Origin of the sequence: Actinomadura sediminis (assembly GCF_042675525.1) — a bacterium.
Taxonomy (GTDB): domain Bacteria; phylum Actinomycetota; class Actinomycetes; order Streptosporangiales; family Streptosporangiaceae; genus Spirillospora; species Spirillospora sediminis.
Map to the genome: position 1 here is coordinate 1 of NZ_JBHTJA010000030.1, position 57,671 is coordinate 57,671.

General features: G+C 70.7%; 43 protein-coding genes (1 of these 43 running past the window's edge). 21 read left to right on the forward strand and 22 right to left on the reverse strand.

Annotated elements, in window-relative coordinates:
* Together ACFQ11_RS16755 and selD are read left to right on the forward strand one after the other, a co-directional pair.
* Positions 1–391, forward strand: a 391-nt coding sequence (locus ACFQ11_RS16755; protein WP_378299464.1) for a SelB domain-containing protein, incomplete at its 5' end; no start/stop codon positions are given.
* Complete coding sequence (gene selD, locus ACFQ11_RS16760) at positions 388–1,389, forward strand: selenide, water dikinase SelD (RefSeq protein WP_378299466.1); 1,002 nt, start codon at positions 388–390, stop codon at positions 1,387–1,389. The genes ACFQ11_RS16755 and selD, both read left to right, overlap by 4 nt.
* Before the next feature lie 29 nt (positions 1,390–1,418).
* Here the strand turns inward: selD and fdh are convergent, their stop codons facing one another.
* The 4 genes from fdh to ACFQ11_RS16780 form a co-directional block, all read right to left on the reverse strand.
* Positions 1,419–4,670 carry a formate dehydrogenase gene (fdh, locus tag ACFQ11_RS16765; RefSeq protein ID WP_378299468.1) on the reverse strand — a complete coding sequence of 1,084 codons (3,252 nt, stop codon included), beginning with the start codon at positions 4,668–4,670 and terminating at the stop codon, positions 1,419–1,421.
* A gap of 93 nt (positions 4,671–4,763) precedes the next feature.
* A complete protein-coding gene (locus tag ACFQ11_RS16770) occupies positions 4,764–6,524 on the reverse strand; it encodes a hypothetical protein (protein WP_378299470.1) in 1,761 nt (586 codons plus the stop codon).
* A gap of 151 nt (positions 6,525–6,675) precedes the next feature.
* A complete protein-coding gene (locus ACFQ11_RS16775) occupies positions 6,676–7,446 on the reverse strand; it encodes an SCO6745 family protein (RefSeq protein ID WP_378299472.1) in 771 nt (256 codons plus the stop codon).
* A gap of 89 nt (positions 7,447–7,535) precedes the next feature.
* The gene (locus tag ACFQ11_RS16780; protein WP_378299474.1) at positions 7,536–8,732 is read right to left on the reverse strand and encodes a hypothetical protein; all 1,197 of its coding nucleotides are present in this window, start codon (positions 8,730–8,732) and stop codon (positions 7,536–7,538) included.
* Between the two features lie 241 nt (positions 8,733–8,973).
* Here ACFQ11_RS16780 and ACFQ11_RS16785 point away from each other — a divergent pair, with 241 nt between their 5' ends.
* Positions 8,974–9,543 (forward strand): hemerythrin domain-containing protein, encoded by a 570-nt coding sequence (locus ACFQ11_RS16785; protein ID WP_378299476.1) that lies wholly within the window; start codon positions 8,974–8,976, stop codon positions 9,541–9,543.
* Between the two features lie 55 nt (positions 9,544–9,598).
* On the opposite strand, the gene ACFQ11_RS16790 is transcribed toward ACFQ11_RS16785, so the two are convergent.
* The 3 genes from ACFQ11_RS16790 to ACFQ11_RS16800 form a co-directional block, all read right to left on the reverse strand.
* Positions 9,599–10,759 carry a PP2C family protein-serine/threonine phosphatase gene (locus ACFQ11_RS16790; protein WP_378299478.1) on the reverse strand — a complete coding sequence of 387 codons (1,161 nt, stop codon included), beginning with the start codon at positions 10,757–10,759 and terminating at the stop codon, positions 9,599–9,601.
* A 294-nt stretch (positions 10,760–11,053) separates the two neighbouring features.
* Positions 11,054–11,617 carry a MarR family winged helix-turn-helix transcriptional regulator gene (locus ACFQ11_RS16795; protein ID WP_378299480.1) on the reverse strand — a complete coding sequence of 188 codons (564 nt, stop codon included), beginning with the start codon at positions 11,615–11,617 and terminating at the stop codon, positions 11,054–11,056.
* Between the two features lie 101 nt (positions 11,618–11,718).
* Positions 11,719–12,810 carry an Lrp/AsnC family transcriptional regulator gene (locus ACFQ11_RS16800; RefSeq protein ID WP_378299483.1) on the reverse strand — a complete coding sequence of 364 codons (1,092 nt, stop codon included), beginning with the start codon at positions 12,808–12,810 and terminating at the stop codon, positions 11,719–11,721.
* A 71-nt stretch (positions 12,811–12,881) separates the two neighbouring features.
* Between ACFQ11_RS16800 and ACFQ11_RS16805 the strand changes: the two genes are divergently transcribed.
* Both ACFQ11_RS16805 and ACFQ11_RS16810 read left to right on the forward strand, forming a co-directional pair.
* Positions 12,882–14,105 carry a M20 metallopeptidase family protein gene (locus ACFQ11_RS16805; RefSeq protein WP_378299485.1) on the forward strand — a complete coding sequence of 408 codons (1,224 nt, stop codon included), beginning with the start codon at positions 12,882–12,884 and terminating at the stop codon, positions 14,103–14,105.
* Complete coding sequence (locus tag ACFQ11_RS16810; protein WP_378299487.1) at positions 14,102–15,529, forward strand: MFS transporter; 1,428 nt, start codon at positions 14,102–14,104, stop codon at positions 15,527–15,529. The genes ACFQ11_RS16805 and ACFQ11_RS16810 overlap by 4 nt, the downstream gene beginning before the upstream one ends.
* A 36-nt stretch (positions 15,530–15,565) precedes the next feature.
* On the opposite strand, the gene ACFQ11_RS16815 is transcribed toward ACFQ11_RS16810, so the two are convergent.
* From ACFQ11_RS16815 to ACFQ11_RS16825, 3 genes are all read right to left on the reverse strand, one after another.
* Positions 15,566–16,306: a DUF4184 family protein gene (locus ACFQ11_RS16815; RefSeq protein WP_378299489.1), complete on the reverse strand. Its 741-nt coding sequence runs from the start codon at positions 16,304–16,306 to the stop codon at positions 15,566–15,568.
* Positions 16,307–16,402: 96 nt separating this feature from the next.
* Positions 16,403–17,908 carry an FAD-dependent oxidoreductase gene (locus ACFQ11_RS16820; RefSeq protein ID WP_378299491.1) on the reverse strand — a complete coding sequence of 502 codons (1,506 nt, stop codon included), beginning with the start codon at positions 17,906–17,908 and terminating at the stop codon, positions 16,403–16,405.
* Positions 17,909–17,912: 4 nt separating this feature from the next.
* Positions 17,913–18,878 (reverse strand): AurF N-oxygenase family protein, encoded by a 966-nt coding sequence (locus ACFQ11_RS16825; RefSeq protein WP_378299493.1) that lies wholly within the window; start codon positions 18,876–18,878, stop codon positions 17,913–17,915.
* Between the two features lie 130 nt (positions 18,879–19,008).
* On the opposite strand from ACFQ11_RS16825, the gene ACFQ11_RS16830 reads away from it, so the two are divergent.
* On the forward strand, positions 19,009–19,632 hold the full coding sequence (locus ACFQ11_RS16830) for a TetR/AcrR family transcriptional regulator (protein ID WP_378299495.1): 624 nt from the start codon (positions 19,009–19,011) through the stop codon (positions 19,630–19,632).
* On the opposite strand, the gene ACFQ11_RS16835 is transcribed toward ACFQ11_RS16830, so the two are convergent.
* The 10 genes from ACFQ11_RS16835 to ACFQ11_RS16880 all read right to left on the reverse strand — a co-directional run bounded on the left by ACFQ11_RS16835 (position 19,601) and on the right by ACFQ11_RS16880 (position 26,582).
* Positions 19,601–20,608: a TRM11 family SAM-dependent methyltransferase gene (locus ACFQ11_RS16835; RefSeq protein WP_378299497.1), complete on the reverse strand. Its 1,008-nt coding sequence runs from the start codon at positions 20,606–20,608 to the stop codon at positions 19,601–19,603. The genes ACFQ11_RS16830 and ACFQ11_RS16835 overlap by 32 nt on opposite strands.
* Positions 20,609–20,865: 257 nt before the next feature.
* Positions 20,866–21,507, reverse strand: coding sequence for a response regulator (locus tag ACFQ11_RS16840; RefSeq protein WP_378299499.1), 642 nt, complete (start codon positions 21,505–21,507; stop codon positions 20,866–20,868).
* Positions 21,504–22,475, reverse strand: coding sequence for a HAMP domain-containing sensor histidine kinase (locus ACFQ11_RS16845; protein ID WP_378299502.1), 972 nt, complete (start codon positions 22,473–22,475; stop codon positions 21,504–21,506). Before ACFQ11_RS16845 ends, ACFQ11_RS16840 begins: the two co-directional genes overlap by 4 nt.
* A gap of 98 nt (positions 22,476–22,573) precedes the next feature.
* Positions 22,574–22,900 (reverse strand): TraR/DksA family transcriptional regulator, encoded by a 327-nt coding sequence (locus ACFQ11_RS16850; RefSeq protein WP_378299504.1) that lies wholly within the window; start codon positions 22,898–22,900, stop codon positions 22,574–22,576.
* A gap of 101 nt (positions 22,901–23,001) precedes the next feature.
* Positions 23,002–23,769, reverse strand: a complete 768-nt coding sequence (locus tag ACFQ11_RS16855; RefSeq protein ID WP_378299506.1) for a PaaI family thioesterase — start codon at positions 23,767–23,769, stop codon at positions 23,002–23,004.
* Positions 23,770–23,968: 199 nt separating this feature from the next.
* Positions 23,969–24,460 (reverse strand): hypothetical protein, encoded by a 492-nt coding sequence (locus ACFQ11_RS16860; RefSeq protein ID WP_378299508.1) that lies wholly within the window; start codon positions 24,458–24,460, stop codon positions 23,969–23,971.
* Between the two features lie 127 nt (positions 24,461–24,587).
* Positions 24,588–25,178 (reverse strand): DinB family protein, encoded by a 591-nt coding sequence (locus ACFQ11_RS16865; RefSeq protein ID WP_378299510.1) that lies wholly within the window; start codon positions 25,176–25,178, stop codon positions 24,588–24,590.
* A gap of 50 nt (positions 25,179–25,228) precedes the next feature.
* Positions 25,229–25,780 (reverse strand): hypothetical protein, encoded by a 552-nt coding sequence (locus ACFQ11_RS16870; RefSeq protein WP_378299512.1) that lies wholly within the window; start codon positions 25,778–25,780, stop codon positions 25,229–25,231.
* 4 nt (positions 25,781–25,784) lie between these two features.
* Positions 25,785–25,970 carry a hypothetical protein gene (locus ACFQ11_RS16875; protein WP_378299514.1) on the reverse strand — a complete coding sequence of 62 codons (186 nt, stop codon included), beginning with the start codon at positions 25,968–25,970 and terminating at the stop codon, positions 25,785–25,787.
* 180 nt (positions 25,971–26,150) lie between these two features.
* Positions 26,151–26,582 carry a hypothetical protein gene (locus ACFQ11_RS16880; RefSeq protein WP_378299516.1) on the reverse strand — a complete coding sequence of 144 codons (432 nt, stop codon included), beginning with the start codon at positions 26,580–26,582 and terminating at the stop codon, positions 26,151–26,153.
* A gap of 837 nt (positions 26,583–27,419) precedes the next feature.
* Here ACFQ11_RS16880 and ACFQ11_RS16885 point away from each other — a divergent pair.
* The 8 genes from ACFQ11_RS16885 (at position 27,420) to ACFQ11_RS16920 (ending at position 40,775) form a co-directional block, all read left to right on the forward strand.
* On the forward strand, positions 27,420–28,865 hold the full coding sequence (locus tag ACFQ11_RS16885) for a tyrosine-type recombinase/integrase (protein WP_378299518.1): 1,446 nt from the start codon (positions 27,420–27,422) through the stop codon (positions 28,863–28,865).
* 45 nt (positions 28,866–28,910) lie between these two features.
* Positions 28,911–29,117, forward strand: a complete 207-nt coding sequence (locus ACFQ11_RS16890) for a hypothetical protein (protein WP_378299520.1) — start codon at positions 28,911–28,913, stop codon at positions 29,115–29,117.
* 218 nt (positions 29,118–29,335) lie between these two features.
* Positions 29,336–29,662, forward strand: a complete 327-nt coding sequence (locus ACFQ11_RS16895) for a hypothetical protein (RefSeq protein ID WP_378299522.1) — start codon at positions 29,336–29,338, stop codon at positions 29,660–29,662.
* Between the two features lie 44 nt (positions 29,663–29,706).
* Positions 29,707–30,135: a PIN domain-containing protein gene (locus tag ACFQ11_RS16900; protein ID WP_378299524.1), complete on the forward strand. Its 429-nt coding sequence runs from the start codon at positions 29,707–29,709 to the stop codon at positions 30,133–30,135.
* A 598-nt stretch (positions 30,136–30,733) separates the two neighbouring features.
* Positions 30,734–31,309, forward strand: coding sequence for a Uma2 family endonuclease (locus tag ACFQ11_RS16905; protein ID WP_378299563.1), 576 nt, complete (start codon positions 30,734–30,736; stop codon positions 31,307–31,309).
* A gap of 680 nt (positions 31,310–31,989) precedes the next feature.
* Complete coding sequence (locus tag ACFQ11_RS16910; protein WP_378299526.1) at positions 31,990–32,988, forward strand: serine/threonine-protein kinase; 999 nt, start codon at positions 31,990–31,992, stop codon at positions 32,986–32,988.
* A gap of 12 nt (positions 32,989–33,000) precedes the next feature.
* Positions 33,001–35,757, forward strand: a complete 2,757-nt coding sequence (locus ACFQ11_RS16915; protein ID WP_378299528.1) for a DEAD/DEAH box helicase — start codon at positions 33,001–33,003, stop codon at positions 35,755–35,757.
* Positions 35,754–40,775 carry a class I SAM-dependent DNA methyltransferase gene (locus ACFQ11_RS16920; protein ID WP_378299530.1) on the forward strand — a complete coding sequence of 1,674 codons (5,022 nt, stop codon included), beginning with the start codon at positions 35,754–35,756 and terminating at the stop codon, positions 40,773–40,775. The genes ACFQ11_RS16915 and ACFQ11_RS16920 overlap by 4 nt, the downstream gene beginning before the upstream one ends.
* Before the next feature lie 419 nt (positions 40,776–41,194).
* Here ACFQ11_RS16920 and ACFQ11_RS16925 read toward each other — a convergent pair whose 3' ends face one another.
* Positions 41,195–41,590, reverse strand: coding sequence for an ATP-binding protein (locus ACFQ11_RS16925; protein ID WP_378299532.1), 396 nt, complete (start codon positions 41,588–41,590; stop codon positions 41,195–41,197).
* 146 nt (positions 41,591–41,736) lie between these two features.
* Here ACFQ11_RS16925 and ACFQ11_RS16930 point away from each other — a divergent pair, with 146 nt between their 5' ends.
* The 3 genes from ACFQ11_RS16930 (at position 41,737) to ACFQ11_RS16940 (ending at position 43,718) form a co-directional block, all read left to right on the forward strand.
* The gene (locus ACFQ11_RS16930) at positions 41,737–42,537 is read left to right on the forward strand and encodes a helix-turn-helix domain-containing protein (protein ID WP_378299534.1); all 801 of its coding nucleotides are present in this window, start codon (positions 41,737–41,739) and stop codon (positions 42,535–42,537) included.
* The gene (locus ACFQ11_RS16935; protein ID WP_378299536.1) at positions 42,528–42,722 is read left to right on the forward strand and encodes a DUF397 domain-containing protein; all 195 of its coding nucleotides are present in this window, start codon (positions 42,528–42,530) and stop codon (positions 42,720–42,722) included. Before ACFQ11_RS16930 ends, ACFQ11_RS16935 begins: the two co-directional genes overlap by 10 nt.
* A 246-nt stretch (positions 42,723–42,968) precedes the next feature.
* Positions 42,969–43,718 carry an FkbM family methyltransferase gene (locus ACFQ11_RS16940; RefSeq protein WP_378299538.1) on the forward strand — a complete coding sequence of 250 codons (750 nt, stop codon included), beginning with the start codon at positions 42,969–42,971 and terminating at the stop codon, positions 43,716–43,718.
* Here ACFQ11_RS16940 and ACFQ11_RS16945 read toward each other — a convergent pair.
* Positions 43,702–47,151: a hypothetical protein gene (locus tag ACFQ11_RS16945; RefSeq protein ID WP_378299540.1), complete on the reverse strand. Its 3,450-nt coding sequence runs from the start codon at positions 47,149–47,151 to the stop codon at positions 43,702–43,704. The genes ACFQ11_RS16940 and ACFQ11_RS16945 overlap by 17 nt on opposite strands.
* Positions 47,152–47,412: 261 nt before the next feature.
* Here ACFQ11_RS16945 and ACFQ11_RS16950 point away from each other — a divergent pair, with 261 nt between their 5' ends.
* The 4 genes from ACFQ11_RS16950 to ACFQ11_RS16965 all read left to right on the forward strand — a co-directional run.
* Positions 47,413–53,925, forward strand: coding sequence for a DEAD/DEAH box helicase (locus ACFQ11_RS16950; protein ID WP_378299542.1), 6,513 nt, complete (start codon positions 47,413–47,415; stop codon positions 53,923–53,925).
* Entirely contained in the window at positions 53,922–56,105 is a 2,184-nt protein-coding gene (locus ACFQ11_RS16955) for a UvrD-helicase domain-containing protein (protein WP_378299544.1), read from the forward strand. The genes ACFQ11_RS16950 and ACFQ11_RS16955 overlap by 4 nt, the downstream gene beginning before the upstream one ends.
* On the forward strand, positions 56,102–56,995 hold the full coding sequence (locus ACFQ11_RS16960) for a serine/threonine-protein kinase (protein ID WP_378299546.1): 894 nt from the start codon (positions 56,102–56,104) through the stop codon (positions 56,993–56,995). The genes ACFQ11_RS16955 and ACFQ11_RS16960 overlap by 4 nt, the downstream gene beginning before the upstream one ends.
* Positions 56,996–57,061: 66 nt before the next feature.
* Positions 57,062–57,671 carry the 5' portion of a competence protein CoiA family protein gene (locus ACFQ11_RS16965; RefSeq protein ID WP_378299548.1) on the forward strand. 1,400 nt of this gene lie beyond the right edge of the window, so the window shows 610 of its 2,010 coding nt (coding positions 1–610); the start codon lies at positions 57,062–57,064; the stop codon falls past the right edge of the window.

Genomic DNA, 57,671 nt, shown 5'->3' on the forward strand with positions numbered 1-57,671 from the left:
CCTCTACGCGAAGCCCCCCGAGCTGCCGCCGCGCGTCCGCGCGGCCGTGGACGCGCGCCGCCGCGACCTCGCCGCGGCCCCGTTCCGCGCGCCCGACGCGAACCGGCTCGCCGAACTCGGCCTCACCCCGCGGCTGCTCGCCGCGGCCGCCGCCGCGGGCGCCCTCCTCAAGATCGGCGACGGGCTGGTCCTGCTGCCCGGCGACGACGCCCGCGCCGCCGCCCGGCTCGCCGAACTCGACCCGCCGTTCACGCTCAGCGAGGCCCGCCGCGCGCTCGGCACCACCCGCCGCACGGCCGTCCCGCTGCTGGAGCACCTGGACGCCCGCGGATACACGATCCGCGTGGACGACCGGCACCGACGCTGCCGCGACCCCGAAGGGACCTCATGACCGTCACCGTCGAACGCCTCACGCAGTACGCGCACGGCGGCGGCTGCGCCTGCAAGATCCCGCCCGGCGAGCTCGAGGACGTCGTCGCCGGGCTGACCGCCGCGCCCCGGGACCCGAACGGGGAACTGCTCGTCGGGCTCGACACCGGCGACGACGCCGCCGTCGTCCGGATGCCGGGCTCCCCGGACGCGGTCGTCGCCACCGCCGACTTCTTCACCCCCGTCGTGGACGACCCGTACGACTGGGGACGCATCGCCGCCGCGAACGCGCTGTCGGACGTGTACGCCGTCGGCGGCCGCCCGCTCGTCGCCGTCAACCTGCTGGCCTGGCCCCGGGACGTCCTGCCGTTCGACCTCGCGCGGGAGGCGCTGCGCGGCGGCCTCGACGTCGCCGCGCTCGCGGGCTGCCACGTCGGCGGCGGGCACAGCGTCGACGACCCCGAACCCAAGTACGGGATGGCCGTGACGGGCGTCGCCGACCCGGACCGGCTGCTGCGCAACGACACCGGCGCCCCCGGCCTCCCGCTGACCCTCACCAAGCCGCTCGGCGTCGGCGTCCTCAACAACCGGCACAAGTCGACCGGGGAGGTGTTCCCGCAGGCCGTCGCGGCGATGACGGCGCTGAACCGGGACGCGTCCGCCGCCGCGCTCGCCGCCGGGGCCCGCTGCGCGACGGACGTCACCGGCTTCGGCCTGCTCGGCCACCTCTACAAGCTCGCCCGCGCGTCCGGCGTCACCGCCGTCGTCGACGCGGCGGCCGTCCCGTACCTGGACGGCGCGCGCGAGGCCGTCCGGGACGGGTTCGTCAGCGGCGGCACCCGCCGCAATCTCGGCTGGGTCGCCCCGCACACCGACTTCGGCGCCGCCGACGAGGAGACCCGCCTGCTGCTGGCCGACGCCCAGACCTCCGGCGGCCTCCTCGTCGCCGGCGAGGTCCCCGGGCACCCGGTCGTCGGCGAACTCCGCCCCGCCGCCGAGTCCGCGATCGTCGTCCGCTAGACCCGCCGGCCGGTTCTCGGCCGCCGTCCCTAGACCTCGGTTCCCGTCTCGTCTGTGATGCCCGCGCGGCGCTGGTAGTCGCGGACGAGGTCGAGGCGGGCGGCGCCGCGGGGGCGGCGGCCGGGGCGGATGTCGCAGGCGAGGGCCTTCGTCTCCTGGATGTGCGTGTTCGGGTCCAGGGACAGGTGCACGAGCTCGTTCGCGGCGTCGCCGGTGCTGTAGCCGTTCGGGCCCCAGTGGTAGGGGAGGCCGATCTGGTGCAGGGGCCGGCCGTCCACGACGAGGGGCTTCATCCGGTCGGTGACGAGGACGCGCGCCTCGACGGCGTTGCGGCCGTTCACGATCGTCGCCCAGCCGCCGTGCCGCAGGTTCCGCTCGGCGGCCAGTTCCGGCGAGACCTCGCAGAAGAACTCCGGCTGGAGCTCGGCGAGGTAGGGCTGCCACCGGGACATGCCGCCCGCCGTGTGGTGCTCGGTGAGCCGGTACGTCGTCACGACGTACGGGAACACGTCCGCGCCCGGTGCGCCGCCGCTCGGCTGGTACCGGTTCGCCGGGTACGTCCGCAGCACGTGCCGGACGGGGTTGTGCTGCTGGGCGTACAGGGGGTTCGCGAACGGCGACTCCTGCGGCTCGTAGTGCGTCGGCAGGGGCCCGTCGGTGAGCCCCGCCGGGGCGTACAGCCACGCCTTGCCGTCGGCCTGCATGATGAACGGGTCGTTGCCCGCGAGGGCGGCGGGGCCCGTGGCGCCGTGCTCCGGCCGGAAGTCCGGTGCCTTGTCGGCGGCGAAGTCCGGCACGTCGTGGCCCGTCCACTTGCCCTCGTCCGGGTCCCACCAGACGAGCGCCTTGCGTTCGCTCCACGGGTTGCCGTCCGGGTCCGCGGACGCCCGGTTGTACAGAATCCGGCGGTTCATCGGCCACGCCCAGCCCCATTCGGGCGCGACCCAGTTCTGGTCGCGGCCGGGCTTGCGGCGGGCCGTCTGGTTGACGCCGTCCGCGTAGCAGCCCGCGTAGATCCAGCAGCCGCACGAGGTGGACCCGTCGTCCTTGAGCTGCGTGTACGACGAGAGCGGGTTCCCATCGCCGTCGTATCCGTTGATCTCGGCGAGGACGGCCGCGGCGTCGGGCTCGTCCAGGTCGCCGTGCGTCGGGTAGTCCCAGGTGAGGTCGAGGACGGGCCGGTCCATCTCGTCGGTGGAGCCGGCGAGCTTCTCCCGGACGATGCGGCCCAGGTGGTACATGAACCACAGGTCGCTGCGGGCGTCCCCGGCGGGATCGACGGCCTTGTGGTGCCACTGGAGCATGCGCTGGGTGTTGGTGAAGCTGCCCTCCTTCTCGGTGTGCGCGGCGGCGGGAAGGAAGAACACCTCGGTGCCGATGTCCTCGGTGCGCATCTCCCCCGACTCGATCTCCGGGCCGTCCTTCCACCACGTCGCCGACTCGATCAGCGAGAAGTCGCGGACGACGAGCCAGTCGAGGTTCGCCATCCCGAGGCGCTGCACCTTCGCGTTGGCGGACCCGACCGCGGGGTTCTCGCCCATCAGGAAGTAGCCCTTGCAGACGCCGTCGATCTGCGCCATCGCCGTCTCGTACGTGCTGTGCGAGCCGGTCAGCCGCGGCAGGTAGTCGAAGCGGTAGTCGTTCTCCTCGGTGGCCGCGTCGCCCCAGTAGGCCTTCAGCAGGCTCACGAAGTACGACCGCATCTCGCCCCAGAAGCCCTTCTTCGCCGACTCGCCCTCGACGAACCGGGCCAGGTCCAGGTCGGGGTGCGCGTGCGGCATCGGGATGTACCCGGGCAGCAGGTTGAACAGGGTCGGGATGTCGGTGGAGCCCTGGATCGAGGCGTGCCCCCGCAACGCCAGGATCCCGCCGCCGGGGCGGCCGATGTTGCCGAGCAGCGTCTGCAGGATCGCCGCCGTACGGATGTACTGGACGCCCACCGTGTGCTGCGTCCAGCCGACGGCGTAGGCGAACGCGGTCGTCCGGTCCCGGCCCGAGTTGTCGGCGACGAGCCGGCACACCTCCAGGAACCGGTCGGCGGGGACGCCGGTGATGCGCTCCACGATCTCCGGCGTGTACCGGGAGAAGTGCCGCTTGAGCACCTGGAACACGCACCGGGGGTGCCGGAGCGTCGGATCCCGGACGGGGTCGCCCTCGCCGAGCCCGGGACCGCCCGAACCGGACGCCTCGCCGTGCCCGGACATCGCCACCGCCTGCCGGTGCGCCTCGTAGGCCTGGTCCCGCTGCCCGGACGCCGCCTGCACCTGCATGCCCTCGTACTGCCAGCTCGACAGGTCGTAGGTGCGGTGCTCCGCGTCGAGGCCGGAGAACACGCCGTCGAGGTCCTCGGTGTCGCGGAAGTCCTCGTGGAGGATCACCGACGCGTTGGTGTAGTCCAGCACGTACTCGTGGAAGTACGCGTCGTTCTGCAGGACGTAGTTGACGATGCCGCCGAGGAACGCGATGTCGCTCCCGGCGCGCAGCGGGACGTGGACGTCGGCGAGCGCGCTCGTCCGCGTGAAGCGCGGGTCGACGTGGACGACCTTCGCGCCGCGCGCCTTCGCCTCCATCACCCACTGGAACCCGACGGGATGGCACTCGGCCATGTTCGAGCCCTGGATGACGATGCAGTCGGCGTTCTGCAGATCCTGCTGGAAGGTGGTCGCGCCGCCGCGTCCGAACGAGGTTCCCAGACTGGGAACCGTGGAGGAGTGTCAAACGCGCGCCTGATTCTCGATCTGCACCGCGCCGAGCGCGGTGAACAGCTTCTTGATCAGGTAGTTCTCCTCGTTGTCGAGCGTGGCGCCGCCGAGGCTGGCGATGCCCAGCGTGCGCCGCACCCGCAGGTCGTCCTGCTCCCACTGCCAGCCGTGCCGCCGCGCCTCGATCACTCGGTCGGCGATCATGTCCATCGCGACGTCGAGTTCGAGCTCCTCCCACTCGGTGCCGTGCGGGCGCCGGTACAGGACGCGGTGCTCGCGCGCCGACCCGGTGGTGAGCTGCAGGCTGGCCGAGCCCTTCGGGCAGAGCCGCCCCCGGCTGACGGGCGAGTCGGGGTCGCCCTCGATCTGCGTGACCTTCCCGCCCTGGACGTACACGTCCTGGCCGCAGCCGACCGCGCAGTACGGGCACACGGATTTCACGACCTTCTCGGCCGTGCCGACCCGGGGCTTCAGGTTCGCGGTCGTCGCGCTCTTGACGGCCGCGCCGCGTCCGAGCGGGTCGCCGTCGGAGAACTGGCGGTAGACGGGCCACGAATCGATCCACTGCCGGACGCCCATGCCGCACACCGCCTCTCGTCCTGTCGGAGTCACCCGGACGCAGCGTCACCTACCCCGCTGCGGCCCGCTAAACACCGCGGCCGCGATCTCTGGTCATTTCCCCGCGAACACGGCGAGGTTCTGCGAGATGGGCTCCGGCCGGCCGCCGTTCTGCACGGCGGCGGCGGTGAGGACGTCCAGGTGCTGGTACCCCGGCGCGACGACGTCGCCCGGCCGCGGGTCGCGGGCGGCCAGACCGTCCCCGGCCTGCAGGTTCAGCGTCGGGTTCGCGTCGATACCGCCGGTGTGGACGGCGTCGTCGGCGATCCCCGGGGCGTCCGCGAGCGCGATGTCGGTGATCAGCTTCGTGGGGAAGTAGTGCTCGGTGAAGTCGAGGGGGTGCTCCGACAGGCTCCGCGCGAGCTGCCCGATGTCGGTGACCTCCTTGGCGGCCGTCGTGAACGGCCCGCCGTGCCTCGACTCGTACCCGGGGTCGTCCGGCACGCCGACGAGGTCGAAGTTCCGCCACGTGTACAGCGGCCCGTGCGGGGAGTCGGGGATCGCCTTCTTCTCGGTGCCGACCAGCGCCGCGAGCCCGCCGAGGCCCAGCCCGTCCAGGTCGTTGGGCGCCGGGAACTCCTTGTCCACGATCTTCCCGCCGTCCCAGAACCCGACGCTGGCCTGCATGAACGCGAGCGGCTGCGAGTTGTCGTCCAGCAGCCCGCCCAGCGCGGCCGCGTTGGTGAACCGGAAGTCGCGGACGGACGGGGAGCCCGCGGCGAACGTCGGGTAGTCCTTGGAGAACAGCAGCCGGAACGTGGTGTCGGTGTTGAAGGAGGACGGGACGCGGGTCGCGAGGTCCGAGACGCCCTCGGGGTCGAGCCGCGCGGCCAGGCCCGCGATCGCGAGGAGGTTCATCGTCTCGGTGTTGACGACGGCGGGCGCCGACAGCGCCCGCGGGATCACTCCCGCCGCCAGGCCCAGCCGGACGACCCCGGCGCCGAACTCGACGAGCGGCACCATGTCCGCGGGGAACCCCTCCATCCCGAGGACGCCGGTGTCGATGCGGGTGTCGAGCGCGAAGTACCCGCCGCACTGCCCGTGTCCCGCGTCGGCGGTGGTGGCGGGGTCGCCGTCGAAGTCCCACATCGCGAAGTAGGCGGTGAGGACGCCGCCGAGCGAATGCCCGCCGCACATCACCTTCCGCTTGCGGAGCCCCCGGTCCGGCAACTCCCGGACCAGCAGGTCGTACTGGTCGCGGACGGTCTGCTCCAGCCCCACGTGCTGGAGCCACTCCACCTGCTCGTTCGTCCGGTACCCGGCGAACGTCCGGCCGTCGATCTCCTTCTGCCGGTAGTAGTAGTCGACGGCGAGGCGGACGTCGCCGGCCGCGAGGCCCGCCCGGACGCCGGTGCGGTCCTCCAGGCAGTTGGACCGCCGGTCGAGCGCCCAGAACTCGATGTGGTCGCCGTTCTCCGCGGCCCGGTGGACGGTGTTGCGGGCGAGCCCGTCGAAGGACCCGGCGCCCGCGAAGATCCCCGGTTGCGCGACGAGGATCCGGTCCGCGTCCGCCGGCGCCGCGGGCCCGTCCGCGTGCCGGTACCGCAGGTACGACAGCCAGTCGCACCGCTCGGGGCGCGGCCCGGCCGACTCGGGCAGCGGGACCCGGACCCGCACCACCGACTCCTCGACGTCGGTGACGGGCGAGCTCGACGGGACGGGCGTCTCGGTCCGGCCGGGGGCGCGGGCGGCGGCGGGCGGCGGCGCGGCCAGGGCGCCGGCGGCGAGCGCCGAGGCCGTGAGCAGGGCCGCCGCGCGGCGCCGGGACAACGGGGAACGGGCGGCTCGGCGTCCTGTGCCGGGGCTCGGCCTCATCACGCTCTCCTCGGGGGAGGACCGGTCGATGAGTCGACAATGGACGCCGCCGCCCGCCGGGGATAGTCCCCGGCCGATGATTCGCCGCCCGCCCGTTGTCCTGGACCGCCAAATTCCGGGACCGCCGAACGGGGACGGCCCGGGGCCGGGCTCAGCCCAGCGCGGCGCCCCTCGCCTTCTCGACGAGCGCGGCGTACTCGGCGAACTCGGACGGCGTCAGAGCGCGCCCGTACACGGCCGCGGTGACCCGGTTCGTCGCCGCCTCGGCCTCGTCGCGGCGGGCGATCGCGGACGCGTCGGCGGCCGCGTCGTCGGCGACCTTGCGCCACCCGACGAACCGCGCCCGGGCGGGGCCGCCCTGCGCGAGGACGGCGTCCAGCGGGGCGAGCCCGGCGGCGGTCGTCGCGCACAGGTGCACGGCGCCGCGCCACTCGCGCAGGACGTTGATCAGCTGCATCAGCCGGGCGGGGCCGCCGGGGGCGGTCTCCTCGGCGCGCCAGCCGGCGAACAGCGGCAGGCCGGAGCAGTCCGCGGCGGCGATGACCCGGCCCGCCAGCTCGGTGAGCCGGTCCACCGCCGCGCCGTCGAGCCCGGCCAGGTGCTCCTCGCCCCACTGGGCGCAGGCGCGGCCGTACCGGCGGGCGGCCTCGCGGGCGCCCGCGACGGCGACGCCCTCTTCCCAGCAGATCCGGACGGCGCGGGGCTCGAACCAGCCGAACGCCGCGTTCACCACGCTCGCGTCGACGTCGCCCAGCACGCCGCCGCGCCCGGCGAAGTACCACGCGAACGGATTGTCGTATCCGGCGTCCTTGCCGCGCGCGGCGGTGACCGGGTCCAGCATCCACGCGGCCCCGACATCATGAATGATCTTGTCTACGGACGGTACGGCCTGCTCGAGGTCGGTTACGGTCGGCTCGCCCACTCGCGGCATCCTTCCCACGTGATACCGAATGGTCTTCGGTATGGGGAGGGTACCCGCCGGGGCGTGCTCCGGTCACGCCGCTCGCGCGGTCATCCGAGCCGCAGCCGCTCGACCGGGTGCGGGCCCTCGGTCTCCAGGCGGTACTCCTCGCCGTACTTGTCGATGTGCTCGCCGATGACCCGCGCCTGGGGCACCCCGCCGGCGTTGATCTTGTTCTGCCACTCCTCGAACCGGCGGTGCGCCTCCTGGACGTAGCCGGTGCCCAGCGTCGTCCAGTCGATCTGCGTGGCCAGCACCTCCCGGACGTACTCCTTGTTCGGCTCGAACCTGACCGGTTCGGGCAGCGCGGGCGCGAGGATGCTCTCGGGGTCGCGGCCGTCGTGCCGCCGCATCAGGTCGCACGCGATGTGCAGGTGCTCCAGCTCCATGTTCAGGTGGAGCTCCCAGATGTTCTTGATCCGCGGGTCGGTCTCGGTCTGCATGAAGGAGTAGTAGAGGTAGCACTCGTTGTACTCGTGGTTGACGAGTCGCTCCCACCACGTCTCGCCCGGGTCGACCAGCGACTCGTAGTGCGTGACGTGCTCCTCCTCCACCAGCCCGATCTCCTGGTAGAGCTGGCGGGCGATCGGCTCCATGTACATCGGGCCGACGTTCATGTAGAAGTTCATCGTCTGCTGCTCGGCCGACATGATGGTCAGCGCGTGCAGCTTCGACAGCGGCGCGGCCGTCTGCTTGTCGTAGGGCTCGCGGACGTTGTCCATCGGATGCCGGTGCTGCTGCGGGCCGGGCCGGCCCGGCATCACCTCGGTGAGCTGGTCGACGATCTTCTCCGCCTTGCGGTGCTCGATCATCTCGTACAGGTTCGCGTACCGGTAGAGGTGGTCGAAGTCCTCCAGCAGCCCGAACTCGTACGCCTGCTTGAGGTAGGGGTCGGGCTCCATCCGCGCGACCCAGCCGGTGAGGTCGACCGCGACCTGCTCGTAGGACAGGGTCGTCTCCAGGACCGACGCCTGGCCGGGCAGCAGCCAGTTCACCACCTTCTGCTGCTGCTGCTCCATGTACCGGACGTGCGCGAGCTTCTGCTTGACCTCCGGGTCGGTGCACACGCGGTTGAAGTGGTGGCTGAACATGATCGCCTCCACCTCGATGCCGTTCATCGTGATGATGCGGCACTTGGTGTAGGGATCGGCGTGGTCGGGGTCGACGGGCGCGACGTCGAGCTGCCCCCAGTCGCGAAGCTGCTCGTCGAGCGGGATACCGCGGTGTTCGAGCGGGTTGAAGGCCACCTGGTCCACCTTTCCTGTGGGACGTTCGCCGGTTCGGCCGCCGCTTCTCGCCGGCCGCGTCTCGTGGGCACAGCCGCACCTACCCGCTCGGTCCCGTTCACACATCGGCCGTGTCACCGCGTACGGGTTCTTTGCCCGCGCATCGCCCGGACCTCGCTTACCCGCCCGGGTCCCGGGTACTGCACCGGCGCCCGCGCCGGTGAGGCCGGGCGGACCGTTCGCCGAGACACCGGAGGCCCGCATGAGCACCGCACCCACCGCGGTCGAGAACGACATCGTCGACCTGCTGCGCGCGCAGCACGGCCAGATCCGCGACCTGTTCGACAAGGTCGAGCACACCACGGGCAAGGAGCGCACCGAGGCCTTCCAGGCGCTCGTCCGGCTGCTCGCCGTGCACGAGACGGCCGAGGAGGAGATCGTCCACCCGGCGGCCCGCAAGGCGCTGCCCGGCGGCGACGGGATCGTCGAGGACCGGCTCCGCGAGGAGCGCGAGGCCAAGGAGGTGCTCGCCGAACTGGACGGCATGGACACCTCGGCGCCCGACTTCCTGGAGAAGCTCGACAGGCTCCGCGTCGAGGTGCTGACGCACGCGCGCGCCGAGGAGCGCTACGAGTTCGAGCGGCTCGGCGACGCGTTCACCGACGCGCAGCGCAAGGGGTTCGCCGCCGCGGTCAAGGCCGCCGAGGCCGCCGCGCCCACGCACCCGCACCCGGGCACCGAGAGCGCCACGAAGAACATGCTCGCCGGACCGGTGGCGGCCATCGGCGACCGCGTCCGCGACATGATCCGCGACGCCCGCGGCAAGGGCTGAGCGGGCTCCGGCCGGACGTCCGTCCGGTCACGTCCGTCCGGTCACGTCCGTCGGGTCACTTCCAGTCGAGGCAGACCACGACGGCGTCGTCGTCGAGGTCGGCGCCCTCGTGGTACTCGATCAGCTCGTCGATGACGGTCAGCGGAACCTCCGCGGCGTCCTGCAGCCGGGTGCGGCGGGTGGCCTGCTCCAGCGCCTGCGCGCCGAACTCGCCGCGCGGCGTCCGGGCGGAGAACACGCCGTCGCTGACGACGACGAGCCGGTCGCCCGGCTCCAGCCGGAACCGCTGCGGGCGGTACTCGGTGTCGGGGAACATGCCGAGCGGGAGCTGCTGCTCCAGGTCGACGCTGCCGACGTCGGTGCCCCGCATCCGCAGGATGCGGGGCGAGCCGGCGTCGATGACGTGCACGACCCCGTCCGCGAGGTCGATGCGCATCACGAGCGTCTCGGTGAACTCGCGCCCGCCGTAGCGGACGTGCACCATGTCGTTGGCGAGGCTGGCCTGCTCGGCGATGTCGGCGCCGGACCGGCGGGCGTTGCGCATCGCGCCGACGGTCAGCGACGTCAGCAGCGCCGCCTGGATGCCGGTGCCGGAGCCGTTGGTGACGGTGAGCGCGAGATGGTCGTGCTCGGCGGACCAGTCGAAGTTGTCGCCGCCGATCGAATAGGCGGGCTCCAGGTGCCCGGCGAGGCTGAACCGGTCGCCGGTGCAGGCGTGCCCGGGGAGGAGCTGCCACTGCAGTTCGGCGGCGAGCGTGAGGCGCTTGCGGCGCCGGGCCCGCTCGTAGCGGTCGGTGTGGTGCCACGCGACCTTCAGCGCCGCGCCGAGCACCTCGCCGACCTCCTCGAGGCGGGCGAGCTCGTCGTCGGTCCACGGGTCCGCGCCGGCCAGCTCCAGGACGCCCATCCGCTCGCCGCGGCTGACCACGGGCACGAACAGCACCTCGGGGGCCGCACCGCCGCCGTCCCGGCGCGGGGAGTGCCGGACGGGACGCCGCGACACGAACGCCCGGCCCGCGTCCGTCCCCCGGACGCGGAGCACTCCGGTGCCGTCCCCCGGCCCGGCGCCGAGCGGCGGGACCGGCAGCAGGACCCGCGAGTGGTAGTCGTTCACCAGCAGGCGCACCCCGGCGAGCCCGGGGCGGGCCCCCTCAAGGGCGGCGGCCAGCGCCTCGGGGAGCGCGTGGGCGGGCGCGGACCGCAGCGCCCGCTCCACCGCGCTCCAGGGACTCGCAGACCCGCATCCCACTTCGCACCCCGTCCTGCCCCAAAACCAACGATCATGACGAACGGCGACCGTCTGCCCCCGGGCCTGACGCGTCCGGCAGGTCCCAACCGCTCGGGACGGAGAACCGCAGGGGAAGACTGCCAGAGAAGTTTGCCATAGGGCAAATACTTGACGGCGTGCGGGGTGGGGCGGCGGCGTCCCGCCGTGCTCCGCGTCATGGGACGCGCCCCGGCGGCGCCCGCCCGTGCCCGTCCGGTCAGGCCGTCCGGTCAGGCCGTCCGGTCAGGCCGTCCGGGAGCCGGGCGCGCGCACCGCCCCGGGCCCCGCCGCCTCCAGCCGGTCGCAGGCCATCCCGAACTCGGTCAGCGCGTCGATGAGCCGCCCCCGGGACGGGGGCGACATCTGTTCCAGCACCTCGCGCACCGCCTCGCGGCGCCGCCGCGTCAGCTCGCCGTGCAGCCGCTCGCCCTGGTCGGTGAGCCGCACGATGATCTCCCGCCGGTCGGTCGGGGCCGCCTCGCGCACCACCAGCCCGGCCGCCTCCAGCCGGTCGCACAACCGGCTCGTCGACGACGGGATCGCGCCGAGCTCCTCCGCGAGCCCGCCGAGGTTCAGCCGCCCGAACCGCGCGATCGCCTCCACCGCGCGCAGCTGGATCGGCGACACCGCCGGCTCCAGCCCCTGGTCGGCGCGGCTCCACAGCAGCGCCGCCGTGCTCAGCACCCGTTCCACGGCGGCCGTGACGTCACCCGGCACGGCGCCCTTCCCGTGGGCGCCCTTCCCCTGGGCGCCCGTCCCGTCCGCCGCGTGCTCGCCGGCCGGCGGCTCCGGTCGTCGCTGAGTCACACCCCCGCCTTTCTGGAGCTCCTGTACCGCGCCCCCGGCGCGCCGCCGTGCCCGCGCCGCCGCGTTCCGGACCCGGTGCGGGCGGTATCCCACGATACGCCTCAGCCGGGTTCCCGCCGGGACGGGCCGGGACCGGCGCGCAGCCGGTCGACCAGGTCGCCGAGCGCGCTCTCCGACAGCGGATCGTCCCAGGTCCAGAACGGGACGGCGCGCAGGTGCCGGCCCTGCGGGTCGAGGATCTGCCCCGCCAGCTTCATCTGCCACAGCCCCACCGCGCGGTCGGTGACCGTCAGTTGCGGGTAGCTGCGGCGCAAGGCCGTCTCGAACGACTGGACCCGGTCGATCGACCGCAGCCACACCGCGAACAGCATGTTGTCGGCGCCGGACAGGGACGCGCACATCCGCGTCTCCCGCAGCCCCGCGAGCCGTCCGGCCAGCCGCCCCACCTCGTCCGGCGGCGCGCTCGCCCACAGGTACACCGTCACCGGCCAGCCCGACAGCGACCGCGCGACCTCGCACCGGTACATCAGCGCGCCGCCCCCCTCCATCCGGGCGAGGCGGCGGCGGACGGTCGTGGGGCTGAGGCCCGTCCGGTCCGCGAGCCGCGCGACCGGCTGCCGGCAGTCCTCCACCAGCAGCCGCGCGAGGTCGCGGTCCTCCTGCCGCACCGTCCGGCCGCCCGCGCCGCCCCGGCGGTCGCCCAGCAGCAGGTCCCGCTGCCGCTCGTCGAGCCGGTCGAGGCGCCACCGGCTGCCCTCCGAGTGCAGCGTCGTCGCGATCTGGGTGCGGGTCGCGATCACGCCCGCCAGCCGCCCCAGCCGGAACCCCACGTACCGCGCCAGCTCGGCGTTGTCCTGCAGGACGACCGTCGCGAGCAGGTCCCGGCCGCCGGTGACGTGCTCGAGGTTGAACACGTGCGGGTCCTCGGCGATCTCGGCGGCGACCGCGTGCAGCCGTCCCGGCGCGCAGTCGATCTCGATGAACGCCACCACCGGCGTCATCCACTCCACCGCCACCGGGAAGCACGCCAGCCACGCCAGCCCGGCGTCGGTCAGCCGCGCCCAGCGGCGGGCCGCCGTGGAGCCGTCCACGCCGAGGGCCGCGCCGATCCGGCGCCAGTCGGCGCGGGGCGCGGTCTGCAGCGCGGTGACGAGCAGATGGTCCAGCTCGTCGAGGGTGCCCGATGTGTGCATTGGTTCCCGGTTTCGTGGCGGATACCGGCAGGTGACCGCCGGGGAAACGGCGTGGACCGCACCATACCCGCATGTCGATCCGTGAAGACGCCGCCGACCTGCGGGAAGAGCTGACCCTCCTGCGCCGCGGCCTGCATCGCGAGCCGGAGCTCGGCCTCGACCTGCCCCGCACCCAGGAGAAGGTGCTCGCCGCCCTGGACGGCCTGCCGCTGGAGATCTCCACCGGCACGGCCCTGACCTCCGTCACCGCCGTGCTGCGCGGCGGCCGCGCCGGGCGCCCGGACGGGACGCGCGCGCCCGCCGTGCTGCTGCGCGGCGACATGGACGCGCTGCCCGTCCAGGAGGACACCGGCCTCGACTACGCCTCGGCGATCCCCGGCCTGATGCACGCCTGCGGCCACGACCTGCACGTCGCGGGACTCGTCGGCGCCGCGAAGCTGCTCGCCGCCCGCCGCGCCGAGCTCCCCGGCGACGTCGTGTTCATGTTCCAGCCGGGGGAGGAGGGCATGGGCGGCGCCAAGATCATGATCGATGAGGGGGTGCTGGACGCGGCCGGGGAGCGCGTCGCCGCCGCCTACACCCTGCACGTCTTCTCCACCGCCCTCCCGCAGGGCATGGCGGTGACCCGGCCGGGGACGGCGCTCGCCGCGTCCGACGCCGTGCACGTCACCGTCCGGGGGAAGGGCGGGCACGGCTCGTCCCCGCACGCCGCCGAGGACCCCGTCCCGGCGCTCGCCGCCATGGTCACGGCCCTGCAGACGATGGTGACCCGCGACCTCGACGTCTTCGACCCCGCGGTGGTCACCGTCGGGTCCGTGCACGCCGGCACCGCGGGTAACGTCATTCCCGAGACGGCGACGCTGGAGGCCACCGTCCGGTCCTTCTCCGAGGACGCGCACCGCAAGGTGCGCGCGGGGATCGAGCGGGTGGTCCGCGGCATCGCCGAGGCGCACGGCGTCACCGCCGACCTCGACTACGTCGAGCAGTACCCGGTCACCGTCAACGACGGCGCGGAAGCCGCGTTCGCGCTCGACACCGCCCGCGACCTGCTGGGCGGCGAGCGCGCCCTCGAAGCGCCCCGCCCGATGGCCGGCTCCGAGGACTTCTCGTTCGTCCTGAACGAGGTGCCCGGCGCCTTCCTCGGCCTGGGCGCCTGCCCCGCCGACCGCGACCCCGCCACCGCACCCATGAACCACTCCCCGCAGGCCGCCTACGACGACGCCGTCCTGCCCGACGCCGCCGCGCTGCTCGCCGAACTGGCCGTCCGCCGGCTGGCCCGTGAGGAGGCGCCGTGACGGCCACCGCCGGCGCCAAGGCGCCCGACCCCCGCGGCGCGGACGGCGCGCCGCCCGTCCAGTCGGTGACCGCCGTGGTCGGCGTGCTCGTCATGTTCGAGGTGGTCAGCGGCTTCCTGCAGGCCGGTATCGCGCCGATGCTGCCCGGCATCGCCGACCACCTCGGCATCTCCGACTCCGCCGTGACGTGGGTCGTCGCGGTGCAGCTCCTCGCCGCCGCCGTCTGCGTCCCCGCGTTCGGGCGGCTCGGCGACCTGTACGGGCACCGCCGGATGCTGCGCATCGCGATCGTCTCCACCGCGATCGGGTCGGTGCTCGTCGCGCTCGCGCCCAACTTCGGGATCCTGCTCCTCGGCCGCTTCCTGCAGGGGCCGCTCGCCGCGCTGCTCCCGCTGGAGATCTCGCTCGTCCGCGACCGGCTGCCCGTCGACCTCGCCCGCCGCGCGATCGCCCGGCTCGTCGGCGCCCTCACCCTCGGCGGGCTGCTCGGCGGCGTCGGGATGGGGGTGGCGGACGCCGCGTTCGGCGACGTCCGGCTCGCCCTCGCCGTCCCCGCCGTGCTCGCGGTGCTGTGCGTGCCCGTCGCGTGGACGTTCGTCCCCGAGTCGGTCACCCGCGCCGCCGGACGCGTCGACTGGCCCGGCATCACGATGCTCGGCCTCGCCGTCGTCGGCGTCCTCGCGGGCGTCTCGCTCGGCGGCGAGCAGGGCTGGCTGACCGGCCCCGCCCTCGGCTGCCTCGCGGCCGGCCTCGTCCTGCTCGCGGCCTGGGCCGTCATGGAGCTGCGGGTCGCCCAGCCCCTCGTCGACCTGCGCGCCATGGCCGGACGGCACGTCGCGCCGTACTACTTCGCCTCGTTCGCGTTCGGCGTGGTGTACTTCGGCGTCCAGTCCCCGAACTCGACGTTCATGGCCACCGACCCGGACGAGGCCGGCTACGGGTTCGGCATGTCGGCGCTGGCGATCTCGATGGTCATGCTGCCCGCGATGATCTGCAGCATCGTCGCGTCCACGCAGACCGCCCGGCTCGCCGCCAAGGTCGGCTACCGTAACGCGCTGATCGGCGCCTACGGCCTCGTCGCGGCCGGATTCGCCGGGATGGCCGTCGCGCACGGCGCCGTCTGGCAGTTCGTCATCGAGCTGATGTTCATGGGCCTCGGGCTCGGCGTCGCGCTCAGCGCCATGCCGACCGTGATCGCCGAGGCCAGCGACCCGTCCCGCACCGGCGTCTCGACGGCGCTGTACAACAACGTCAAGACGGTCGGCGGCGCCGTCGCGGGCGGCGTGTTCGGCACCGTGCTCGCCGCCGCCGCGGGCTCCGACCACCCGAGCGAGGGCGGCTACATGACCGTCTGGCTCGTCAGCGGCCTGTTCGCCCTCGTCGCCGCGTCGCTCGCCCTCGTCGCGGGCAGGCACCGGACGTGATCGCGGCCCCCGGGCCCGGCGGCGGGCCCGGGGGAGTCAGGCTCGCAGTGCGGCCGGGCGGGCGGCGTGCCACCAGACGGCGTAGCCGGTGAGCGCGGCGCCCGCCGTGGCGATCGTCCCGACGGCCGCGTAGTACAGGACCGTGTGGACGTCCGGCTCGTCCGGGAAGAGCAGTGCGCTCAGCAGGCCGCCCGCCGCCGTCGCCAGCCCGAGTCCCGCGCACACCGGCACGCGCGGGCCCGCCGCGTCCGCGGCCTCCTCCGGCGCGGGCGGCGTCACGGGGGCCGTGCGAAGCCGGCGGACCAGCCACAGCAGAATGATCGCCAGTCCCGCGACCCCGCTGACGTGCTGGAGCCAGCGGTACACCTCCAGGCCGCCCAGCGAATGGGTGAGCCCCGGCAGCTCACCGGCGAAACTCCAGTTCAGGTGGGTGAAGGCGTCCCAGAACACGTGGGTTGCCGCGCCGATCGCGACCGACGGCACCGCCCACCCCCACCGGACGGGCGCGTCCACCGGCAGCCGCCGCCGCAGCCGCCCCGGCGCCAGCGCCGCCAGCGGCCGCTTCCACAGCAGGTGCCACACCGCGAACACCGCCAGGCCGATGAGGACGTCCACGGTCACGACGCCGTGCGCCCGATGCGTCGCCCCGCGCAGCTCCATCAGGAAGAAGAAGTACGGGACGTCCGGCGCCATCGACCCGATGACCAGCGCGGACGGCACCAGCGGCCCCCGCATCAGCGGGAGCACGGCGGCGGGATGGCTCAGCGTGAACGGCACGCGTCCCCCTTCGCTCGACGAGATCGTCCGTCCCGTACGACGGGCGGCGGCGGCGCCGAGTTGTGGAGGGGTTGTGGAGGGATCGTGAAGACCGCGTCAGGCGGGCTGCGGGATGTGCCGGCGGGACGCCAGCAGCCGCTCGAGGCCGCCGGGGGACGCCGCGGGAGCGGGCAGCCGGTGGGCGTTGAAGTCGTCGACGAGGGTCCGCACGGTCTCGCGGGCGCACGACTTGTTCGTCCCGATGAAGCCGGTCGGGCCGCGCTTGATCCACCCGGCGACGTACGCGCCGGTCACCGGCTCGCTCGCGCCCACCCGGCCCGCCGTGTTCGGGACCGTCCCGGTGGCCGCGTCGAACGGCAGGCCGGGGACGGGACGCCCGTGGTACCCGATCGACGACAGCACCAGGCCCGCCTCGACGAACTCGGTCTCCCCGGTCGGCACCGCCCGCCCGTCCACCAGCTCGTTGCGGACGAACCCGACGCCGTCCTCCGTGATCCGCTCGGGCGACAGCAGGTACCGCAACGTGATCCGCCGGTTCGTCCCGGACGGCTCGCGGGCCCCGGCCTCGCGGAGCATGCGCAGCTTGTGGACGGTCGAGTGAAGTGCGTCGTCGCCGGGCTCACCGTCGAGCGCGGCTCCCTCGACGGTGACGTCGATGCCCGGGGTGTCGAGCAGGCCGCGCAGCTCGGCGACCGTGAACGCCGACTGGGCGGGGCCGCGCCGCCCCGCGACCACGATCTCCTCGACGCGGCTCTCGCGGAGGGCGTCGAGCGCGGCGGGGGAGATGTCGGTGCCCGCGAGCCGCTCGGGGTCGCTCGCCAGGATGCGCGCCACGTCCAGCGCCACGTTGCCGTTTCCGACGATCACCGCGCGCCGGTGCGACAGGTCGAACGTCCGGTCCGCGTGGTCGGGATGGCCGTTGTACCAGGCGACGAACTCGGTCGCCGTCCCGGCGAGCTCGGCGCCGGGGACGTCCAGCCGCCGGTCCGACGACGCGCCCACCGCGTAGATCACCGCGTGGTGGTGGTCGAGCAGTTCCTCGTGCGTCACGTCGCGGCCCGCCTCGACGCCGCGGAACAGCCGGAAGCCGTCCTGCGCCGAGATCCGGTCGAACAGGTCGGTGACCTGGCGGGTCTTCGGGTGGTCGGGCGCGACGCCCGTCCGGGCCAGCCCGTAGGGGACGGTCAGCCGCTCGAACACGTTCACCCGGGCGCCGGGGACGGTCAGCAGCTCGTCCGCGGCGAACATCGCGGCCGGGCCCGACCCGACGATCGCGACCCGGAGCGGCTCGCCGCCGCGCACCCGCAGCGGCGGCGGCTGCGGCGCGAGCAGCGGCGCCGGCGGGCGCGGCGCCCGGTAGAAGTCGGCGTTCAGCGGGAGGAACGGGAGCTGCTCGTCCGTCAGCTTCGTGTGCGGGACGATCGCGCCCACCGGGCACGCCGACACGCACGCGCCGCAGTCCACGCAGGCCGCGGGGTCGATGTAGAGCATCTCCGCGGTGGCGAAGTCGGGCTCGTCCGGTGTCGGATGGATGCAGTTGACCGGGCACGCGTGGACGCACGAGGCGTCGTTGCAGCACGACTGCGTGACGACGTGGGGCATCGTGCTACGCCGCCTGCTGCGCCGGGCGGTGCGGCTCGCCGCGGTACCGCGAGGCCGGGCCGTCGATGTGGCACATCCGCCACACCCGCTTCGCGACCGGGTTCATCAGGCCGAGCTGCTCGGCCAGCATCCGGACGTCGCCGAAGTAGTCGCGCAGGATCCGCTGCGAGTGCGGGCGGCTCCAGAACGCCTCCCGGATCACCTTGCGCGGGATGCCGAACTCCTTCGCCATCTCGCGGGGCGGCGCCATGATCGCGCCGGCCAGCCAGCGCATGATGAGCGGGTAGGCGATGGACGTGACCGCGCGTCCCGCCTTCGTCTGCCGGGACACGTGCTCGTGCAGGAACCGGTGCGCGAACGAGATGTGCCGCGCCTCCTCGGCGATGTGGATCTCCATCGTGCGCAGCAGCGCCGGCGGCCGGGCCGCGCCGTCGTGGATCACGCTCTTCTGGAAGTGGTCGATGGGCTCCTCGCCGGCGAGGATGCCGATGAAGAAGATGATCGGCAGGTGCGCGCCCAGGTGCCAGTACTGCGACGTGAACCGGTAGTGCCGCCGCATGCCGGGCACGTCCGCGCCCGTCCGGTTCACCATCTCCTGGAACATCTGGATGTGGTTGCACTCCTCCGTCATCTCGTGGAGGCAGTACCGGAACTCGGGCGACCCGTTCGGCAGCCGCATCGCGTACTGCATCATGCCGCGGATCAGCACGCTCTCGAACTGGAGCCCGACCTTGGTGATGTTGGCCGTCCGCCACCGCCCGATGGCGATCTTCTTCTCCTCGGGCAGCGCCTTGTACCAGGGGTGCGCGCCGAGCGGGTCGCAGTCCGGGAGGATCCAGCGCGGGTCCTCGGGGTCGACGGCGAACTCGGGGGAGTCCCAGTCGATGTCCAGGTACGGGTCGAAGCGCCGGTGGACCGATCCCTCGGACAGGGTCTGCAGCACGTCCCGGTAGTCCTGATCGATCTGCACGATCGCCTCCAGCCGAGCAACGTTTACACTTACAGGGCCGACTGTAAGCAGCGGATGACCAAGGGGTCAATACCCCGGGGCGCCTCGGGCAGAGTGATATGGGATACTTTCGCGACCCGGAAGGAAGGCCATGGTGACCCAGACGAAGAGCGCGACCAGGCGCCCGTCCCTGTCACCCGAGCAGATCCGGGCCAAGATCCTCGACGCCGCCGCCGACTGCCTCGTCGACGGCGGCTTCGCCTCCGGACGCCTCCTGTCCGCGATCGCCCGCAAGGCCGGGCTGTCCCGGCCGACCCTCTACAAGTACGGCGGCACGATCGACGACATCAAGCAGGCCCTCCTCGAACGCGAACTCGCCGCGTTCCTCGACGCGCTCGCCCCCCGCCTGCGCACCCTCACCTGGACGGTCGACAGCATCGCCGACCTGCTGATCTTCATCGTCGGCTACGCCCGCGGCCACACCCTCCTCAACGCCGCACTCCGCGACGTCCCCGAACTCGTCCTGCCCGTCTTCACCCTGCAGGCCGCGGGCCCGATCCGGCTCATCACGGAGATGGCGGAGCCGATCGTCCAGGAGCAGATCGACAACGGGAGCCTCCCGCCGGTGGACGTCCCCGTCCTCACCGACGTCCTGTTCCGCGTCACGCTGTCCACCGTCCTCATCCGCAGCGACCTGGACTTCGACGACCCCGCCACCCTCCGCAGCTACCTGCACACCGCGATCAACTTCGCCGCCGAGCTCCCGGCGTCCTGAGCTCCAGCACCGCCACGGTGACCCGGCTGCCGAACAGGCTCAGCCGCTGCGCGAACACCGGGACCAGGCCGCTCTCGACGGCCCGCACCAGCCCGTCGTCCGGAACGAGCACCACCGCGCGCCCGTCCTCGGCCAGCACCCGCGCGATCTCCCGCCACAGCCGCGCGGGCCGCTCCGCGAGCCGTCCCCGCGCCCCCACCTGCACGCCCCACGGCGGATTGCACAGCACGCGGTCGACACTGCGGTCGTCCACGGGCAGCGCCCCGGCGTCGCCCCGCCGCACCCGGACGGGCGCCCCGCCCGCGTTCCGCGCGGCGGCCCGCAGCGCCCCCGTGTCGAGGTCGAACCCCTCCAGGGACACCCCCGGCCCGGCCGCCTCGATCAGCAGCGTGCCCGCACCGCAGCACGGATCCACCACCCGATGCCCCGGCCGCACCTCCGCGAGCTGCGCCATCGCCGCCGCCACCGGCGGATGCAGCGTCCCGGGCACGCTCTCGACCTTGTACGCCCGCCGGTGCGCGGGCCGTTCGCCCACCCGGAGCAGCACCGACGCGCGCGTCCCGTCCAGCGTGACCCGCCACCCCGCGTACCCGTCCGGCGGCGCCGTCCCGTCCCGCCGCGAGTGGTACGGGACCCCGGCGCGCTCCGCGAGCACCCGCCCGACCGCGTCCTCGACGTCGAACCGGTTGAAGTTCCGGCGCCCCAGGAAGGACGCCGACACCTCGACGCCCGCGAACCCGCCGGGCCCGCCGAGCGCCGCCCGCGCCCGCGCCGCCGAGCCGAGGTCGACGTCCCGCGCCAGCCGGGCGAGCGCCCGCAGCCCGTCCCTGCGCCTGCCGACGTCCGCGCCCCGCGCGGCCACCAGGAACACGTCGTCGGCCGTGCGCAGCCGCCCCACCGTCCCCCGGAAGCCGACCTCGCGGTGACCGACCGACTCGACGCACGCGGACCCCGTCCGCAGAATCTCCGTGCTCACCACGGGCTCCAGCCCGCGAACGCACCGCGCCACCAGGCGCTCCGCCGTCACGAGACGGCGGACGCACCGGGACGCGGGCCGAATCCGAACGCACGCATGACAGCGTTCTCTCCCACGTCGCGACCCGGGACGGCGCACACCGCCGCCCCGCATCGCCGGCGCCGGGCTCACGCCGCGCCGCGCCGACGGATCGCTAACGCAGGTGGAAGAACGTCATGATCGCCACTTTACCGCCCGATCGGCCCCGCTCCCACTCGTCAGGGCTCGATGAGCCCCACGCGGATGGCGTAGCGCAGCAGCTCCAGCCGGTCCTTCATCCCGAGCTTCGCCAGGATGTTGGCGCGATGCCGCTCCACCGTCTTCACGCTGATCACGAGAATGCCCGCGATCTCCTTGGAGGAGTGCCCCTCGGCGACGAGCTTCAGCACCTCCTCCTCCCGCGGCGTCAGCACGTCGTCGGACCGTCCGTCCCGGGCCCGGTCGAGGTACGCGCGGATCAGCGTGCCGGCCGCGCCCGGATACAGGAACGGCTCGCCGCGCATCGCCGCCCGGCACGCCGCAATCAGATCCCGGTCCGCCAGCGTCTTCGGCACGTACCCGGCCGCGCCCGCCTTCAGCGCCTCGAACAGGTACTGCTCGTTGTCGTGCATGGTCAGCATGAGCACCCGCAGTTCCGGGAACGCGCGGGTCAGCTCGCGGGCCGCCTGCAGACCCGTCATCCGCGGCATCGCCACGTCCAGGACGGCCAGGTCCGCCTCGACCCCGCCGCGCAGCAGGGCGATCGCGCCCGCGCCGTCCCCGGCCTCGGCGACCACCCGCAGGTCGGGCTCGCCGTCCAGGATGAGCCGGACCCCGCGGCGCACCAAGGCGTGATCGTCCGCGAGCAGGATGCGGATCACGCCGGCCCCTCCGGAACAGGCCGGCGCGCCGGCACGAACAGCGTCACCCGGGTCCCGCCCTCCGGCCCCCCGTCCACCGTCAGGGTGCCGCCGACCAGCAGCGCCCGCTCCCGCATCCCGCGGATCCCCGCCCCCTCGGGGGCGTGGCCGATCCCCTTGCCGTCGTCCTCCACCCGCAGCAGCACCCCGCCCGGCTCGCCCGCCGGGGCCAGGCTCAGCTCGACCGACGCCGCACCCGAATGCCGCGCGACGTTCGTCAGCGACTCCTGCGCGATCCGGTACAGCACCAGCTCCACGTCGGCGCCCAGCGCGGGCAGGTCCGGATGCAGGTCCCGCTCCACGCGCAGGACGGTGTGGGCCTCGAACTGCGACACCAGTGCGGCGAGCGCGCTCGCCAGCCCCAGGTCCTCCAGCACGTCCGGACGCAGCCGGCGCGCGATCCGCCGCACCTCCTCCAGGCTGCCCCGCGTCGTCTCCTGCGCCACCCGGAGCTCCTCCCGCAGCTCCTCCGGCGCCTGACCCGTCAGCCGCTTCAGGTCCAGCAGCAACGCCGTCAGGCTCTGCCCGATCTCGTCGTGCAGCTCCCGCGCGATGCGGCGGCGCTCGTCCTCCTGCGCCAGCAGCACCCGCGCCGTGCTCGTGCCCCGCTCGTCCTCCAGCCGTCCCAGCATCCGGTTGAACGCGTCGATCAGCGTCGCCACCTCGCCGCTCCCGGTGACCGCCAGCCGCTGCCCCGGACGCAGCAGGTCCACGGTCTCCATCAACCGGATCAGCTGCTGCAGCGGGGCGAGCCCCCAGCGCAGCAGCGCCGCGTTCGCGACCAGCATCGACGTCAGCCCCGCCGTCAGCACCAGCGCCTCCGTCAGCCGGATCGGCACCGACACCGTCCACGGCCCGATCATCAGCAGCACGGTCGCCAGCGTCCCGACCAGCGTGTTCAACCAGAAGACGCGCCAAAACAGCCGCACCCGCACCCCCTCCGCTCCCATTGTCCCGCCGCGCGACCGGACGGGTGCCGTCCCCGACCCTGCGGAGGCCGAGGCGTCGGAGGGCGGCGCCGCCCGGGTCAGCGGGAGGCCCGCCCCTGGCACCGCACGCAGAACCGCGCGTACGGCAGGATCTCCAGCCGCCCCGCGGGGATCGGCTGCCCGCACCCCTCGCACCCGCCGTACGTCCCGTCGTCCACACGGCGCAGCGCCCCGTCGATCTCCGCGAGGCTCTGCCGCAGGTTCTCCAGCCGCGCGTAGTCCGCCGCCTCGACCTCCTCCAGCGGCGCCCGCTCGATCTCCTCCTCCAGCGCCACGAGCTGCGCCGCGCGCTTGCGCCGCTCGTCCTCCAGCCGCCGCCGGACCTCGCGCGTCGCCGAGCCGTCCGACACCTCGTTCGCGGTCATGAGCCGCCTCCTTCCGATGGTGAACCGAGCATGTCCATTCACCATCGGCGATCCGAACGCCCCGCGATATCGGTGCTGACACCCATTTCCGCGACGGACGGTCAGGGCCCGAACGTCCTGGCGGCGGCCATGACCGCCGCCCGGTCGCCGTTGCCCGAGTCGCGCAGGACGGCCCGGGCCGCGCCGCGCCGCAGGCTCGCCGTGGCGACGATGGGCCCGACGCGCGCCGCCTGCAGGTAGCGCAGCGCGAGCGACCCCACGATGCCGCCGGGGGCCAGCGAGAGCACCGACTCCTCCGCCGCCAGGGCCAGCAGCCCCCCGTGGACGGTGTCCGAGGAGTTGAGCCCCTCCTCGGACCGCGGCAGGCTCGCCTTCCCGGGCTCCAGCCGTGCGCAACGGGCCCGCTCGGCCAGGGGCACCGACAGCCGTCCCGCCGGTGCGGGCGCGTCGACGCTCAGCGGCTCCGGGAGCCGGACCGCCGGATCGGGCGCGACCATGAACGACGCGGCACCGAAGGCGAGGGGCTCGCCGCCGGCGGCGAACTCGACCTCGGCGACGAAGATCGACCGTCCGGCCTTGACGGTCCGGGCGATGCCGCGCACGTCCCCGGATGCGGGCGGCGGACCGTACAGGTGGACGTCGAGCTCGATGGTGACCGGCACCCGCGGCGCCATGGTGCGCGCGGCGAGCAGCCCGGTGAGGTGGTCCGTCCACGCCGCGAGGACGGACGTCCGCAGGTGCGCGGTCCCGGGCACGTGCAGGTGCGGCGTGACGGCCCCGGCGCCGTGCAGCTCCTCGCCGTGCGACCGCACCGCGAGGCCGAACTCGGCGAGGATCCGGCTCCGCCCGTCCCAGGCTGCACGCCCCATGCGCCCCTCCGCGAAATCGATGTTCTCCCTAGAGAGAATAACCTTCTCACGAGTGGGCGCTCAGCGGACGTCCGGTTCGCTCACACGCACGGCGTCCTCGGGAACATGGCCGTCAAGCACGCCCACGCCATGGGGGCCTCGGACGCCTCGTCATCGACGCCGCACTCGGCCGTCCCGACAGGCGAAACCGCGACCGCCGTCAGGTGCGGACCGCGGAAGGCGGCGGGGGCGAGACCCGGCGGGCCAGGCAGCACACGCCGAGCGCCGCCCCCAGCCCCGCGAACGCAGCGCCCCCGACGACGCCCACCCACGGAGACCAACCCTCCGTGTCGCCGACGGTGAACCCCGACACCGCCGCCACCATCGTCGCGAGCCCGTACGGCGTGAGGAGGACGGCGCCCGTCCAGCCGGGCACCAGCAGCCATCCCCGCGGCACGCGCCGCCCCCACGGCAGGACCAGCGCCGCGAGCAACGCCATCGCCGCCACCGCGCCCACCACGGTGAAGTCGAGCCCGTGCCGCTCCATCCACACGAGCGCCCCGGGAGCGCCGTTCGCCTCCATCTCGGCCGCCAGGTCGCCCGCCGGACGACCCGCCGCGCCGCCCAGCGCCCAGTACGTCTTCATCGCCGCATACGGCACCAGCGAGACGACTCCGACCAGCCCGGCCGCAGCCGATGTCCTCGTGTTCATGCCTGGAAGTCTGCCGGTGCCGGAGCCGCCGTCCTTCCCTCCGCAGACCCGGTTCCGTCCCCCGAACGGGGGAGATGGCCCAACCGGGCGCACCGACGACGTCGCCGAGCCGACACCTCGCGCGAGCTCAGTCCCGACCGGCCTCCCGCGCGACCCGCTCGAGCCGATCCCGGTAGTCCTCCCACCAGGCCTCGTCACCGGACGCCATGTTGCCGTTGTCGGCCCGCAACCCGACGGCTCCGTCGATCAGCTCACGGACGATGTCGGCGTGACCGGCGTGCCGGTCCGTCTCGGCGATCATGTGCACCAGGATCCGGTGCAGCGTCACCCCGCTCCGCTCGGCCGGCCAGTGCGGCACCCGGCCGGTCGCGTCCAGCGCCAGCGCGCCGATCGTCGCGTCGGAGTGCGCCCACGCCCGGCGGTACAACCCGACGATCTGGTCGCGGGACTCATCGGCCGCCGCCCACATGTCCGCGTTGGCCTCGGCGCCCTCGGCGAGCCACGGCAACGGCTGCCCGGACGGCCGGCCGAACGTGTCGCCGAAGTAGATCAATTCCATGCTGGCCACATGCTTGACCAGCCCCAACAGGTTGGTGCCGGTCGGCGTCACCGGGCGGCGGACGTCGTACTCCGAGAGCCCGTCCAGTTTCCACACCAGAGCGTCACGCCCGACCTGCAGATAGCGCTGAAGGTCCGCCTTGGGAACCGATTCGATCATGCGACCAGCCTCCCACCCGTCCGTTCCAGGAAGCGGAACAGCACGAGCACCTAGCGGTCGCTCTGCTGACCCCCGGGCTCGGCGGGCCACAGGGTGTGGCTGACGGGCCAGATCGCCCAGATCGCCAGGACGAGCCCGAGGCGGGCCGTCCACCCCCAGAGGGCCTCGGTGCGCCCGGCGTCGCCGACCATCGCGATCATGCCGACGAGAAGACCGCAGGCGATCGCCGTGGCGACGGCGGCCTTGCCGAACTCGCGCCACTCGTACCGGGTGCGGGCCCGGCCGCCCCGCGGCTTCCCGCGCGGCGGCGGACCGTCCGCGAACCGGTGCGCGAAGCGCTCGTCGGCCCACCGGACCATGCTGTGCCCGAACGCGATCGAGTAGCCGAGGTACGCGGCCGACAGCCCGTGGGCGAAGCCCGCCTCGGCGCCCCGGCGCAGGTCCAGGACGGTCGCGACGAGCAGCACCACGTCGATCAGCGGCACGCACAGCAGGAGCAGGCCGCCGAGGCGCCGCATGCGCAGCGGGTACCGGGCGAGCAGCCCGGCGCCGAGGACGACCCAGAAGCCGATCTCGCACGCGGCGATGATCGCGATGAGCATCGCGTCACCGGTCCCGGGACAGGACGGCGCCCGCGGCGTACACGGCCAGGCCGAGGACGCCGAGCCCGATCCCGGCGAGCGGCTGGCGGGAGTCCGTCCACTCCAGAACGTCCATCTGGTCGCCGCCGAAGAAGTGGTTGACGATCGAGAGCAGGCCCGCGATCGCGACGATGGTTCCGATGGTGCGCACTGCACGTCCCTTCCGACCGGCGCTACCCTCCGATCGTCGAACACGCGGAGGGCCGGACGCGTCGTCTGGAGTGACGTTTCGCGGGTCGTCCGAAGGATGTACGCGCCACCCTCACCAGGGTGGAAAACGGCCGTCGCGTTCAGGCACCGCGGCGGCATACCGGCTTCCGGCGCCCGGGCCTCATTCGTCCTCGTCGTCCGCCTCTGGGTCGCCGCGCAGCCGCTCGAGTTGGACCGCGAGCATGAGCAGCAGGGCCTGACCGAGCGTGAAGGCCATGGCGGCGACGAACGCCCCCACCGGCCAGGCCGCACCGGCGGGAAGGGCCAGGCCGGCCGCGACGGCCGCGCCCAACCCGAGGGCCACGGACACGATGCCGAGCGCCGTGCCGAGCAAGTCGACCTCCCGGGGCCCCGTCCCCGGGCGGCGGCGGAACCCTTCGGTGGTCACGGCCTGGAGCAGGGTGAACGCCGCGGCGGCACCCATCGCGAAGCCGAAGATGTCGACGAGCGACGGGGACCCCGCGAGCTTGTTGAGCGCCCCGAACGAGGACGTGATCATGATCGAGAACCCGAACGCCGCGCTGTTGTCGATGACAGCGGTCTTGAGACCCACGCGAGCGCTGCGCCTGGCGTCTGATCCGCCGGCGTCCTCAGATGACCTCATGACCGTCAACAGTAGTAACCTCCCCTGCTCCGAACAGGGAAGGAAGCCCCGTGGCTTCGCCATGACCCGCCGCAAGGGCTGACCCGCGCTGTCGGCGACGGCTACATGTCAGGCATTCTCCCTATGATCCCCACCATGGCGGGTTGACCGCTGCCTGATGACGAGCACGACTTCCGTGTGAACCGAAGAGCTCCTTGCCCTGCCGACGACGAACGCCGAGACGGCGGCCTGGGCGCTGGGCTGGGACGTACGCGTGCCTACGCGTTGGAGCCTCGGGCCCCTGCATGATCCGCACCGGGGTGAGCTACCGCGTGGTGACGGCTGGTCCGCGTCTGCTCGGTATCGAGCCGGGGTTGGCGAGCCGCTTGCTGACTGAAGGCCCGGTTCCCGTGTGAGGGGCAACCTTCGGTGTTGGAGCTACTTGCTCCTACGCCTTTCAATCTTCGTCACGGGGAGTCGGAGCATGATCGTGCAGGTTTGCTGATGAACCAGGATGCCGCTCTGGTGTGCTCGATCCCAGTGATAGATGAGTGATGGATGATCTTGGAGGGCCCCCAAGATGGCCCAACAGGGCTCTGACGTGGGGAAGTATGAGAGCGGGCGACGGGAATCGAACCCGCGTAGCCAGTTTGGAAGCGGCGAAATCACCTCCCCCCAAGATCGCCGCCAACCCACTAAACTGCAGGTCAGAGGCTATTTCGCATGCCATCATGTCCTCGCCGATGTCGCTCGGATTTCCATGATCCAGTGACAAATGAGTGACAGATGATCTTGCTCGGGGGGCTCATGGGTTTCACACGCAAACGCAAGGGACCGAACGGCACCCGGTACCAGGCGCTCTATGACGACGCCCGAGGTGTCCGTCAGACGGCCGGCACGTTCACCACCCGCAAGGAGGCCGACCGAGCCTGGCAACGAGCCGAGACACGCATCGCCGAGGGCAAAGCAGGCGACCCCCGCCGAGCCCGCCAGACCTTCCGCACCTACGTCGAAGAGCGCTGGTTCCCGAACCACCGCATCGAGGCATCGACCCGCCAGGACTACGCCTACGCCCTCGCCGCCCACGTCATGCCGTACTTCGGCGACATGAAGCTGCAGGACATCACCTCAGAGACCGTCCGCGACTGGATCACGCACCTCAAGAAGCAGGGCGCCTCGGCCTACAGCATCAAGTACTGCAAGACGGCGATCCTCAACGCCATCTTCACCACCGCCGTCAACGACGGCATCCTCGTCTACCACCCCAGCCGCGGCGTGAAGACCGACCCCGTCCCCGAGAAGCCGCGCCAGATCATCACCGCCGAGCAGTTCGCCCGCATCTACGAGGCACTCCCAACCCCGGACGCCAAACTCCTCGTCGAGACCGACATCGAAAGCGGCCTCCGCTGGGGCGAGCTAACAGAACTCCGAGTCAAGGACCTCGACTTCGCCACCGGCATCCTCACCGTCAGCCGCGCGGTCGTCCAACTCGTCCCCAAGTACCACCCCGAAGGCCGCCGCTTCCTGGTCAACGACTACCCCAAGGGCAAGCGCTACCGCCGCCTCAAGCTCAGCCCCCAGATCGTCGCCAAGCTCAAGGCCCACACAGAAGCGCACCACCTAACCCCAGACGACCTCTTCTTCAGCCGCCGCCCCAAGCCACCCAAGCTCGAACTCGCCGAGTCCCTCACCTTCGAGGCCTTCAACGGCCGCACCTACACCCACGGCACGATCACGGCCTACAACCTCGGCAAGTGCAAGTGCGACCACTGCCGAGCCGCCTACGCCGCCTACCGCGCCAAGCGCCGCGCCCAAGGCAAGGACAACCCCCGCAACCCCCGCCCCGACGATGACGACCCGCACATCCCCGCCTCCTGGTTCCGCAACCACTGCTGGCACCCCGCCCGAGAAGCCGCCGACCTCGGCTGGTCACCCCGCATCCACGACCTCCGCCACGCCCACGCGTCCTGGCTCCTCGCCGGAGGCGCAGACCTCCAGGTCGTCAAAGAGCGCCTCGGCCACCGCAAGATCTCCACAACCGAGCGCTACCTCCACACCCTCCCCACCGCCGACGAAACCGCTCTCGAAGCCCTCGCCAAGATCCGCACGACTCAGGGGAGCCAGGACGCACCCTCAGACCTCGAAGCACAACTCGCCGAAGCCCAAGCGAAGATCGTCCAACTCCAGGCCGTCCTCGCCGATCAGCTGGTCGCCCAGCACGCCGAATCAAGACCCAACCTGCGCTCCGTGTAGCGCTGCCCCTCAGGGAGATCCCGGACACAGAGGAGCCGATCACCGATGGTGCCCACTTCCTCGGATGACCAGGAAGGATCGGGTGGTGAGACCCTGCGGGCCCATCTGGAGTCCCGCCGCACGGAGATGCGTCAGGCCATGCTCAACAAGCTCTGCAAACTCGACGGGTCGACAACCTCCAGCGTCTCCTTCCTGACCGACATCCCAGCCGAGGACGTCGAACGACTCGGCGGCATCAGCGAGGACACCTGATCAACGCAACCGACGCGGCCGACGCGCTGACGGCAAGCGCCATCAGTTGGAAGCAGGCCCCGCCTGGTCCGCCGCTTGATCAGGGTGATCCGTAGCCTGGCGCGCGGATCCCTGCACCATGGTCACGAGCATGCCGCCGCAGGGGCCCGGGCGCTCGCATGCGAGATCTCATCCCGTCGCCGAGGGCAGTCGACTCCTACCATTGGTATGATTGAGTCGTGGATGCCAAGGAGACTCCCGTCAAGCAGCCTCTTCGTGGCGCGAAGCGCGGCAAGGCCGCGAAGGTTCACAAGCCTGCGGGCGGTCCCGGTGCGACCGAGAAGTTGTCGGCCACCATCCGCCGGGGCCGCAAGGCTGAGATCCGCGAACAGGCCCGCAAGCTGGGCCTGTCCGATTCTGCCTACGTTGATGAGGCGATCGCGGCCAAGCTCCAGCTCGACGCCCTCGCCGAGTTCGTTGACGAGTTGGAAGAGCGGCACGGACCCTTCAGCGAGGACGAGATCCAGGCCGCCCTCGCCGCTTGGCCGTCTGCGCAAGATCAGTGAGCGCCGTGCGAGGCCGTCGGGCTGCGAGGCTCGGCGGGGTTCTGGTGCTCGACAACGACGCCATCAACAAGGCCGCCACGGACCGCAACGTGGCGATCTTCTTCGCGGCTGCGTTGCGCAAGCAGGCACGCTTGATCACCTCCAGCGCCGTGCTGACGGAGATTCTGCGCGGCTCCGACCGGGACGCGAAACTGAACCATGTCCTGTCCAGTACCAGGACCGTCGTTGAGCCCGTCACCGAGGACCTTGCGCGCGCCGCCGGGAAGCTGATCGGTGACGCGGGGTTCGACTCGACGGAGGTTGTTGATGCCCTGGTCGCCGCGACGGCTCACATGTACGCCGACCGTGCGGAGGCGGCAGGGCAACAGCCCGATGTCCTGATCTTGACCGCCGACGCTACCCATCTGCCCGGGTTGGCCGGTGACCGAAAGGGAGTAAGGGTGCAGAACGTGAAGTACATTTCCTCGTCCTGAAACCCCGCCCGTCACGGCCCCACTGGACGCTGGGAGATGGCCGGGGCGGGCGCGGAAACGACCTGAACGGCGGTCGGCAGACCGGGCTACCTCGACCCCAGGGCAGCGGCGGGCGATGACCTGGTGGGGATCGTCGCCAGGTGCGAGAACACGGAGCAGGTGGTCGACAAATGCTAGCGCGAGCGGCCAATCCACCTCTGCACCCTCCCCACCGCCGACGAAACCGCCCTGGAAGCGCTCAACAAGATCCGCGCCCCCAAGGAAGCCACCCCAGACCTCGAAGCCCAACTTGAGGAAGCCCAAGCCAAGATCGCCCAACTCCAGGCCGTCCTCGCCGACCAGCTGGTCGCCCGCCACACGGACGAAAGGCCGAACCTCCGCTCCGTGTAGTGGCATCGAGCACCCTCTGTGGCCAGGACCCGCGTCCAGTCCCTGGCAGACGGCAACGGCGGCTCCGTGCCACAAGCACGAGGCGACCTTCAAGGTCAGGGTCCAGCGATGGCGCGGAGCCGCTCACAGCATCGGGGAGGCGTGCCGAATGTACTCTGACTAAGGACGCGTCCCCACTCGACCGGAGGCACCAGGAGCCATGCCAGCGATGACTCTCCCATTGCCCTCCGGCGACACCTGGACTCGGGCAGACTACGAGGCGCTACCCGAAGACCTCCCAGTACATGTGAGCCTCATCCACGGAGAACTTGTCGTGAGTCCACGGCCCCGCCCGATCCATCAGCGCATCGCGCGGCGTCTGGCGACCCGTCTCGAAGACGCGGCCCCTGACTCCTGGCAGGTCGACACGGACGTGGACGTGCTCTTGGACGACGACGAGACGGAGCCGGTTGAGATCGCCCCCGACATCGTCGTCTACTCCGCCGAACACGACCCGTACGAACGGCCCATTTACGCAGAGTCGGTCACCCTCGTCGCCGAGGTGGTGTCACTGTCGACCAAGCGCAAGGACCGGCGGATGCCATCGGCCCTGTACGCGGGCGCCGGGATCCGGCATCACTGGCGAGTGGAAACCGACCGGACCGCACCGGCCTCCGCGATCTACACCTATGAGTTGGACGACGCCACCGGCGAGTATGTAGCGACCGGCGTCCACCACGACCGCATCACCGCAACATTGCCCTTCGCCCTCGCCATCGACCTCAATGCCGTCTGCGAACGCTGACCTCACTTGAATCGGCACCCGTCATGTGATCTTGAACGGGGGCGACGGTGCGTCGTTGGCGCTCGCCGCCTCCACTCCCCATGAGGCTCGTCCACAGGTGAACCCGGGCGTGCGCGTCGTCAGCGGCTTGAGGGTGACGTCGTCAAGGTCATGCCCCATGAGGTGTCCGCCCGGCGCTGTTGCCCTGCTCGGAAATGACTGCGGAACTTCGTGACGTCTGACCTACGGCGACTTCCAGCGTGGCGAGAATCTGGACGTGGATGACGTCGCGATCGATACCGCACGAGACAGCGTCCTGGTTCGTGACCTGCCGGGGAGAGTGCGGTCGGCGCCCTGCAAGGCCGGACGGTGATGCCCCCGTCGCAACCCACTCTGCGGCGGGTTTGCCTTGTTCCGGTGAGAAGGGTGGACGGGCTTGCCAACGGGTGCGGAGGTTCAGCCGTCTAGCGGTAGAGGCGGCGTCGGGCACAGAGGTCTGGGGATGACCTCTTCCGGCCGTGTGTATTGAGTTAACATGCAATCTAATGTATAAATCGAAACACGCCGGACTTGGCGGGCGCGAGGATGCCGGGTGATCTCGGTGGTGTCCGCCGATCATGTCGGGTCGCGGGCTAATCTGCTCGGGCGATGGCGGCGTACGCGGTGAGCAGCGAAGACGGGGCGGGGTGAGCGTGGAGGCGTTGGACCGGTCTGATCCTCAGCGGATCGGCGGCCGCATCACGCTGCGCGGGCGGCTCGGCTTCGGTGGCATGGGACGCGTCTACTACGGCGTCACCGACGGCCACGAGCAAGTCGCAGTGAAGGTGATCCGGGCGGAACTCATCGACCGGGACGAAGTTCGAGAGCGTTTCGCTCGCGAAACGGAGGCCCTCCGCAACGTCCAGGGCGCGCACATCGCGTCCCTGGTCGACGCCTCCGACACGGGCGACGAAAAGCCGTGGCTGGCGATGGAGTTCGTCCGCGGCCTCACACTCAAAGAGTTCGTGAGCGAGCGAGGCCCGCTGGGCGTTGAGCAGGCGGCGGCCCTCGGCGTCCTGCTGGCGGACGCGCTGCGCGATGTCCACGAGGCCGGGCTGCTGCACCGCGACTTGAAGCCCGCCAACGTCATCCTCGGACGGGACGGCCCCATGGTGATCGACCTTGGCCTGGTCGCGTTCGCCGAGGGGCCCACGGACCTGACGACGTCGACGGCGACGCTCGGCACGCCGGCGTGCATGGCACCGGAGCAGGCCCTCACCCCCAAGCAGATCACCGCCGCGGCGGACGTCCACTCGCTCGGCGCGACGCTCCTCTACACGCTGACCGGCCACTACCCGTACAAGGCCGACACCATGGTGGCCCTGATGGCGAAGATCATCTCTGCGGACGCGCCACCCGACGTCACCGGGCTGCCGGACGCGTTCGCCGGCCCGGTCGCCGCGATGCTGGCGCACGATCCGCAGAGCAGGCCGACCGTGGCGGAGGCCAGGGCGCGGCTCGAAGCAATCTGCGGCCCGCTACCGGCGGCGATCAGGGCGCTGACCCTGGCAACCTATGTGGAACGCGAGTCCGATCCCGAGGACGTCGCGCCGCCCCCGCGCCGACCCGTCGACCTGTCGCAGGTCGCGCCGCCGGGTTCGGTCGTGGCACGCCTCGCCGACCGCCTCCGCACCGCCTACGCCGTGACCGCCCCGTTCTGAAAGGCCCTGTTCGTGACCGACACCTCCTACCCGCCCGGTGCCCGGATTGAAGTCCGAGACGCCGAGTGGATCGTCCGCACCTGCGTGCCCGTGGCGGACGGGCACAAGATCACGGCGGTGGGCGCGTCGGAGTTCGTGCGGGACGAGGAGGCGGTGTTCTTCACCGACCTGGAGAACGTGGGCCTGCTCCGCCCGGAGGAGACCGTCCTGGAGCAGGACGGCACGCCGCGGTTCGCGAAGAGCCGCCTGTTCCTGGAGGCGGTGCTGCGCCGCACGCCGCTGCCGCAGACGGAACGCGGCCTGGCGCTGTCGGACCGGTTCCTGCTGGACTCGCTCGTCTACCAGCAGCGTCCCGCCGAGCTGGCGCTGCGGGGGGTTCGGCCCCGACTGCTGATCGCGGATGTGGTGGGCCTCGGCAAGACCCTCGAGATCGGGCTGATCCTCGCGGAACTGATCCGGCGCGGACGCGGCGAGCGGATCCTGGTCGTCACCCCGCAGCAGGTCTTGGAGCAGTTCCAGCGGGAGCTGTGGACGCGGTTCGCGATCCCGCTGATCCGGCTCGACTCGGTCGGCATCGAGCGCATCCAGCAGGAGCTTCCCGCCGGACGCAACCCGTTCACGCACTACAAGCGGATCATCGTCTCGGTCGACACGCTGAAGAACGAGGGCAAGTACGGGCAGCACCTGGAGCACATGCACTGGGACGCGGTCGTCATCGACGAGTCGCACAACCTGATCGGCGAGAGCACGCTTCGCAACCGGCTGGCCAAGCTGCTCGCCCGACGGACGGACGCGCTGCTCCTCGCCAGCGCCACCCCGCACAACGGCAAGGCCAAGTCGTTCGCCGAGCTGATCCAGATGCTCGACCCGGCCGCGATCGTGGACGAGGAGAAGTACGAGGCCAAGCAGATCGACCACCTCTACATCCGGCGCACGAAGATCAGCCCGGAGGTCCGGGACCAGATGGGCGCCAAGTGGCCCGATCGGGGACCGTCCGTCCCGATCACCTGCGCCGCCAGCGACGCGGAGGAGAAGGTCTTCGAGGAGCTGACCCAGGTGTGGCTCGCGGGTAATGCCCGCCCCGGCGGCCCGGTCGTCGACTCCCGCAACCGGCTGTTCCCGTACACGCTGCTGAAGGCGTTCCTGTCGTCGCATCGCGCGTTGCAGACCACGGTCGCGAACCGGCTGCGCAACGCCAAGGAAGACCGCGAGATCCGGGCGCTCACGACGCTCAAGGAGCTGGCCGACCAGATCACCGACAAGGATTCCTCCAAACTGGACGCGCTCGTCGCGGAGCTGGAGAAGATCGGCGTCAAGGACGGCAACCGCGTCGTCGTGTTCTCCGAGAGCGTCGAGACGGTGCACTGGCTCGCGGACGTCCTGCCGAAGCGGCTGAAGCTGCCCGCCAAGGCCGTCGACAGGATGCTCGGTAGCGGCATGACCGACCAGCAGCAGATGGAGATCATCGAGCGGTTCGGCCTGAGCGGCAGCGATGTCCGGCTGCTGGTCACCACGGACGTGACGTCGGAAGGCGTCAACCTGCACCGGCAGTGCCACCACCTGATCCACTACGACGTGCCGTGGAGCCTGATCCGGATCGAGCAGCGCAACGGCCGCATCGACCGATACGGGCAACGGCACCAGCCCCAGTTCTCTGCTCTCCTTCTCACCTCCCGCGTCGACGGCGTCAAGGACGACCGGACGGTGTCGGCGAAGCTCCTAGAGAAGGAGGAGACCGCGCACCACGCCTTCGGCACCGCCGAGGCCATCACCGGCGAGTACCGTCCGGAGGCGGAGGAACGCCGGCTGATCCAGGACCTTCTCGCCGGCAAGACCGTCGAGGAGGCCGTCCCGGACGAGCCGCTCGACGACCTCCTCGCCGACCTGCTCGGCCCCGTGGACGGGCAGGTCACCGAGGGAGCTCCGGCCCGCGCGGACGTCCCCCGGCTGTTCGCGGACACGCGGGAGTTCGTCGGCGAGGCCGTCGACACGCTGAACCTGCTGCCCGGCCTGGAGGACGACGGCGCGCTCCTCGCCTTCACCCCGCCCAAGGACCTGGTGCACCGGCTGTCCGCGCTGCCCGCCGACTACCTGCGCACGCACCACATCAAGAAGCGGATGAAGGTCACGTTCGACCGTGACCTCGCCACCCGGAAGCTCGCCGAGGCCCGCGACGAGAAGACCCTGTGGCCCGACATCGCCTACCTGTCGGACCTGCATCCCCTCGTCGACTGGGTGACGGACAAGGTGCTGGTGCAGCTCGGCCGCCAGACCGCGCCCGTCGTCGCGGCGCGGGTGGACGAGCCGACGTACCTCGTGCAGGGCGTGTACTCGAACCACTTCGGCCAGCCGACCGTCGTCGAGTGGATGGCGGTCGTGTCCGGCCGGGTGCTGCCCGACAAGATGCCCGACATCCTGGCGGACGCCGGTGTCGGACCCGACATGACGAACACGGGCCGTCCCATCGACCTCGACCCGCTCACCGCCCGGATCCCGGACGCCGTCGCCACCGCGCGCCGCCATCTCGAAGAACGTCGCGCCCACTACGACGCCGAGATCGTCGCGCCGCTGAACGACTACCGCGACCACCTGGAGTCGTGGCGGCAGCTCACCCTCGACATTGCCCACGTGTCCCAGCGCAAGCGGGAAGAGACGCGCGTGGACGACACCGTCGAACGGCAGCAGCGACTTCTCGATTCCTTGCAGATCACGGGGGAGCCGCTGCTGCGGGTCCTCGCCGTCCTCGTTCCTCAGGAGGCAGCGCAGTGAGGCTCGACTCGCTGGTCAACCGCGGCGACTACTTCTCGGCGCACTACCTGGCCGAGGTGCTGCCGAAGGACATCAAGCGGGGCCTGCGCGCTCGTTGGACGGACGAGGAGAAGGACGGCCGCGAGACCCCGCGCAAGGGTCTGAAGGCGCTCGGCAAGCCGTACTTCGCCGACCGCAAGTACTTCGCCGACTTCGACGAGCAGCTCCGAGAGGAGGAGTTCGTCCCGGAAGACCTGCCGGAGTGGCGCAAGCGTCTCGGCGAGCTGCACGGCACGATCCTGCGCGCGTTCGGGTATGAGGCGGAGCCGCGTGCGCTGACCGTCCGGCGGACGGACGAGGAGCACACCGTCCAGGTAACCTACGCCGACGAGCACCTGATCGCCATCGAGTGCGGCTGGGCGACCGACGTGGACGCAGCGATGGACAGCGGCCTGCTGCACCCGCTCCAGCTCTCCGCCCAGGAGCGGATCGAGGACGCGACCAAGCTCGCGTCCTGGCTGTTCGCCACCGACGAGCCGCCCCGCTACGTGCTGATCCTCGCCGGCGGCGTAATGGTTCTCGCGGACCGCGCGAGCTGGGGCGAGGGCCGCTACCTCGCCGTCAGCCTCGACGTCGCCCTCGGTCGGAATGACGCCGCCGAGCTGGAAATCATCGCCGCCCTCTTCGGCGCCGACTCCCTTCTTCCTCCGGCCGAGGGCGGGGACGAACCGCTCGCCGAGCTGCTCGCCAGCTCCCGCAACCACGCGGTCGGCGTCTCGAAGGAGCTGCGGGACGGGCTCAAGGAATCCGTCGAGCTGATCGCCAACGAGGTCCTCAACCGGATTCGTGAGCAGGGCATCGACCCCGAGGACGTCATGGAGTCGCGCGAGCTCGCCGACCAGCTCGGACGCGAGTCGCTGCGATACCTGTACCGGATCCTGTTCCTGCTCTACGCGGAGGCCCGTCCCGAACTGGGCATCCTCCCCACCAACGACCAGGACTACCTGAAGGGGTACAGCCTCGCCCGCCTCGGCGACCTGGTGGTGAACGACCTGTCCAGCGAGCAGGCCCGCAACTCGTTCCACCTGTACGAGTCGCTCGACCTGCTGTTCCGGATGGTCAACAAGGGCTACCGGGCCCGCGCTGCCCGCAACGACGACGGCCCGGACGGCGAGGGCCTGCGCTTCGAGCCCCTCCGCTCCGACCTGTTCGAGGCGAAGTCGGTGAAGCTCATCGGCTCGATCTCGGTGGACGACGACGAGGACGAGCGCACCATCGACACCCGCCTTCGCAACGAGACTCTCCATAGAGTGCTGCGCCGCCTCATGCTGACGAAGGGGCGTCGCAAGGAGCGCGGCGGGTTCATCTCGTACGCGCAGCTCGGCATCAACCAGTTGGGCGCGGTGTACGAGGGCCTGATGTCGTACACGGGGTTCATCGCGAGCGAGGACCTGTACGAGGTCGCCAAGAACGGTGACCCGAAGGACGGCTCGTGGATGATCCCGGCGTCCAAGGCCGACGACTACCCGCAGGACGTCTTCGTCCGCCGCCATCAGGACGACGACCTTCACGGTGAGGAAGAGTTCCTCCGCTACGAGAAGGGCTCGTTCGTCTACCGCCTCGCCGGCCGCGACCGTGAGACGTCGGCGTCGTACTACACGCCCGAGTCGCTGACGCAGGTCACGGTCCAACTCGCGCTCAAGCATCGACTCGACCAGGACGGGACGACCACGACGGCCCGCGAGATCCTCGACTGGAAGATCTGCGAGCCCGCCCTCGGCTCCGGCGCCTTCCTCAACGAGGCCATCAACCAGGTAGCCGCCGAGTACCTCAAGCGCCGACAGAAGGAGCTTGGCCAGGACATCGCCCCGGAGAAGTACGAGGAGGAGTTGCAGCGGGCGAAGGCGTACATCGCGCTGCACAACTCGTACGGCGTGGACCTCAACGACACCGCAATCGAGCTGGCCGAGGTATCGCTCTGGCTGAACGTCATGCACCCCGGCCTCCAGGCCCCGTGGTTCGGGCTCCACCTGCGACGCGGCAACTCCCTCATCGGCGCAGGCCGCAAGGTCTACGACGCGGCGCAGCTCACCAAGGGCACGTGGCTCAAGGAGGCCCCGGAAGAGATCCCGTTCCGCGACGGCGAGATCCCGTCCGGCAAGGTCCACCACTTCCTGCTGCCCGCCGAAGGCTGGGGAGCAGTCGCCGGTGCCAAGGAAGCCAAGAACCTAGCCCCCGAGCAGGCGAAGCAGCTTGCCGCCTGGCGCAAGAAGATGAGGGCGAAGGTCTCCGACAAGGGCCGCAAGACCACCCAACTCAAGCGGCTCCAAGCGCTGTCCAAGCGCGCCGAGTACCTGTGGGAACTGGTCACCCAGCGCCTCACCATCTCCGAGCGCGAGATCAGCCGAGCCATCGACGTCTGGGGCGCCGACTGGATCGACCAGCCAGAACACGCCATCCCCAAGGAGAAGGTGTACGCGGACCTCACCGCGCCCGGCACGCCGTACTGGCGACTGAAGACCGTCATGGACGCCTGGTCCGCTCTGTGGTTCTGGCCCCTCGACAAGGTCGACCTGCTGGACGGCACCGCCAGCACCTATGCCACCACGGCGGACGGCCTGGAACCCGTCCACATCATTTCGGACGACGAGGACCGTCCTGCGGCCCAGTCTGAGAACACCGGACTCTCTCAGGTCTACGTGACCGACTCACTCTTCGGGACGCAGCCCGAGCAACTCGACCTCGCGGGCGCCGTCACCGAAGCCAAGGTCGCAAGCGGCGGCGGTGCCAAGTGGAAGACGACCAAGGGCCGTAAGCCCGCCCTGGACGAGGTTCGCCGCGTCATTCCGCTGGCTGACCTGGGCGACTGGCTCGACTTCGCCGAAGCCGTCCTTGGTCGTGCGGACGTTCCGGAAGACTCCCTGGCCCACCACTTCAGCGGCCTCGCCGAACTGGAGGAGTACGAGAACCAACTCCCAAGCTGGACCGGCATGGACGAGGTCTTCCGACTCAACGAGCGCTTCCCCTGGCTCGCCACCGCCGAGAACATCGCCAAGGACCAGGGCTTCTTCCACTGGGAACTCATGTTCGCCCAGGTCTTCAAGGAAGAGGGCTTCGATCTCCAGGTAGGCAACCCACCCTGGGTTCGGCCCCGCTGGCAGGAAGACTCGGTTCTGGCTGAGGCCAACCCATGGTTCAAACTCTCCGACAAACCAAGCGCGGTCGAGTGGCGAGAGAAGAAGACCCTCGTTCTTGAGGATTGCTCCACCTGGAATTATTTCCTCAGCGAGATATCGGGCAACACTGGAACGGTCGAGTTCCTCACTTCAGAAGCAACATATCCACTTCTTGTGGGGACCCAGCCTGACCTGTATCGCGCATTTATGTGCCGCAGTTGGGCTAACCTGGATCCTCGAGGCATGGCGGCATTGATCCACCTGGATACGCATTTCGGTGGCACGAAGGAGGGAAAGCTTCGCGCTGCTGCCTATCGTCACCTGCGCTTCCATGCGCACTTCATTAACGCCCTACTTCTGTTTGACATTCATCATCGTATTGAGTATGGAATTCAAGTTTACGGGTGCCGCAAGGATGTTGGATTCACCCATGTAAGTTGGCTCTTTGATCCTGCCACCTTGATAGGGTCCCTGGTGCACAATGGAGAAGGCGGCGCCCCAGGAATCAAGAACCAGGGAATGTGGGATCTTCGAGCCCATAGGGATCGCCTGGTCTGGGTAGACGAGCCTCTGTTGATCCAATGGCAGGCGCTGACTGGATCGATCGACGTTCCAGTGGAACAAACTCCATTGCTCTACCCGGTGACGATCGCCGAGGCGGGGGCGATCCAAGCTCTGGCTGCTTATCCTGATCGCTTGGCTGCCTCTGCTGGGAGAATCAGCAGAGGTTATGATGAGGCAAATGCCAAGAAGGACGGTACCATACGCTGGGAAACTGGACGTCCAAAAGGTCTATCTGCAGTCATATTGCAAGGGCCGCACTTTAGCCAGGCAACACCGTACAATAAAGAGCCGAACATCCCATGTAGACACAATCAAGACTGGTCTGCATGGGACCTGACTGCACTTCCAGTAGACGTCATCCCGGTAACCAATTACGTGCGGGCGTGCGACGAGGAAACCTACCTCGCTGTACAGGATCGATGGGCTACAGCGGACGGCATATTCCGTCGGTATGTGGAGTTCTATAGGCTTGCTTGGCGGAACATGATTCCGCTTGCCAATGAAAGGTCACTGTTTGCTGCGCTCATTCCACCTGGTCCGACGCATGTAAATGCTGTGCATACGCTGGCTTTGCCTGACAATCGAGGAACTGCCCTTGCTGCTGGATTTTGGGCGGCGCTTCCCTTGGATTACCTGCTGCGAATAACTGGCCGATCGCATCTGCAAGTTGGCGACCCCCCTAGCATGCCCGCTGCCGATTCCAGTCACTCGCTGGCCCCAGCCCTGCTATTGCGCACCCTCCGACTCAACTGCCTGACCAACGCTTATGCCGATCTCTGGGCTGAGCTGTACGACCGGGCCTGGAACGACGAGACGTGGGCGGTCGACTGGCCGGGGCTGGCTCCGCTCAACAGCCCGTCCGCCCTCACGTCCGAGTGGAACTACGGCACACCGCTTCGCACCGAGCGCGAACGCCGGGCAGCCCTTGTCGAGTTGGATGCGATGGTTGCGCTCTGGCTCGGGATGACGGCCGAGCAGCTTGTGGCGATCTACCGGTCTCGGTACCCCGTCCTGTCCGACTACGAGGCGCAGATCTGGTTTGACGCCAACGGGCGGAAGATCGCGGGCAACCACAACACGTTCGGCTACGGGCAAACAAAGGAGCATTTCAAACAGCTCCAAGACCACCTGGACCCCGAGATCAACGGACCAGTCCCGGACGGGTACGAGGCGCCCTTCTACAAGGCCGACCGGGAAGCCGAGTACCGGCAGGCGCATGCGGCGTTCGCTGAGCGGCTCCGCGCGTCCGGGTGGGATGGACCCATCCCGTCCGACGACCTCGGACGCATTGAGACGTGAAGTCAGCACTGGCCGTGGAGGAGGCGCAGGAAAAGCTTCTCTGATACCTGTCCACGACCATCGCGCCAACGACCTGTCGACGCGAGGCACCCCGCCAAGTAGAGAAATCTGGTGGAGATCTTTTTGGCACTGTCGAAGCGGCCGAGGTTGACCCCAGAGTAATGAAGACGCGATCGACCTGATCGAGTTGCTTCAGGAAGAGAACGTTTTTCCGCCGTCCGACCCGGGGCCTCGACAGGATCTCGGCGCGTAGCTCATGCTCGGTGGTGCCCCGCCTCTCTGTCCCGGGGGATGAAGCAGAGGGACGGGGCGGACGGTGACGTGCGGAGGCCGGAACTCCCCGGTCAGGGCCGTACGTCATCGCTGGGAATGAGGAACGACCCCTCGGCCCGCCTTGCGGGCCGTCCCTTTGCTGGTCTTCATGTGGGGTCGATGATCGCGAAGACGACCTTGCCGGCGTTTCCCGCGAGGGGGCGGACACCCCAGCGGCGGGAGAACTGGGCGACGATCAACAGGCCCCGGCCGACCTCGCTGACCATGTCCGCCTCCTGGACCTGCGGCAGGTCGCAGGTCGGGTCCTGGACCTCCATCCACAGCGCGCCGTCCTCGGTGTAGTCCAGCCGAAGGATCACGTCGCCGTCCTTCTCGGACGCGTAGCGCAGGGCATTGGTGACCAGCTCGCTGGCCACCAGGCACGGCACGAAGTCGTCCATGCCGTACCCGCCGGTGACCAGCCGTACGAACTGTCGGACCTCCGCGACCATCTGGAGGTCCAGCTTCACCACCATCTCGTGCTGCGACGTCGGCTGACCCATGATCTCTCCTCACTGTGTGTGGCGTACAGCACACATTGAGCCACTTGCTGGGCTACGATTTGCTTGCAGCGTGTAAGCGGTAGACAGCAGTAGGCATCGGTAGGTCAGGTCTCAGTACGGCAGGCAGCGCCCGAGAGGTAGGAGCCATGCCCCCGCGTCGTCAACGCCCCCGAGAGTCGCCCGCCCTAGTCGCATTCGGCCGCCAGATGCGGCGGATGCGCGAGGCCAAAGACATCAAGCAGGAGACGATCGCTCATGTCACGAAGGTGAGCGGTCCGCAGGTGAGCCGAATCGAAAGCGGGAAAAAGCGAGCCACACGACCGTTCGTAGAGACCGTGGACGACTACCTGGTGGCCGGTGGAGCGTTGATCAGCCTTTGGGAGGACCTGAACAAGGACGGTCATCCCGTCCCAATCTGGTTCGACTGGCCACAAGTAGAGGCCGAAGCGATCGAGTTGATCTACTACCAGCTGAGCGTGATAGCCGGTATGGCGCAGTCCCCTTCCTACGCTGCCGCGGTTCTGGACGGCAATGAAGAGGCCATAGCCGCTCGACTCGAACGGCAGAAGATCATCGACAAGGAGGAAGCCCCGACGATCACCTTCTTGGTGGATGAACAGGCCCTCCACCGGCCGGTCGGCACCGCCGAGACGATGAGGGAGCAGCTTGAGCATCTGATCACCCTCAGCGAGCGCCCCAATGTCACAGTCCAGGTGGTACTCAGCAGCGGCGGACACGGAGGGAACGGCAGCAGCTTCGTGATCGCTACGATGGCCGACATGAGCCAGGTAGCCTATGTTGAAACGGCTATACGAGGGCTCACGACCGATGACCCCGCAGACCTGGCAGCGGCATCGCGCGTCCTGGCCGATCTTCGCAACAGGGCGCTTCCAGGCAACATGTCGCGCGACCTTATTAGGAAGGTGGCCGAAGAACGATGGACCTGAGCAAGGCCGAGTGGCGGAAGGCAACGCGGAGCCTGAACAACGGCGGCGAGTGCGTTGAGCTCGCGGATGTCGCCGGTGCGTCGGCGGTGGCGGTGCGGGACAGCAAGGACCCGGACGGTCCCGTCCTCCTGGTGACCCGCGCGGCTCTGCGGACGGCCGTCCAGTCCGCCGCCGGCACGCACTGACCGTCCAGCACAATTACCCCGGAGGCCCCGGACCCGCCGAGGAGCGGCAAGCCGTCCCGTCCGTCCCCCGGCCCCGGACGACCTGCCGTGCCCCATGCCCAGGGTGGCCTGCGCCCGTTGACTTTCAACGTTTACCCGGATGGTGCGCGGCACTCGCCCGCACTGATCACCACCGCCTGCCCTGCCGCAGAAGGGACGGGACGTGGGCTCGTAGCCGGTCTCGGAAACGGTCGTAGGTTGGCGGGTGTGAGCGCTTACGACTTGATCGCGTACGCGGGGAACGCGGAGGACGTCGTGCTGATGCGTGCCTTCGCCCGTCGGCGGGGCGGGTTCTTCGTGGATGTCGGGGCCGGGGAACCGGTAAGCGGCTCGCTCACCAAGAACCTGGTGGACGGCCTGGGCTGGCGGGGGGTCAACATCGAGCCGCTGCCCGAGCGTCACGCTCGCCTCCAGCATGCCCGGCCGCGCGACGTGAACCTTCGTGTGGCCGTGGGGGACGCGCCGGGTACCGCGACGTTCTACCGGGTCGTCCCAGGGCGCGGGAAGACGGGCGGCGGCGGTCTCAGCACCCTGCGCAGGGACGTCCTGGAGAGGCATCTCGCGGAGGGCTGGCGCCATGAGGAACTGCGCGTCGAGGTTGTCACGCTGGAGACGATCCTCGACACGTACGCGGAATCGGGCTTCGACCTGCTGAAGGTCGACGTGGAGGGGGCGGAGGCCGCGGTGTTGCGGTCGGCCGACCTGCGAAAGTGGCGGCCGCGGGTCATCGTGGTCGAGGCGACCTTTCCGCTGACGGCCCGGCCGAGTCATCAGGAGTGGGAGCCCGGCCTCTTGGCCGCCGGGTACGAACTGGCGCTGTTCGACGGTCTCAACCGCTTCTACGCCTGTGACGACGAGCCGGATCTGCGCGAGCGGCTCGCGGTACCCGCCAACGTGCTGGACAACTACATCCCGTACGCGTGCGCCCGCCGGGCCGGGCTCATCGAGCCAGGGTGAGCAGTTCGGGATCGTGGTCGCGCAGCCATCGGGTGATCCACGCGCCGTCGCTGCCCGCGAGGCCGAGGGACGGGGTGTCGATGAGGCGTCGCAGCATCATCAGCGGTAGCAGCGCGGCCAAGGCGTCCTGGTCGGCGGCGTCGCTTCCGTAGCCGTCGATGAGGGGGCCGGGATCCGCACCGCGCGGCATGTCGACGGCCAGGGACCAGGCGAGGTCGAGCATCGGCGGTCCGGACTCGGTCGCGCCAGGGTCGAGCAGGCCGGTGAGGACGTCGCCGTCGAACAGCGCGTTGTGGCATACCGCGACGTCGCCGTGGATCGCGGTCATGGGGAGCCCTCGGCAGGCCGCGTCGAACCGCTCGGCGATGGCCTGGTAGGCGTCCGGGAGGGTGGTCCGTGCCCAGCCCAGTAGGACGCCGAGCGCGCCGGGGTCGTCCAAGCGCAGGCCGTCACCGGGGGGCCGGGAGTGCCAGAGCCGGAGCTGGTGCCCGAGTTCCCGTTGACGTGCGGGTGTCGGGCGGTCGGCGTGCGCACCGGGGAGCCGTTCCAGGACGGCCCACCACGCGTCCCCGCACGTTCCGACGTCCAGGAGCCGGGGCGCCCGGACGCCTGCCGCGGCACGCACCTGGTCGAAGTGGCGGACGGTCTCCAGCCGTTCGTGCAGTCGCCGACGCACCTTCACCACCGTCCGCGCGCCCGGCACGACACCGTCGGCGCCGTGCGCATCGAGCGCGGCGGCCAGGTCGCGCGGGCCGTCGAACGCCGAGCTGGTCAGCGCGTCCCGGATCGCGGCCTCAACGAGCGAGTCGGACACGTGGCCGGTCGGGATCAGCGCGCGGCGGTCACCGGTGTCCAGCGGCCCGCAGAGCGGTGCCCGTAGCCGGGCAAGGGCCTGCGACCAGCGGTGCCGCGCGGAGTCGGGGTCGTCCAGCCACTCGATGGCGCTGAAATCGGCGTCCAGCCCGGCCCACAACCGGGTGACCGGGGCCCAGACTGGCAGGCAGTCCTCACCCAGGCTCCGCGCGGTGCGCGCGGCCTGTGCAGCCTGCCCACCGGAGGCGTCTAGCAGGACCTGCAGCGCCTCGATGGGCAGCAGTTCGCGGGAGGCCCCGAGCTCACCGAACCGGCGCGCCGCCGCCTCCAGCAGTCCGGCGGCCGCGCGGCGTTCACCGCGCAGCGCCCGCGCCATCGCCTCGGCCATGTCGCACTGGGCGAGGCCGATCGCTTCGCCGGCAGAGCCGTTCAGCTCGCGCGCACGGCCGAGCAGTGTCAACGTGCGGTCCGGGTCGACCCACATCAGTGCCAGCAGCAGGTGCCGCAGCGCACGCGCCTCCCACAGCGGCGCGTCGGCTTCACGCGCCGCCTCCAAGGTCACCTCGAAGAACCCGGCCGCCTCCGCGAAGCGCGCGTTGTGCAGGTAGGTGTGACCGAGCAGGTCGGCGGCCCGCACCCGGTCCGGTCCTGCCTGCGACGCGCCGTCCATCAGCCGTTTCACCGACCGGTAGTTGCTGCGGCGCAGCGCGTTATCCGCCAAACCGAACCGCGCGCTCGCGCCGATCAGTGACGTGGGCGCGATACCGGACAGGTGGTCGGCGGCCTCCTCGACCCGGCCGATGATGTGCGCGCGGCTCGCGAGCTCGTGCCGGTAGTAGTCGGCGTACGGGCCGCCGGGTGCACCGATCAGCTCGCGCAGCGCGCGGTAGCGGTCCTCGGCGTTGATGTCTCCGCGCGCCGTCAGCCGTGCGACCTCGGTCAGCCTGGCCAGTTCGGGCGAACCGGGCAGCTCCGGCAGGGATACCAGCACCTGCCAATGTCCGAGCACGGTGAGGCTGTAAGCGAGGTCGCCCAGGGACTCCGGTGCCAGCCGGTGCTCGTCCGCAGTCTGGAGGACGAGCAGGAACGCCGCCACGCATCGCCTGCTGCGCACGCCCAAGGGAAGCCGATGGTCCGGATCGTCGTCCCAGACCGCCAGCGCGGCGCGCGTCAGATGCTCGATCGCCCGTTCGGTGTTGCGGGTCCGTTCGGCCTGGGTCCAGCCGTCGTCGGTGTCGGCGTCGCATTCGATGACACTGCGGCGCAGATTCTCGTGCAGTCGGTACGGGGGCCATACCGTCTCATCGCGGCGGACGAACGGACGCTGCACGAACCGTTCGATCTGGCGGAGCCGCAGGTCCGGCAGAACCGCGTGCAGGACGTCCTCGTCGAACGCCTCCAGCAGCGCCGCTGCCCGCAGCAGGTCACGGTCGGGAGCCGACAGGTCCCGCATCGTCCGCAGCACCAGTTCCGGGAAGCCGAGCCCGAACGCGTCGGCGGGCGGCGCTTCACCGCGCGCGAGGTACTGCCCGAACAGCCCGGCCGACAGGTCGAGGTAGAGCGGGGACCCACCCGATCCCGCGATGATTCGTTCTCGGACGTCGCGCCCGATCGCCGGTGCCCCGTCCACCGTGAGTCGCGCCGTCAGGTACTCCTCGGCCGACGCCCGGTCGAACCCGTCCAGGCCGAGCTGATCGCCGCCGGCCAGGCCCGGCCAGCGGCGCTCGCCGCCGTAGGTCAGCGCGATCGCCCTCGCCGGGTCGTGCCAGCGCAGCGCGAGCCGTCCGGCCGCGATGAACACCACGTTCGGCATCAGATACACCAGCCGCGACACCAGATCCTCCAGGCCGCCGCGCTCGGCCGGGAGGCGCTGGACGTTCTCGAGGGTGTCCAGCACGCACAACGCCAGCGCCGGATGCTTGCGGCGCGCTCGTTCCAGGTCGGCGGCCAGCAGAACCGGCATGTACCCGAGCATCCGGTCCGGGTCCTGCTCGGACAGGATGGGATCGAGCGCGGGCAAGTCGGCCCGCAGCCGCTTCAACCGTGTCTTCTGCGTGGCGGTCCGGCCGAGCAGGTTCAGCGTCCGGTACGCCACCGACACCGCGCCGAAGCCGCCGAGGAGCTGATCGACGGCGGTACCGACCTGGTCCGCGACGCCGAGCGACTCCTTCCGAAGGAACGCCGCCAGCGATTCACCCGGATGCTTGCGCTGCCAGTAGACGGCCAGCGCCACATCGAACGCGGGCCACGACTTGGCCAGCGGCGCGAGAGCGGCACGCACCCGCAGCAAGACCGCCTCGAAGCTCGAACTGGCCGGGTCGGCGAAGTCCAAGACACCATGCGCGCCACGTCGCGGCAGGCCGTCCAGCTCGCCCTTCACCGCCAGGTTCGCGACGTGCCGGGCCAGCGTGGACTTACCGATCCCGCCTTCGCCGCACACCGCGATGAGGTTGGACGCCGGCCGCTGGAAGTCGAGCAGTTCGTCAACGGTCCACGAGCGTTCGGAATGCTGAGCGAACCGGTCCCTGAAGGTCCGGATCGGCCCTTCCCGGTCGGTGAAGACATGTCGTACTTCGAATGGAGCGCGCGGCCCGTAGTTGAAGAACTGGTCGACGTCCACCCCGATACCCGATCACATCCCCACGCCCCTGACAACGCGCTCACGCACCTCGGTGTCGTCATCCCTCGCCGCTACCTCCTCACACGCTTCTGACCGAGACTGGACGGCTGACCGCCCGCGGCGGCATAAAGTCAGAGGGACCCAGTAGAGTCGCGCAATGCTGTAGGTCTTCCCGGTGTACAGGGTTGGGCACCGGGTGCCTACTGGGCAGGCGCCGCTGCTCTTCCCCGTAGGTTCCGATGACTCCGGAGGCGCTGAGACTTGAAGCCGACGCTGGCCGCGGAGGAGTTGCGGGAGAACCTGACGCAATATCTCTCGACGACGTTCGCGTTGAGCGACACGTCGGCTCGGGAGGCGCTGCAACGGTTCCTGAACCATCCTGAGCAGGGCATCTTCCGTGGCCCGTACCTGCGGATCCGGACGCCGTTCCGCAAGGCCGAGTCAGGCTGGCAGGACTGCCTCGAATGGCACCGGCTGGACTTCCCTCCGCACCGGCATCAGGCGAAGGCGTTCGAGCGGCTCAGCACCCTCCACGGCCCGGCGAAGCCGTCGCTGATCACGACGGGGACCGGGTCCGGTAAGACCGAGTCCTTCTTGATCCCTGTTCTGGATCATTGCCGACGGGAGCGGTCGAAGGGGCGAGGCGGTGTCAAGGCCGTCCTGCTGTATCCGATGAACGCGCTCGCCACCGATCAGGCGAACCGGCTCAACGACTACCTCCACAAGACGGGCTTGGAGCAGGTCACCGCCGGACTTTACATCGGGGACACGCCGGAGATCGGGTATCCGCGTGTGATGACGGACCGGGCGGAGATCCGCCGGAACCCGCCCGACGTCCTGATCACGAACTACAAGATGCTGGACCTGCTCCTCCAGCGCGGCGACGACGTCCCGCTTTGGAAGGACGCGAACCTCACCTACGTGGTGGTGGACGAGTTCCACACCTACGACGGCGCGCAGGGCACCGATGTGGCGATGCTGCTGCGCCGGCTGGCGGCCGTCACCGGAAACGCCGAGCCGGGGAGGCCGCTGGGGGACATCTGCCCGGTCGCGACGTCCGCGACGCTGGGGGAGGGCGGCGATGGCGCGGAGATCCGGGCGGCGGCGCGGGAAGTGTTCGGGACTCCGTTCGATGATGACGCGGTGATCGGGGAGGACCGTTGCACCGTCGACGAATTCCTCGACCCTCTCGACTACGATCTTCCGCTGCCGTCCCCGGACGACCTCATCGCGTGCGGCGACCCGATCCACGACCCGGACGCGCTGGCGCGCATCCAGTGCGCGGTCACCGGACACGACGACCTCACGCCACCGCAGCTCGCGAAGGTGCTGAAGCGGCACATTCTCACCCGGGCAGTCCTGGAGTTGCTCAAGGACGGCGACCCGCTGACGCCCGAGCAGATGCTGAAGCTGCTGCCGAAGATGGGCGCGTACGCGTGGGGCGCGTCCATCCGCGACAACCCGTCCACGGCGGCGAAGGCGCTGGCGCGGTTCGTGGCGCTGATCTCCGCGGCCCGCGACCCCGACGCCGACAACCCGGAGACACCGTTCCTCCTGGTGGAGACGCACCTGTGGGTGCGGGCTGTGTCGCGGCTGCTGCGGATGGTGGACGACAGGGCCGCGTTCGCGTGGATCGGCGAACCGCCGGTCCTGGAGGCCGACTCGGGCTTCGACCATTTCGGCAAGACGATGCTCCCGGCGGTGTACTGCCGGCATTGCGGACGGTCCGGCTGGGCGGCGTTCTCCCCGGAGCGCGACCCGGGCGCGATCGTCACCGTCCCGGAGCGGATCTACCGGGCGTCCACCGGGCCCGAGAAGAAGCGGGTCCGTCCGCTGATCGCCGCGACGAAGGCGGAGGTCGAGGCGCGGGTGCGCGGCCTCGCCGTCCTCACCGGGGACGGGGTGAAGACGTTCGACCCGGCGCGGCACGAATACGGCGCGCTCGGCGACGGCGTGTTCGTCCTTACCGACATCGTCCACGATGAGGCGTCCGAGTACGCGGCGCGGCAGGACCGGTGCCCGGCGTGCGCGATGGACCAGGGCATCCGGTACCTCGGTGCCGGGCTGGCGTCGCTGGCGGCGGTGACGGTCACCCAGCTGATGGCGGGGCCGCAGTTGTCCGCCGACCCGCGCAGGCGGAAGACGCTGCTGTTCAACGACTCCGTCCAGGACGCGGCACACCGGGCCGGGTTCGTCGCGAACCGGTCGTACGCCTTCTCGCTGCGGCGGCTGATCCGTGACCGGCTGGAGCCGGGGAAGGGCGCGCCGCTGAACGAGGTGATCGGGGACTTGGCGGCTGCGGCGAGCCAGTCCGGGGTGCTGCCCGCGGTCGTCCCGCCGGACCTGCACGAACGTCCCGAGGTGGACGCGATCCTCGCCGAGACGACCAGCGGCACCCCCGCCGCGTGGGACCTGATCGGGGAGCGGCTGGCGTTCCAGACGATCCTGGAGTTCGGGCTGCGTTCCCGGCAGGGCCGCACCCTCGACCTCACCCGCACCGCCGTTGCCGAGGTCGCGCTGCCCGACCCGGGGCGGATCGCGGCACTGGCACGGGACGTCCACACGCAGCTCACCGGCATGATCGACCTCCAGTCGCCGGACAGGTACGCGACGTTCGTCCGGGGGCTGCTGGAACGGCTCCGCTACCGGGGCGCGATCAAGCACCGGTGGCTGGACGCGTGGATCGCGAACGGCGGCACTAGCCGGTTCGGCGCGATCTGGGGACGCCGCCCCGACGGGATGCCCGCGTTCCCGCGCGGGCTGAGCGCGCCGACGTTCCTGCTCGACCGGCAGAAGCGGCGGTCGGAGTTCGACCGGATCGACGCCGAACAGGGCTGGGCGCAGGACTGGGCCGCCCGCTGCCTCGCCCTCGACCGGCGGCAGGCCGGCGAGTACCTGCGTCGGCTCCTGCCCGTCCTCGCCGAGGAAGGGCTCGTCGCCAAGCGGGTCGTCGACGGGACGACCGGGGTGTACGGACTGCAGGCGGGGCACGTCACCGTCCACGCGCTGAACGACGCCGAAGCCGACGACGCCGGGCTCGGCTGCGACCGGTGCGCGTGGCAGCAGACCCTCCGTCCCGAACTGCTGGACGCCTGGTACGGGCAGCCGTGTCCCCGCTACCGGTGCGGCGGCAGCCTCACCGACCACGGCACCCGAAACTACCGCGACGACTACTACCGCCACCTGTACCTCGGGCACGAGCCGTTCCGGGTGGTGACGGCCGAGCACACCGGCGCTCTCACCCGGCGGCAGCGGGAGGACGTCGAGGCACGGTTCCGCAAGGACGAGCAGCGCTACAACGACCCGAACGTGATGGCGTGCACACCGACGCTGGAACTCGGCATCGACATCGGCGACCTGTCCGCGGTGATCCTGGCGTCGCTGCCGCCCGGCCCCGCCAACTACGTCCAGCGGGTCGGGCGGGCCGGGCGCAAGACCGGCAACGCGTTCCTGGTGACGCTCGTCGGGCGGCACCCCCGCGACCTGTACTTCATCAACGAGCCCGAGGCGATGATCGCGGGGCGGATCGTCCCGCCGGGCAGCTACCTGTCCGCCATCGAGATCCTGCGCCGCCAGTACGCCGCGCACCTGGTCGACCTGTGCGCGCGTGGACGGCTGCCGGGCGTACTGCCGCTGCCGCGCCGCACGTCCGCGCTGTTCGGCGAGACGGGGTGGCTCGCCGCGTTCACCGGCGCCGCGCTGGGCTGTGGCGCCGTCGACGGCTTCCTCGACCTGTTCGGCGAGTCGGTGTCCGCGGACGCCGCCGCCGACCTGCGCGCGTTCGCGACCGCCGGGCTGAAGGACACCGTCCGGGACATCGAGGAGCGGTGGGAGGCGCGCCGCGCCGACCTGAAGGAACGCCTGGAGCGCATTGACGACGCCATCGACACGTTGCTCGACTCGGACCCGTCGCAGCACGCGATCCGCCGGTCGCTGCGCTCCGAGCGGGGAGGGATCGCGCGGCTGATGGGCGAGATGGGGCGGCGCCCCGCGCAGGGCACGCTCGTCGAACTCGGGCTGCTGCCGAACTACTCGCTGCTCGACAACGTCACCACGCTGGAAGCGACGATCACGTGGGAGGAGGAGAGCCCCGACGGGCGGACCTACCACAGCGAGGTCCGCGAGTACGGGCGGTCGGCGCGGCTCGCGCTGACCGAGCTGGCGCCCGGCAACTCCTTCTACATCCGCGGCTACCGGCATGTGGTGAGCGGGCTGGACATCGGCACCGAGTCGCGTCCCTCGTGGGAGGAGTGGCGGGTCTGCCCCGCCTGCGGGCACGTCCGGACGGGGGTCGACGCTGGCAGCGACATCTCGGCGTGCGCGCGGTGCGGCGACCCCGCCATCGGGGCCGTCCAGAACCTGCACAAGGTGGTGCGGCCGACGCGGGTGTTCGCGCACGACCGGCGGGACGAGGCGCGGATCGGCGACGACTCGGACGAGCGGCAGCGTCGCTTCTATGAGGACGCCGTCGCCGTCGACATCGACCGGGCCGACATCGCCCCGGGGTCGTGGCGGCATTCGGGCGCCGTTTTCGGAGTCGACTTCACACGGCATGCGGTCGTGCGTCGCTTCAACCTCGGGGTGCGGCGGACGGATCGGCGTGACGTTCAGCGGTTCGCGGGCGAGGAACGGCAGGTCGCCCATTTCCACGTCTGTCCGGCGTGCGGCGGGACGACGGTCGACGGGCCACCTGGGCAGGACGACGAGAACGGGCGGGACGCGCTGATCGGGACGTCGTCCACGGACCGGAGCCGACGCCACCATCGGACGTGGTGCTCCTATCGGCGGGCGTCGCGGGACGCCGACCATTACAAGATGATCCTCGCGCACGAGCTGCGGACCGAGGCGCTGCGGATCCTGCTGCCGGTCGCGACCCTGTACGTGGAGGAGCGGACGGCGTCGTTCCAAGCGGCGCTGATGGCGGGCGTCGCCGCCCGGTACGGGGGCGACCCCGACCACCTGGAGATCGTGACGGCGACGATGCCGGACCAGGCGACCGGGCGGAGACGGCGGTTCCTCGTCCTGCACGATACGCTGCCCGGCGGAACCGGATACCTGCACCGGCTCGCCGACCCGGCCGAGTTCCGGCGGGTGCTGGAGGCAGCCCGTGCACGCGCCGCCGAATGCCCGTGCCGGGAGGACCCGCTGAAGCGGGCCTGCCATCGGTGCCTGCTGTCGCACGTCCCCGGGACGCTGTTCGACAAGGTCAGCCGGGCTGAGGCCGTCGACATGCTGGACGAGCTGCTGGAGGAATGGCAGACCGCGTCCGTCGCCGACACCAGCGAGATCTCCCTGTGGGAACAGGTTGAGAGCGAGCTTGAGGCGCGGTTCCTGGAGGGGCTGGAGAGCTGGGCGAAGCGGGACGGCGGCAACGCGTCGCTGGAGCGCGGGCCGGTCGTCGGCGGGCGGAAGACCGCTGACCTGCGCATCGAGGTCCCGAACGTGGAGTCGAGCGGGGCGACCGTCCGCCGGTGGCGGGTCACGCTGCAGAACACGATCCGGGGCACCCGGCCGGACGTCGTGTTCCGGCTCATCGACGACGAGCCGCAGCAGGTCACGGTGTATCTGGACGGGTACTACTACCACGCGGCACCTGAGATCAACCGGCTCGCCGACGATGCGGCCAAGCGCGGGCAACTGCGAGCGCACGGGCGGCTGGTGTTCGCGCTCACCTGGGCCGACCTGGACGAGTGGGAGGCGCGGAGGCACGAGGCGTGCGACGGCGTCGAGGCTTACGCGCCGTACCTGAACAACGCCCGTCTGAAGGCCAGGCAGTTGTACGGGCGGAGCGGGGATCCCGACGATCTGCCGCGAACGATGTGGACCAACCCCGTCGACACGCTGCTCGCGTACCTCACCGAACCCGACCGGGACGTGTGGCTGCGGCGCGCCGAGGCCGTGACGTTCGGAGTGCTGTCCTCCGGCCTCCGGACGGGCGGGACGCGAAGCGACCGCGCCGGCGTCGGCGAGCGGGTGAACGCCGCGCTGCGCGGCCGACCCCTGCCCGCGCCGGAGCAGGGGACGGTCGAGGTGTACGCGGCCGACCCGCTCACGGTCATCCTGGACAAGAGCCGCAGTGGTGCCCCCGCGTGGAGCGCGTTCGCCGTCGTCGACGACCGGAAAGAGACCATCGTCGCCGACACCACCGCGCACAAACGGCGGTGGGCGAGCTGGCTGTACTGGGGCAACCTGCTGCAGTTCCTCGACCACGGCGAAGGCGACAGCGGGCAGCTCGCGCTGTCGGAGATCGACCGCTTCGACCCGGCGCTGCTCGCGGCGGTCGGCGGCGAGGGGCGGCAGGCCGTGCTCAGCCTGGTCCCGCTGGACGAGGACTTGCGGGACGAGCCGGAGACGACCCCGGAACACGCCGCTACCGTCCCGGCTCCGGCGCCTTTCCCCGAGGAGCCCGCACCGACGCGCGTCGACGCGGCCGAGCCTGGACCGGCGTCCGAGCCGACGGTGCTGACCGATAGCTGGGTGGACGTGCTCGACATGATCGATCCCGATGAACCTGGTCTGGCCGCGTTCGTCCGCGGCCTCGCCGCCGCTGGGATCCCCTCGCCGCCGGATTCCGGCATCGGCTACGAGCTGGGTGAACAGGCATGGCAGGCGGAGGTGGCCTGGCCCGACCACAAGGTCGCGATCGTTCTGGCCGGAGACGGCGAGGAGGCACGGCGCCGCGACATCGCCTACGCGGAGGCGGGCTGGGACGTCCGGTCCGTGCACGGCTGGACGCGCGAAGAACTGGTCGACCGAATCGAAGGAGCGAAGTGAGCGGGGCGACGCTGCGGCTGCTCGACCGGGCCGAGAAAGAGATCCTGAAGCTCCCGCGCGCGGTGAAGGGCGCGATCTACGACTTCCAGCACAAGTTCCGCAACGATCCCGGCAACAAGGGGCTGCGATTCAAGCAGCTGAAGAACTCGCAGCTGTACTCCGCGCGTGTCAACGACGACTACCGGGCGCTGCTGCTGCACGCGGGCGGCACCGAGTACATCCTCGTGGCCGTCGAGCCGCGCGGCGAGGTGTACGACCACCTCGACCGATACCGGTACCAGATCAACCCGGTCACGGGCGGCATCGAGTTCCTCGACCTCGTCGTGGCGGAGGAGGTCGTCGGCGGCAATGGGCGGCCACAGCCGGAACCGGCACCGTCACCGGAGCCGGCGGAGCCGACGCCGCTGTTCGCCGCCTACTCGCCCGAGCAACTCCTCGGCCTCGGCGTAGCCGAGCCGCTGCTGCCGCTCATCGCGAAGATCACCACCGAGGTTGAACTCCTCGGGCTCGTGTCATACGCGCCGCAGTTGACCGGCGAAGTGCTGCTCGCGCTGCACGACGGCGCGTCCCCCGAGGACGTGCTGGAACAGGTGACCGCGCCCGTAGCGGCCGAGGAGAAGGTCGACACCGAGGACTACACGGCGGCCCTCGCCCGTCCCGCCACGGCCGTCACCACAGCCGACGCCGACCTGCGCGAGGTGCTCGAACAGGGCGACTTCGGCCGCTGGAAGGTGTACCTGCACCCGACGCAGCGCAAACTCGTCGATCGTGACTATAACGGCCCGGCGCGGGTCAGCGGCGGTCCCGGCACCGGCAAGACGATCGTAGCGCTGCACCGCGTCAGGCATCTCGTGGACCGGCTCCCGGCCGGCGGCGGCAAGGCCGTCCTGCTCACCACGTTCAACAAGAACCTGGCCGCCGACCTCGAACAGCGGCTCATCGCCCTCGCCGGGGAAGAGGTCGCCGCCCGCGTCCACATCACGAACGTCGACAAACTCGCCAGCGAGATCGTCGCGGAGTCCGAGCGGGGCCGGACGCGCCGCCGCCTCGATGACGAGAAGGCCCGCAAAGAGTGGGACGACCTGCTCGCGGAGGAGAACGAGACCCGCTGGGACGCCGGCTTCCTGCACGAGGAATGGTCGCAGGTGATCCTCGGGCAGGGGCTGCGGACGCAGGCCGAGTACTTCCGGGCCCGCCGCGCCGGGCGGGGCCGACCGCTCAACCGCGCCGACCGCAAGCGGATCTGGAACCTCACCGAGCGGTACGTGATGCGGCTGGAGAACAAAAACCTGTCGACGCTCCGGCAGGTCACCGAGCGGGCAGCACAGATCGAGGCAGCCCGTGCACGGGACCGGGAGGCATACCGGGAGCGGCAGGCCGACTCGCCGAAGCTACAGGACGAGTCCGGAATGCGGCTGAGTCCCCGCTACCAGCACGTCATTGTGGATGAGGCGCAGGACCTGTCCGCCGCGCACTGGCGGATGCTGCGTGCCATGGTCGACCCAGGGCGCAACGACATGTTCATCACCGGCGACACGCACCAGCGCATCTACGGCAACCACGTGTCACTCGGGAACCTCGGCATCGCGATCCGCGGCCGGTCGTCCCGGCTGACGCTCAGCTATCGCACCACACACGAGATCCTCGGCACAGCCGTCCGGGTGCTCGGCGGGGAGCAGTGGGACGACCTGGACGACGGCCGCGACGACCTCGCCGGCTACCGGTCGGTGCTGCGTGGCGCCGTCCCGGAACTGCGTGGCTTCCCCACCTGGGACGCCGAACTGGACGGCATCGTAGAGCAGGTCAAAGCGTGGAACGGTGACTCGATCGCGGTGTGCGTCCCCGAACGGCGCATGGTCGCCGACGTCGAGACCCGCCTCGCCAAGGAGGGCATCGTCGCCTGCGCCATCACTGCCGACGGCCCCCGGTACGTCGAGGCGCCCGTTCATGTCGGCACCATGCACCGGTTCAAGGGCCTCGAATACCAGAACATGATCATCGCGGGGGTCGCCGAGGGCCTCGTCCCCGCTGCCTGGATCACTCGGTCCACCGAGGAGGACCCCCTGCGCTACCGCCGGGACCTCCGGACCGCGCGCTCCCTGCTGTTCGTCGCCGTCACCCGTGCGCGCGACAACGCCGTCATCACCTGGCACGGTACGAAGAGCGGGTTCCTGCCGTGAATTCCGGACGGGACATCGCCGGCCGGTACCGGGTCACCTCGCCCATCGGACGCGGTGGCATGGGGGAGGTCTGGAACGGCACCGACCTGCGGCTCAACCGCTCCGTCGCGATCAAACTGGTCGGTGTGCCGGACGACCGGGACGTCCGCCGTCGCTTCCACCGCGAGGCACGGATCACCGCCCGGCTGAGCCACCCGGGCGTCCCGACCGTCTACGACTTCGGCCAAGACGACGAGCTGTTCCTCGTCATGGAGTCGCTGCCAGGCGACTCGGTCGGCAAACTCCTCGACGAGCACGGCGCGCTCCCGCCGCCCTGGGCGGCGTTCATCGGCGCGCAGGCGTGCGCGGTGCTGGCCGCTGCCCACGCCGCCGGTCTGATCCACCGGGACGTCAAACCGGAAAACCTGATGCTCGCTCCGGACGGGGCCATCAAGGTGATCGACTTCGGGGTGGCCACGTCTACCGGCGACGAGTTCTCCCGCATCACGCAGACCGGCCAGATACCGGGCACGGCCCGCTACATGGCCCCCGAACTCCTGCGCGGCGCCGATGCGAGCCGCCTGAGCGACCTGTATGCGGTCGGCTGCCTGCTGTACGAACTGCTAGCCGGTGTGCGCCCGTTCGAGTCGCGGCACGTCCTGGACGAGATCACCCGCAGCCAGTCCGAACCACCGCCGCCACTGCACGGCGTCCCCTCCGACCTGGCCGCCCTAGTAGTGGACGAACTGCTGGCCAAGGCCCCGGAGGCACGTTCCCCGGACGCCCTCACCGTCTATGCCCGCCTGCGCCCCTGGATCCCAGGAGTGACGCCGATCCCCGGCTGGACGTCCCCCAATCTGCCGACCGACCCGACCCACCTCTACACCACCGCCCTCGCCCATCTCGGCTGAGGCCACCACTCCGTACCCGACCCGCTGGCCGGTGTTTCGTTTTACGCAAGACTCCCTGGAAGTGGAATGCTCGACCCTCGCAAAGTTCAGACGGCAGTGCTCGATGGCCCGATGTCCCTGCACCCGATCGCAATGCCGTTCGACCGCCCCAGCGCAAAGCTTATGCGCGGCCGTTACGAGCATCGTGGTTTCTACTGCGGCAAATGGCTCGGCGGATGCGGCAAGAAGCTGCAGACGAAAATCGGCGAGATACGAATCCCGCACTTCTCCCATATAGCAGAAGGCCGCACTGTCATCTCCTGTCGACGGCCCAGCAATGATGAGAAGAGCGCGGACCACCTCTACATACGCCGGGACCTCGCCGCATGGGCCAGGGATCAGGGGCGGCAGGTGGGCGACATGCGCCTCAACGGGGAGGTCCCCGGAGAAGGCGGGCTCTGCAGCGGCGTCACCGTCCCCCTTCAGGACGGCGGAGTCCTGGAAGTATCGATCCGGGACGGCTTTGGGAAGCACGCGAAGAGGCTCTGGGACCGGCGCAATCGAGAACTGGCCGGTGGCCGGCGTCAGCAGATCGATTGGCTGTTCGCCGAGGGCTTGGACCTAGAGCATGTCTACGCCGAGCAGGGCTACGCGTTCATGATCAAATGCGACTACGTCGGGATGGAGCGTTCCGTCA

Bases quoted from the DNA above. Each gene is read 5' to 3' on its own strand.
- ACFQ11_RS16820 (WP_378299491.1), bottom strand. From the start codon at position 17,908: ATGCCCCACGTCGTCACGCAGTCGTGCTGCAACGACGCCTCGTGCGTC.
- ACFQ11_RS16785 (WP_378299476.1), top strand. From the start codon at position 8,974: ATGAGCACCGCACCCACCGCGGTCGAGAACGACATCGTCGACCTGCTG.
- ACFQ11_RS16935 (WP_378299536.1), top strand. From the start codon at position 42,528: ATGGACCTGAGCAAGGCCGAGTGGCGGAAGGCAACGCGGAGCCTGAAC.
- ACFQ11_RS16800 (WP_378299483.1), bottom strand. From the start codon at position 12,810: ATGCACACATCGGGCACCCTCGACGAGCTGGACCATCTGCTCGTCACC.
- ACFQ11_RS16930 (WP_378299534.1), top strand. From the start codon at position 41,737: ATGCCCCCGCGTCGTCAACGCCCCCGAGAGTCGCCCGCCCTAGTCGCA.
- ACFQ11_RS16870 (WP_378299512.1), bottom strand. From the start codon at position 25,780: ATGCTCATCGCGATCATCGCCGCGTGCGAGATCGGCTTCTGGGTCGTC.
- ACFQ11_RS16860 (WP_378299508.1), bottom strand. From the start codon at position 24,460: ATGAACACGAGGACATCGGCTGCGGCCGGGCTGGTCGGAGTCGTCTCG.
- ACFQ11_RS16850 (WP_378299504.1), bottom strand. From the start codon at position 22,900: ATGACCGCGAACGAGGTGTCGGACGGCTCGGCGACGCGCGAGGTCCGG.
- selD (WP_378299466.1), top strand. From the start codon at position 388: ATGACCGTCACCGTCGAACGCCTCACGCAGTACGCGCACGGCGGCGGC.
- ACFQ11_RS16890 (WP_378299520.1), top strand. From the start codon at position 28,911: ATGGTGCCCACTTCCTCGGATGACCAGGAAGGATCGGGTGGTGAGACC.
- ACFQ11_RS16770 (WP_378299470.1), bottom strand. From the start codon at position 6,524: ATGAGGCCGAGCCCCGGCACAGGACGCCGAGCCGCCCGTTCCCCGTTG.
- ACFQ11_RS16905 (WP_378299563.1), top strand. From the start codon at position 30,734: ATGACTCTCCCATTGCCCTCCGGCGACACCTGGACTCGGGCAGACTAC.
- ACFQ11_RS16805 (WP_378299485.1), top strand. From the start codon at position 12,882: ATGTCGATCCGTGAAGACGCCGCCGACCTGCGGGAAGAGCTGACCCTC.
- ACFQ11_RS16925 (WP_378299532.1), bottom strand. From the start codon at position 41,590: ATGGGTCAGCCGACGTCGCAGCACGAGATGGTGGTGAAGCTGGACCTC.
- ACFQ11_RS16865 (WP_378299510.1), bottom strand. From the start codon at position 25,178: ATGATCGAATCGGTTCCCAAGGCGGACCTTCAGCGCTATCTGCAGGTC.
- ACFQ11_RS16885 (WP_378299518.1), top strand. From the start codon at position 27,420: ATGGGTTTCACACGCAAACGCAAGGGACCGAACGGCACCCGGTACCAG.
- ACFQ11_RS16830 (WP_378299495.1), top strand. From the start codon at position 19,009: ATGGTGACCCAGACGAAGAGCGCGACCAGGCGCCCGTCCCTGTCACCC.
- ACFQ11_RS16855 (WP_378299506.1), bottom strand. From the start codon at position 23,769: ATGGGGCGTGCAGCCTGGGACGGGCGGAGCCGGATCCTCGCCGAGTTC.